The following is a 56,718-nucleotide window of genomic DNA, read 5'->3' as shown; positions in this document are numbered from 1 at the left end:
CGCCGTGGCCTGAGCCGGGTGCATCACCGCATCCTGTTCTTCATCGCACGCAATCCCGGGCTGAGCGTCAGCCAGCTGCTGGCCGCCCTGGGCGTGACCAAGCAGGCGCTGAATGTGCCGTTGCGCCAATTGCTCGAGCGCGACCTGATCCGCAGCGAAGCCTGCGACAACGACAAGCGCCGGCGCCTGCTGGCGCTGACGGCCGAAGGCAGCAAGCTGGAGAAGGCCCTGCGCCGTGAGCAGGAACAGCTGCTGCAGCGCGCCTTTGGCGAGGCCGGGGAAGAAGCGGTGAACGGCTGGCTGGCGGTGAACCAGGCCATCGCCAGGTTGCAGCACCACGACTAGCGGGCGACACCTTCCAGCTCGCGCGCGGCACGCAGGAACATCAGCGCCAGCGGCAGCAGGCTGGCCATCGCCAGCGCGGTGCCGGGCAGGAACAGCAGGACGCTGAGCAGGCACACGCCGGAGGAAACCTCCAACCAGCCCATGACCTTCACCGACGGGTAGGGCAGCTCGATCTTCAGCAGGCGGATGCCGTACCACAGGGTGACGATGCCGGTTGGTACGAACAGGCCCATGAAGCCCATCAGCGCGCCATTGAATTCGCCACTGAGCTGCTCGTCGAAGACCAGGCTGTAGACCTGCATCAGTAGCGCGACGGCAATCGACAGCCCGACCGGCCAGGCCAGGCCGCGGGCATTGAAGCGATCCTCGAGAAAGCGCCGGGTGCGCCACAGCAGGAAGCAGCCAAGCAGCGTGCTGAGCACGCCAACCCAGAGCTCGTAGCCTTGCCAGGTGGCCGATTCATGCAGCGCGGTGGCGAAGGACAGGACGAACAGCACCACATTGCACAGCAGCAGCGCCAGGCTCAGGCCACCGAGCAAGCGCAGATGGCCGGGGTTCCAGCGTCCGCCGAGGAATGCGCGCGGAGCGCTCTGATCCACCAGCTCGACCTTGGGGGCGGCGTAGGGATTCTGTTCCATGCTGGCGATTTTCCATCCGTTGCGCGGCTTTCCCGAACCATACCGAGGCACTCCCGCACACGCCACTGCCGCTCGCACTGTACGGGCCACTCGGCCACTGGCTGTTATGGGACAGCTTTGCGGTGGCGGGATTAGTCTGGCTCCAGAACAAGACCGGTACCCCGCCATGCCCCTCGAACTCCTCGGCGCCTTCGTGCTGTTTGCCTTCGTCACCTCCATCACCCCCGGCCCCAACAACATGATGCTGCTGGCCTCGGGCGTGAATTTCGGCATCCGCCGCACCATTCCGCACATGCTCGGTATCAGCATCGGCTTCCTGCTGCTGGTGGTCGCCGTGGGCCTGGGCCTGCACCAGCTGTTCGAGCGCATCCCGGCAACCTACACGGCGCTGCGCTACGCCGGCGGCGCCTACCTGCTGTATCTGGCCTGGAAGATTGCCCGCTCCGGCGCCCCCGAGGCGAAGGGCGAGAATGCCGCCAAACCCATGACCTTCCTCCAGGCCGCCGCCTTCCAGTGGGTCAACCCCAAGGCCTGGGTGATGGCCGTGGGCGCCATCGCCACCTACCTGCCAGCCAACAGCTGGATCGGCAATGTGGTGTTGATCGCTACCCTGTTCGCCGCGGTCAACCTGCCCAGCGTGGGCGTCTGGACCATACTGGGCAGTCTACTGCGACGCTGGCTGGAAGACCCGCTGCGGCTGCGCCTGTTCAATCTCGGCATGGCTGCCCTGCTGGTAGCCTCGCTCTACCCTCTGCTCACCCGCACCTGATGGAAGTTCGTGCATGACTGACAGCACTCCCGCCGCCGCGCCCTTGCGCCCGCTGGCCGACTCCTCCCCCGCCGCCATCGTCGCCGGGTTCGTCGCCATGCTCACCGGCTACACCAGCTCGCTGGTGCTGATGTTCCAGGCCGGCCAGGCCGCGGGGCTGAGCACCGCGCAGATTTCCTCGTGGATCTGGGCGCTGTCCATCGGCATGGCCCTGACCACCATCGGTCTGACCCTGCGCTACCGCACGCCCATCGTCATCGCCTGGTCCACCCCCGGTGCCGCGTTGCTGATCAGCAGCCTGCCGGGTGTGCCGTATGGCGAGGCCATCGGTGCATTCATCGTCTGCGCCGCGTTGATCACGATCTGCGGCGTCACTGGCAGCTTCGACCGCCTGATGCGCCAGGTGCCGGGGTCGCTGGCCTCTGCCCTGCTGGCCGGCGTGCTGTTCCGCATCTGTATCGAGATCTGCAACGCCGCGCAGCAACAGACGGCGCTGGTGGTGGCGATGTTCGTCAGCTACCTCGTCGCCAAGCGCCTGTCGCCGCGCTATGCGGTGTTCGCCGCGTTGCTGGTGGGTGTCGCCCTGGCCGGCTTCCTCGGCCTGCTCAACTTCAGCCACTTCCAGCTGGAGATCGCCCGCCCGGTGTGGACCACGCCGAGCTTCTCCCTGGCCGCCACCATCAGCATCGGCATCCCGCTGTTCATCGTGGCGATGGCCTCGCAGAACATGCCGGGCCTCGCCGTACTGCGCGCCGACGGCTACCAGGTGCCCGCTTCGCCGCTGATCTCCACCACCGGCATCGCCTCGCTGTTGCTGGCGCCCTTCGGCTCCCACGGCATCAACCTCGCAGCCATCAGCGCGGCCATCTGCACCGGCCCGGAAGCCCACGAGAACCCGCACAAGCGCTACACCGCCGCACTCTGGTGCGGACTGTTCTACGGCATCGCCGGCATCTTCGGCGCCACCCTGGCGGCCCTGTTCGCCGCGCTGCCCAAGGCGCTGGTGCTATCCATCGCCGCGCTGGCGCTGCTCGGCTCGATCACCAACGGCCTGACCAACGCCATGGCCGACGCGCGCCAGCGCGAAGCGGCGATGGTCACCTTCCTGGTCACCGCTTCAGGCTTCACCCTGTTCTCCGTCGGCTCCGCCTTCTGGGGCCTGGTGGCGGGCCTGCTGACACAGTTGGTACTGAACTGGCGCCGCGCCGGCTGAGTGAGCTCTGCTAGCATTCGGGCGTTTCCAGTCCACGGATCGCCCGCATGCTGCACACCCTGGCCGTCGCCAATTACCGCTCGATCAACTCGCTGGTGCTGCCCCTGGGCCGGCTGAACCTGATTACCGGCGCCAACGGCAGCGGCAAATCCAACCTCTATCGCGCCCTGCGCCTGCTCGCCGAGACGGCGCAGGGCGGCGTGGTCAATGCGCTGGCCCGCGAAGGCGGGTTGGAATCTACCTTCTGGGCCGGGCCGGAAAGCCATTCGCGGCGCATGCGCACGGGCGAGGTGGAAGTCCAGGGCGGCCCGCGCAACGAGGTGAAGCGCCTGCGCCTGGGCTTTGCCGGCGAAGACTTCGGTTACGCCATCGCCCTTGGTCTGCCGCCGCCACCGGTGCTCAGCGCTTTTGGCCTGGACCCGGAAATCAAGCACGAGAGCATCTGGGCCGGCCCCTGGTACCGCCCCGCCGCGCAACTGGTAGAGCGCAACGGCCCGATGCTGCGTGCCCGCGAAGGCCGCAGCTGGCAGGTGCTGGAACAACACATCCCGACCTTCGACAGCCTGTTCACCCAGATCGGCACTGGCTCGGATTGCGCCGAAGCCCTGCTGCTGCGCGAGCAGATTCGCGGTTGGCGCTTCTACGATCATTTCCGCACCGACGCCGACGCCCCCGCGCGCCAGCCGCAACTGGGCACGCGCACACCGGTGCTGCACCACGATGGCCGCGACCTCGCCGCCGCCCTGCAGACCATTCGTGAAATCGGTGATGCCAGTGCACTGGAGGCCGCCATCAGCGATGCTTTCCCGGGTGCCGAGTTGCTGATCGACTGCCAACCGGGCGGGCGCTTCGCCGTGGCGCTGAAGCAATACGGCCTGCTGCGGCCATTGAGTGCGGCCGAACTCTCCGACGGCACCCTGCGCTACCTGCTGCTGGTCGCCGCCCTGCTGACCCCGCGCCCGCCGTCGCTGATGGTGCTCAACGAACCGGAAACCAGCCTGCACCCGGACCTGTTGCCAGCGCTGGGGCGGTTGATCATCGAGGCCTCCAGGCACACCCAGGTCTGGATCGTGTCCCACGCCAGCCGGCTGATCGCCACGCTGGAGGAGCACTCCGAGTGCAACTGCCTGCACCTGGACAAGGAACTGGGTCAGACGCGCATCCGCGACCAGGGCATGTTCGATGCACCGGCCTGGCACTGGGCGGACTAGGGCTGCTCATTGGTATCCGGGGAGCCGAGTCGCGGGATGACGTGGCGCTTGCGATACCCATCCTGCTGCGTGAAATCGATGGGTATCGCTGCGCTCCACACCATCCTACGTCGGGTTCACCCGGCAGACCGTGCAGTCGTAGGATGGGTGGAGCTTGCGATACCCATGCTGCTGCATGGAATCGATGGGTATCGCTGCGCTCCACGCCATCCTACGTCGACACCGTGCAGGCGCTGCGCTGTGAGGGGATTCGCAAGCAGGCTCGCTCCCGTGAACACCTCTGGGATGCGAGGGAGGAGGAAGGCACCCCGTCAGTTCCCACGGGAGCGAGCTTGCTTGCGAACCCGGTTCCTCAGGCCCTCAGCGTACTTGGCGAGGCGGCCCCCATCAGGCGCTGCTGCACGCGCCAGAGGAACGCCGTTTCGAAGGCCACACGTTCTGTGTAGGTCTCCTGTTCATTGCGACCGATGAAGAAAGCCACCCACAAGTCGGCCTGCGGTTCCTCATCGTCGATCCAGCGCTCGACGCGCCGAACCGCTTCGTTCATGGCGGCCTGGCAATCGACTGGCCATCCCAGCGCCAGCCCGGGCTGGCCATCGGCCGGCGCTACCTGGCTCCAGAACTCGCCAGGGTGATTCGGTAATCGGCTTCCCATGTCTCGACTCCTTGCAAGCCGTGCCGGTATGTATCGAAGAACAGCCAAAGGGCCGTCAGGCCGGCAATGCACCCAACGGCCAGCCGCAAGCCTCAAATACTCGGCCGAGTGAGCATCGAGATTCGGCAAGCAATGACATTCGATAGAAGGAATCTCACGGGACAAAGCCGGTGGTGCTCGGGCGTAAAAGCGGGGTAATGCATCTTTCAGTACTCCTGCAAAGGGTTAACCCACCTCATCTCTTTCCACGGAGTAAGGAGGCGGGCCGCGCAAGGGTGGAAATACCGGCTTTGCAGGAGCCCCGGCCGGGCCGAAGCCCGCCTCGCACGACCCGCCATAACAGCAACTGACGGGCGCGTAAATAGCGCCAGCTAAACTGCCTTGGCGCTACTGCACCTGCAAAGAAAGCCCGGGTTTCCACGCCCAGGTCACGACAACCGTCGCGACCCGGAAACCTTACCGGCGGCCTTGCAAGCGCAGCAATGCGGGATGCTACAGGCTCTTCCGATGGGTGTGCAGGACGCTTCCTGAGTACCTTGTCGCATTTGCCTAGGATCATCCTGCGTCACCCAATACCTGGCGAGCGACGACGCCCCTGGCCCCGTCCAGACCAGGGAAGCCTGGCGGCTGTGTCGTCCGCCCAGACCCGGCGACAGGTGCCAGCAAAGTAGCTAGCGAACCTGGGCGCTGACGCGACAAGGGCGCTCGGGCGAAGACAGGATCGAAGAAGGTTGCCACCTGAACGGATGCGCTTCCTGCAAGCCCGTGAACCACGGGCGGGCTGCCCGGGGGTAAAGCCGGGCAGCGCAGGTTCCGACGACTGCGGCGCTGATCAACCCGCCCTCCCGCTTTCCACCGGAAGAGCGGTAGCAACCTGGCAAGCACAACTCACCGTGACGCCGGCCGGCCCAGCCGCTCGACGCCAGGGCGTCTACTGATAGGACAGGGTGAACGTGGCGACGGCGTTCGCGTCACCGCCGCGCACCACGGCATCGGTCTTGATGAAATTGGCCGTGAGCGGGATGTCCAGCGCACCGTTCGGCGCAGCGCCCAGGGCAATCTGCCCGGCATTCCCGGCCACCGAGGAATCCGGCCCGAACTTCACCGGCGTACCCAGCCTGCGCACTTGCAGGGCCACGCCGCTGGCCTGTTGCGACGAGGCGGAAAGGCCCAGGCGGTCGCTGGTATTGCCGGGGTTGCTGGCATCGGTGAAGGTCATGAAGACGTCCATCCCCGAGGAGCAGTCCAGGCGGATATTGAACGATGCGTTGCCCGCCGTGGTGCCTACCGGCCCGGCCAAGTCCAGCACATTGATCTTCCCGACCGGGACAGTGAAGCTCTTCGAACCCGCATCCACCGAGCAGGTTTGCGCGGTGACGGTCGAGGAAGTGATCTTGATCGGCGAAGGCAAGGTCGCATTTCCGCTTGTCTTGTCCTTTACGGTGAACTCGCCAATCTGCTGGCTGCTGAGCACGCCGGAGGCAATTGGTTCTCCAGTAGCAACCAGGCGAACCGCGGCGGATGCAGTCCATGTGGCGCCCCAGCCACGATAGAGATCGACCGGCGTAGCCTCGACAGGCCACCAGGTGGAGGAGCTGTACGATTTGGTCCTCATGATCAGCCCCACGCCACGCAACCCACTCTCAAACACCGAGTAGGTCTTGCCGTCGTTCACCACACTTTTGCCGGTTGGCGTCAGCAACATGGCAGCCTGCAGCCACACATTGCTGGTGTCGCTGGCCGTGCAGCCATTGAATACCTGGGCGTCACCGGTAGTCCACGCCGTCAACGGGGTTCCTTCCGAGCGATCGCGTGGCGCCGAGAAAGTGGCCGGCAACGAAATCGACACCCCGGCGGTGGCTTTGCAGGTTGGGTCAGCCTGCACGGTTCCGGCAAACAGACTCAATAGGATGCTGGTGAGCAAGCTGAACGATGCGAGAAGGCGATGATTGGCTTTCATGATTGCTCTCCCTTGAACCGCGCCGGCAGCCCGGCAATCACTTGCAGGTTTCATTGAGGGTCTCCATCGGCGCGCTGGCGCCATCCGCGACGCGCGGGGCAACGCGGTAATTGATCGAGCACTGCCCGGCGGAGTCGAGCGGCACATGCAATACGCCCTGGTCGGCATTGACCCGCGCAAAGATCTTGCCGCCCTGCCCGACCATGCCGACTTCCTGGTTCTGCTCGTCGTACACCGAAGCGCCGAACGGCAGCGCACTGCCATCGGCCCGGCGGCTCTGGATTAGCAGCGCATGGCCCTTGACCGTGTCGTACTTGACCAGCATCACCGCGCCGCTGCGCGGAACGACGTCATGCAGGGTGCTCTTGAGTTCAACGTCGTCGTCGAGCCCCTTGGGATCGAGTTCGACACTGTTGACACGGTACGGCGACAGGTACGGCACCACGGCCTGGCCCTGGCCGTCGAGCTTGACGTTGGCGGCACTGCTGACGCTGGCCCCGGCGGCACCGGGGGCATCGATGATGGCGATGCTGTCGCCGAGATTCTGGCCGAAGGTGATGCCACTCGGGTGCGCGACCACCGAGCCACTCATGCCGGCCGAAAGCTGGCGGTAGTCGGAACTCTCACTGACCGAGCCGTTCAGGGTGCCGAAGGAGGTGCGGTACTGGCTGTTGGCGCCAACGCTGGAGCTGCTGTCACCGGAGTCGGGGCTGTCATGGGATGCGGTCAGGCCGTAGCTGACCTGGCCCTCTTTGCCGGCGGTGCCGCTCAGCGTGCTCTGCAGGTTGCTCGAACCCTTGCTGCTCTGGCTGTAGCTGCTGCTCAGGTAAGGACGGTTGGTGCCTGCCTTGCCGATTGGCAGCGACACGCTGAACAGGGTGCGGTTGTCTGCCGTGCCGTAGGCATCCTGGGTCCGGGCGGCACTGACCGAGGTGCTGCCCCAACTCCAGTTATGGGTGTAGCCGGCCTGGTACTGGGTATCGAAACCGGTGTCGTTCCAGTAGTTCTGGCGCGAGCCGTTGACGTACAGGTAGCCGCGGCTACCGACGTTCTGGCTGACGTTGACCTCGCTGCGGCTGCGGGTTCGGCGGATGGCGTCGACGCCACCCTTGCTATCCCCGTACTCGTCCAGTTGGTCGCGCGCATTGAGGGCGTCGGTGAAGCTGAAATAGCCGTCGGTGGAGTAGCGGTACGCGGCCACCGTGAAGTGGGTGCCGGTGCTCTGCAGAATCTTGTTGTAGCTCAGGCGCAGCGACTGGCCGGTGAAGGATTGATCGTCAAGCTTGGTGCTGGCATGGGTGATGTCTGCGCCGAAGGCACCGTACTCGGTGGTCAGCACGCCACCGAGCAAGCCAGCGGCGTAGCCTTCGGAGGCCGTTGCGCCGGTATAGCCGGTGACGCTGTTGGTGAGGCCACGCTGGTAGGTGGCCTGGCCAACCTTCGGCGCCGAGCCGTAGCTGAGGTCGCGGGCCTGGCCAACGCTGAGGGTGTAACGGGACACGCCCGGCCGCAGGGAGCGCGCGACAGACGAGAACGGAACGGTGAAATGGCTTTCCTGGCCATCGGCCTCGGTGACGGTCACGTCCAGGTCGCCGTTATCGCTGGTGGGGTTGAGATCACTGATCTCGAACGCCCCCGGGGCGACGGTGACTTCCTGGATGACATAGCCGTTCTGGCGAATGGTGACGCGCGCGTTGGTAGCAGCGACGCCACGTACCACCGGCGCGTAGCCGCGCTGGGAGTCAGGCAGCATGCGGTCATCGGTAGCCATGCGCAGACCTCGGATCGATACCGCGTCGAACAGGTCACCGTCAGTGAAGGCGTCGCCCAGGGTCAGCTGGGAGCGCAGGCTGTCGATATCACGCTGGGCATAGGTGCTGAGGTTCTGGAAGTCGCTGCCCGAGTCGCTGTCCCAGTTCAGTGAGGAGCGTTGGCGCAGCCGCCAGTCACCCAGGTTCACGCCGCCGTTGAGGCTGGCGTAGGCGTTACGGTTGGTCTCGCCCTGCGTGACGCTCTGGTAGGCGTTGGTGCTGTAGTCGAGGAACGCCGCATTGACGCCACGGTCCCAGCGCTCGGGGCTGACGTAGCCGCGCGGATTGCTGCGCAGGAAGGCCTGCGGAATGCTCAACAACAGGCGTTGCTCGCCGGCATCGAGGCTGGACGTAGCGCCCTGGATCAGGGTCGGCAGGTCGACACACTCTTCGCCGGCCGCTTCGGCGGCTGGAGTGAGTTTCTCCAGGTCCACGCCGGCGGTTTCAAGCTGCAGCCGGGTCAGGCAGGCGACGCCGCGCCCCGCTTGGCCTTCGGCAATGAAGCGGATGTCCTGGCGCCCCATCATCTGTTCATTGACCCAGACATCGAGCGTATGCACGCCGGGCTCCAGGGTGTTGCCTTCGCGGAAGCGGGTCAGGTTCAACGACTGCGCACCGCGCCCCCAGAGCATGTCGTTGTCGAACTTTACCGAGCTGCCATCTGCCGCATCGGCCATGCCACTCAGCAGCGCCAGGGCCAACGCAATGGCCAGCGGCTTGAGCGCAAAGGCAAAGCGGTGCACGGGATGGCGTCTGGACGTGTTCATGGCTCACCTCGGTTGCCCTCGAGCCCCTCCGTGGACAGGCTTTTCGGGCATGAGCAGCCCCCTCCCGACAAGTTGCGGGTGAGGGAGGCGGCGGGGGAATTTAGGGTTTCAGGGCTTGCGAATAGGCGGTACTGCTGCCGTAGTCGTTGATCACGGAGTAGCTGACCTTGCCGCCGCTGGCATTCAGCGCGGCACCCTTGATCGGCAGCTGCTTGTGCTCACCGGGGGCGATCAGGCTGGAGTTGATATCCAGTTCCGCATCGCGGCTCTGGCCACCGCTGGTGAGGCTGACCTTGCCCAGCGACACGTAGTAAGGGCTGGCGTTGTAGCCTTCGAGCACCGAACCATTCAGGTGCCATTGCAGCTGCTCGGCAGCGGCCACCGGATTTCCCGCCAGGGATGCCGGGCGGTAGAACATCTTGATGCGGCTGCGGAACGCCACCTTGAGCCGGTTTTGCCCGTCATCGGAGGACGGCGGCACTTCCAGCACGTTGAGCCAGAACAGCGACTCCTTGTCCTGCGGCAGGCTCTTCTGCCCGGTGTAGCGCACACGCAGCGCCTGGCCCTTGGCCGGGTCGATACGCGCAATCGGCGGAGTGAGCAGGAACGGTGCGTCAGAAGTATCCGGCGTGGCCTGGACGTTGCCTTCATCGATCCAGGACTGCACGAGCAGGGGGAACTGCCCGTCGTTGCTCAGTTTCACCGTGACCTCGCGCTGGTCGGACGGGTAGATCACCCGGGTACCAGTGATGACGATGGACGCCTGAGCCTGGCCAACCAGCATGCAGCCAGCCAGCAGCAACATGTGCAGAGCTCGGCGCCCCAGCAGAGAACCTTTCATCGATGTGACCTCGCCAGAAGTGGGCGCAAACCAGGGATACCGGGAGCCGTCGACAGGCGACTCCCGGCGGTTGCCCGTGTTACCAGTCGATTACGGATAAACGATCGAGTAGGTAACGCTGGATTCCACTTCACCGGAGCTCGGTTCGGCTGCGTTGGAGTAGTACTTCACGGTGAAGGGCATTTCGGCCTGCAGGCCGGAGATGTCGACGAACTTCTGAGTAGGCTGGGCGCCCAGTTGCAGGGCACTACCCTCGCCCTGCTTGTAGATGGCCAGGTCGACTTCTTCTGCGCCAGCGCCGGTGTTTTTCAGACGGCCAGCGTCGGTCACGTTGGTGCCGGGCTCGAAGAACACAGCAACACCGAGACCGTTGGCGCTGTCAGCAGGTGTGCAGTTGCTGAGTTTGATCGAGAAGTTGGTATCGCCACCGGTGGTGCCGATGCCCTTGAGGGAAGTTTTGGAAACGGTCGGCAGGGTGACTGCGCCATCGCCGGTACCGGCGCCATTCACCTGGATGGTGCAGGTGACGTCTTCCACCTTGCCGGTGAAGTTGATGGTGCCGTCGGCGGCCTGGGCCTGCATCGCGGTAGCGGACAGGGCAGCCAGGGAGGCGAGAGCAATCAGGGAGATTTTCATCTGAGAGGTTCCTACATGAGTGAGTTGGCTCCCTGCACCGACATTGGTGAAGGAGAGGGCCAGATTCTGACCTCACCCGGAAACTCCTCCAGCCGTAATATCCTCATCACCGCGTAGGAAAAATCTATATCCCCTCATTAATTCCCATATTGGACCGTAACCCGCGTTCCAGAGCCTCCTACGCCCTCGCTGGAGCATCAGCTGACGCACTCGGCATCCGCGCAATGCTCCATCAGGTTGGCGAGTTTTCCGGCTCAGGCAGGCGCTCGTTCCGACGCCGTGGTCGCCACGCCACGACTGACCCACCAGCCGAATATTCCAGCGGTGAAGAACATCAGCACGCCATAGATGGCCGCCGGGATGGCCATGGTCTTGTTGTTCAGCAGCATCGGGCTGAGCGCCAGGGCGATGGCGAGGGTGCCGTTGTGAATGCCGATCTCCATGCCGATGGCGATGGATTGCGGCTTGGAGAGCTTCAACAGGCGCGGAATCCAGTAGCCCACGGCGAGGCTCAGCAGGTTGAAGCACAGTGCTGCCGCGCCAACGATGGGCGCATAGGCGAGGAAGGTCTGCCAGTCCTTGGTCACGGCCATACCGATGATCACCGCCAGCAGCAGCGCGGAGAGAATCTTCACCGGCTTCTGCAGCGCCGCCGCCACCGCCGGCAGCAGACGCCGCACGAGCATGCCGATGGCCACGGGGCCGAGGACGATGGCGAACACTTGCAGCACCTTGCCGAACTGCAGCGGGATGGTCTGGCCGTCATTCATGAAGTACAGCAGAGACATGTTCACGATCAGCGGCATGGTGAGGATGGCGATCACCGAGTTCACCGCGGTCAGCGTGATGTTCAGCGCCACGTCACCATGGGCCAGGTGACTGTAGAGATTCGCCGTGGTGCCGCCGGGGGATGCGGCGAGCAGCATCATGCCCACGGCCAGCGCGGCTTCGAGGGCAAAGCCGACGGTAATGAGGAAACACGCCAGGGGCAGCAGGATGATCTGGCAAACCAGGCCGATGAGCACTGGCTTGGGATAGCGCACCACGCGGGCGAAGTCGGCGACGGTGAGGGACAGGCCGAGGCCCAGCATGATGATGCCCAGGGCGATGGGCATGAAAAGCGTCAGCAAGGGATCGTTGGTCATTGTCATTATTCTCCAACTGGGGTGGGCCGATTGTTTCGGCCTCTTGGGCGCTTGTAACTGGCCTTGCAGGCCAAAACCACTTCATCGTGTAACAGAATGCGAAGTCTTGTAGCGAACGCGATGGGATCCTGCGGATGGGACGGTGCAGGAGCGGCCATACGCGCGGTCACAGGCATGGTCCGCTCCTGGACGTTGATGCCGAGATCAACAGCCGCGTAGGAGCGCGATTCCCAGCCGCTCCGAGCTGGCCGGCACCCCATCGCGGACAGAGTCCGCTCCTGCGAGATACCTCTGTGCTTGGGCCGGCCCTCACCCTCTCCCGGAGGGAGAGGAGACCAGTCGGTGCAGGGTGAAACCATCGCGTCAGTCGGCACGATCTGCCCCCTCTCCCCTTGGGAGAGGGCTGGGGTGAGGGGAACTCAGTGGCACAGAGTGACCGAAGAAGACAGTTGCTCCTACGAGATGATCTGCGCTCGGGGGTGCACCACGAGGATCAGATCGCCGTGGCCCCGCCATCCACCGGCAGCGCGATGCCGGTGGTGAAGCCGGCGTTGTCGCTGCACAGGTAGAGCACCGCACCGGCGATTTCCTCGACGCGACCGACGCGGCCCACCGGGTGCATGGCGGCGGCGAACTCGGCCTTCTTCGTGTCGGCCTCGTAGGCGCGGCGGAACATGTCGGTGTCGATCACCGCCGGGCACACGGCGTTGATGCGGATTTTCTTCTTCGCGTACTCGATGGCGGCGGACTTGGTCAGGCCGATCACCGCGTGCTTGGAGGCGGCGTAGATGCTCATTTTCGGCGCGGCGCCCAGGCCAGCCACCGAGGCGGTGTTGACGATGGCGCCGCCGCCCTGCTCCAGCATCACTGGAATCTGGTGCTTCATGCACAGCCAGACGCCCTTCACGTTGACGCCCATGATGGCGTCGAACTCGCTTTCCGCGCCGTCGGCCAGCTTGCCCTTCTCGATCTCGATGCCGGCGTTGTTGAAGGCGTAGTCCAGGCGGCCATAGGCGGCCACGGTGCCCGCCACCAGCGCCTTGACCTCGGCGTCGCGGGTCACGTCGCAGCGGATGAAGGTGGCCTCGCCGCCCGCAGCGCGGATCAGCTCGACGGTGGCTTCACCGCCCTTGGCGTCGACGTCGGAAACCACGACTTTCACGCCCTGCTGGGCGAAGGCCTGGGCGGTGGCGCGACCGATACCGTTACCGGCGCCAGTGACCAGGGCAACCTGGCCGGAAAGCAGCTGACTCATGAGCGAACCTCGAAGCGGGTTGAGAAATAACCGCTGCAGTCTAGCCAGCGCTCCAGCGGCGCGAAGCACTATCAGGCGGGGCGACGTCGCTGCATCCACGGCGATGATGATTCGCGCAAAGCCGGATCACTGGGACCGATGGACGGACATTCCTCCGGCGGACGGAACTTGCCCCGGCGCGACTGGCGGACTATCACCTAGGCTTTCCCCCTGACTGAGTCCACTGCCATGTCTGCCCAGATCAACCGCCAGTTCCAGCTCGCCCAGCGCCCGGTCGGCGCCGCCACCCGCGACACCTTCGCCTATGTGGAAACTCCGGTCGGCGAGCCTGGCCCGGGGCAGATCCTGGTGAAGAACCAGTACCTGTCGCTGGACCCGGCCATGCGCGGCTGGATGAACGACGCCAAGTCCTATATCGCCCCGGTGGCCATCGGCGACGTGATGCGCGCCCTGGGCGTGGGCAAGGTGATCGCCTCGCAGCACCCGGACTTCAAGGTCGGCGACGAAGTGAACGGCGCCCTCGGCGTGCAGGATTATTTCCTCGGCGAGCCGAAGGGCTTCTACAAGGTCGACAGCCAGCGCGCGCCGCTGCCGCTGTATCTCTCGGCGCTGGGCATGACCGGCATGACCGCCTACTTCGGCTTCCTCGACGTCGGCCTGCCCCAGGCCGGTGACACCGTGGTCGTCTCCGGCGCCGCCGGCGCGGTGGGCAGCGTGGTCGGACAGATCGCGAAAATCAAAGGCTGCCGTGTGGTCGGCATCGCCGGCGGCGCCGACAAATGCCGCTACCTGATCGATGAACTGGGCTTCGACAGCGCCATCGACTACAAGGCCGAGGACGTCAATGCCGGCCTCAAGCGCGAGTGCCCAAAGGGCGTGAACGTGTTCTTCGACAACGTCGGCGGCGACATCCTCGACGCCGTGCTGGCCCGCCTGGCGCCCAAGGCACGCGTGGTGATCTGCGGCGCGATCAGCCAGTACAACAACAAGGAAGCGGTGCGCGGCCCGGCCAACTATCTGTCGCTGCTGGTCAACCGCGCACGCATGGAAGGCATGGTGGTGATGGATTACGCCCACCGCTTCCAGGAGGGCTTCAAGGACATGGCGACCTGGATCGGCGAAGGCAAGCTGAAATCGAAGGAGGACATCGTCGAGGGGCTGGAAACCTTCCCCGAGACCCTGGCCAAGCTGTTCAGCGGCGAGAACTTCGGCAAGCTGGTGCTGAAGGTCTGAGGCGCCGTAGGAGCGGACTCTGTCCGCGATGGTCTCCGGCGCAATGCGGGCCTATCGCGGACGGAGTCCGCTCCTACCCGAAGCCGATCATCGGCGGGCAGCGGCAACCTTGTAGGAGCGAGCTTGCTCGCGAACCCGCCCGGCACCGATGTCGTCGGCAAGAGCGTTCGCGAGCAAGCTCGCTCCTACAGTTTCCCCGCATTTCCGTTCGGGGTGGCGTTACGGCCCGGCCTGTCGGCCGAATCGCCGATGAATCCGCTCAAAAGCCCCTCCTCCTGGCCCTGGCTGCGCTCCCCGTTCTTGAGGGAGAGGGGACCGGTTGTGCCGGCTTGGAACATGCCTTCATCCTGCACCGAACTACCCTCTCCCTGAAGGAATCGGAACCGATTGTGCCGACTGATGCCGTGGTTTCATCCTGCACCGTACTGCCCCCTCTCCCTCTGGGAGACGACTGCATGGATGCAGGAGGTAGAGCGACGCAGGATGCCAAAGCCGAGGGCTGGGGTGGGGGGCAAGCCCGGCACCGGAGCCACAAACCAATGACCTTCCTTCTTTCAGACCTCTATCTCGATGATTTCCGACAAGCTCTGAGGCGCCTTTCCAGCTAGGATTTCCCTTGGCCGATTCCAAGGAAGATCCCCGATGTCCCTCGCCCGCTGGCTGCCCGGTCTGGACAGCCTGCTGCACTACCGCTACGACTGGCTGCCGCGCGATATCCAGGCCGGCCTGTCGGTGGCTGCCGTGCAGATTCCCACCGCCATCGCCTACTCGCAGATCATCGGCTTCCCGCCTCAGGTCGGGCTCTACGCCTGCATTCTGCCGATGCTGATCTACGCGATTGTCGGCAGCTCGCGGCAACTGATGGTCGGCCCGGATGCCGCCACCGCCGCGATGGTCGCGGCGGCCATCACGCCGCTGGCGGCAGGCAACCCGGAGCGGCTGCTGCAGTTGTCAATGATCGTCGCGGTGCTGGTGGGCATCCTGTCCATCGCCGCCGGCTTCGCCCGCGCCGGTTTCGTCGCCAGCTTCCTCTCGCGGCCAACCCTGGTGGGTTACCTCAACGGCATCGGCCTGAGCCTGATCGCCGGACAGCTGGGCAAGATCCTTGGCTACCACAGCGAAACCAGCGGCTTTGTTCGTGGCCTGATCGCGCTGGCGCGCAACCTCGCCGATACGCACCTGCCGACGCTGGCACTGGGCGTCGGCACCCTGGTGCTGATGATCCTGCTGCCGCGACGCTACCCGAAGATTCCCGGAGCCCTGGTGGGCGTGTTATTCGCCTCGGTCATCGCGGCCCTGTTCGGCCTGGACCAATACGGCATCAAGTTGCTCGGCGAAGTGCCGCAAGGCCTGCCGCACCTGAGCTGGCCGAAGACCAGCGTCGAGGAGGCCGGCAGCCTGTTCCGCGACGCCATGGGCATCACCATCGTCAGCTTCTGCAGCGCCATGCTCACCGCGCGCAGCTTCGCCGCCCGCCACGGCTACGCCATCGACGCCAACCACGAGTTCATGGCGCTGGGCATGGCCAACATCGGCGCGGGGATATCCCAGGGCTTCGTCATCAGCGGCGCCGACTCGCGTACCGCGGTGAACGACATGGTCGGCGGCAAGAGCCAGATGGTCGGCATAGTCGCCGCGCTGGTGATCGGCCTGGTTCTGCTGCTGTTCAGCAAGCCGCTAGGCTGGGTGCCAATGCCAGCGCTGGGCGCGGTGCTGCTGATGGCCGGCTGGGGCCTGATCGACTTCCGCGCGCTGCGCGGTTTCTGGGCGCTGAGCCGGTTCGAGTTCGGCCTGTGCGTACTGACCACGGTCGGCGTGCTCAGCGTTGGCGTGCTGCCGGGCATCTTCGTCGCCATCATGCTGGCCCTGCTGCGGCTGCTCTATCTCACCTATCGCCCGCACGACGCGGTGATGGGCTGGGTGCACGGCATCGACGGCCAGGTGGAGATCGAGCAGTACCCCAACGCACGCACCTTGCCGGGGCTGGTGATCTACCGCTTCGACGCGCCGATCCTGTTCTTCAATGCCGACTACTTCAAGCAGCGCATCCTCGAGGTGGTAGCCCGGACGCCGCATGCCCGCGCCGTGCTGCTCAATGCCGAAGGTATCCTCAACCTGGATATCAGCGGCCTGACGACGCTGCGCGAGGTGCAGCAGACCCTCGACGCCCAGGGCGTGCACCTGTCATTGGCGCGGGTCACCGGCGAGACGCTGGGCCTGCTCAAGCGTTCGCAACTGCTCGGCGAGATAAAACCGCCGCTGGTGTTCAGCTCGGTGCGCGCGGGCGTCAACGCCTACCGGCGCTGGCACCAGCAGCGCAAGCGCGAGCAGGAAGCCGCCGGGCGCACCGCAGTGGCATCACAGCCGGAACTGCCCGACCAGCCCTTGTAGTTCGCGGCTGAGCTGCGCCAGCTCGACGCTGGAAGACGCCGTGGACTGCATGGCCTGCGCCGATTCGTCGGCAATGCCGCGGATGCTGGTGACGCTGCGGCTGATCTCCTCGGCCACCGCGCTCTGCTGCTCGGAGGCGGCGGCGATCTGCTGGTTCATCTGGTGGATCACCGCCACCGCCGAGGCGATGTTGCCCAGCGCGGCCTCAGTCTGCACCGCGTCGCCCACGGTCATCTCCACCAGCGCGTGACTGCGCTGCATGCGCTGCACCGACGTATTCGCACCACTCTGCAGGGCAGCGATCAGCGTCTCGATCTCGGCGGTGGACTGCTGGGTGCGCCGCGCCAGCGCCCGCACTTCGTCGGCCACCACGGCAAAGCCCCGGCCCTGCTCCCCCGCCCGCGCCGCCTCGATGGCCGCGTTGAGCGCCAGCAGGTTGGTCTGCTCGGCGACGTTCTTGATCACGTCCAGCACGCTGCCAATGCTCTGGCTCTCGCGGCCCAGTTGCTCGATGCTCTGCGTGGCGGCACGCACGGCTTCGGCCAGCTGCTCGATGCGGCCGAGGGTCTGGCGTACCACGTCCTGCCCGCTGGCGACCTTGCCGTCGGCCTGTTCGGCGGAACTGGCGGCTTCCTCGGCGTTGCGCGCGACGTCGTGAACGGTGGCGGCCATCTGGTTCATCGCCGTGGCGACCTGGTCGGTCTCGGCCTTCTGCGAGTTCACCCCATGCTGGGTACGCTCGGTGACACTGGACAGCGCCTGCGCCGAGGCGGTGATCTGCCCGACGCCCGCGCTGAGCCGGCTGACGATGCCGCGCAGGCTGTCGGCCATGCTGCCCACCGCCCCCATCAGTTGACCAACCTCGTCCTTGCGGCGCACGTCGATACTGACGCTCAGGTCCCCCTCGGCGATGCGGCTGGCCATGCCGATGACCTGGCGCAGCGGGCGCACGATCATCCAGGTGATCAGCAACGAAGCCAGCGCGCCCACCAGCAGCGCCAGCGCCGCCGAAGCGACGATCAGCAGCGTGTTGGTGCGCAACTGCTTCTGCATGGCCGCACGCTGAGCGGAGTAGGCGTCGTCGACCTGCTGCATGACCTGGGCCGCGCGCTCGTTCATCTGCGCGTGGACCTGTTTTTCCTGCTCGAGGCTGGCGGTGTATTCGTCGAGCTTCTCGACGAAGGCGTTGATGTTGGTGATGACGTCCTTGAGCACCGAAACATAGGTCGGGTCGGTGATAACCTCCTGCAGCTTCGCGGACAGCTCCAGCGCCTCGGCGGCGGACTTGATGCGCCCCACCTCGGCCTTCTCGGCGCTGCCCTCCTTCGCGTCGCTGCCGGCCTCCAGGCGCGAGCGTGCCTCGTTCAGGCCCTGCAGCACCAGACGATAGAGCTGGCTGACCTGGGCGGCCTGCTGCAGCAGTTCCTCGCCCTTCTGGCCCTGGGATTCCTTGAGTTCGTAGGCGCCGTCGTCGGCCAGGCTCGACTGCAGGATGTCCAGGCTGTTGGAGGCGCCGTTCACCGACCAGGTGGCGGCGTCCAGCGACAGGCGTCGGCTCTTGCTGGATTTCTCGAAACTGGCGAAAGCCGCCAGGTAGTCGGCGACACCCTGCTCCACGCCGGCCATGGCCGTTGCCTGCTGCGGCTGCGCCTTGAGCCGCGCCACCGCTTCGCCGAGGTTGCCGGCGTGCTCGCGCAGACGCTTGGCGGAAGCATCGCTGGCGTCGATCACAAAGTCCTTCTCGCTCTGGCGCATCTCCAGCAACTCGCGGTTGATGGTCGACATGTCGCCGAGCAGGTCAAAGCGCTGGGCAATGCCCCGCAGCGAAGTAACGCCGATCACCGCCACCAGGGTGGTGAGCAATAGCACCAGGCCGAAGCCGATGGCCAGTTTCTTCGCCGTACCCATGTCGGCCAGACGACGCTGCACGAAGGCAACCATGGCATCTCCCCCCATCCGCAATGGCGTTTCAGGAAATCCTCGAAGGTCTCCTGATCGTTATCGCTGCTTTTGGGCGGAACATTAGGAGCGCCGCCCGCTGGCTGGATAGAGGGCGAGACGGTGATGGCACGGTGATGCTGCGGAGAGATACGTGAAGGTCGCATCCAGAACACTGAACAGGACTTTCCTGACACGGTTACGGAACTCGCCGACAGCGACCTAGCGCTCCGACCGTGCAGATTCCGGCACCTGACTTTCCACTCCTGGTTGCGGATGAACGCCTACTACCAACTGGTCCTGCAGCGCCCTCTGGCAGGATACGCCGACACACTGTGCCTGCCGGAGCTGTACCGCGAGCAACGGCGCCTCGATCCGTTGCTGCTGGCTCGCGGCAACCTGCCGATCCGTGAGTTCGTCTACCCGCAGGCCTACGACGAGGCCAGGGACGAATGGCTGGACTGCTGGTTCGATGCCCAGACCGGCTGGCAGATGGTGCATGACATCGTCCGCCTGGTTCACGGCAGCGCGCAGCAATACCCCCATCGCGACGCTTTGCTCTCGGAACTCTTCAGCCTTGGCGAGCGGCTGGACGTGGCGCGCATGGGCGGCATCGATTGGCAGCTTGGCCTGGAGCTGGAGTTCACCTGACAGCACTGCGCCAGGCGCCAGCACCTACCTGGGGCGAATCATGCTGAAGGTGTCACGGGTATAGCTGTACTGGGTGCCGCCCAGACGACCCACCAGGTCCAGCTTCACCGGGTCGACATGACGCTCGTCGTGCATCACCGATTCATCGATATGCGCCAGCAGCACACGGGCGAAGATCAGCATGCTGGAGGGGTTTTCCGCCGGGTACGGCAGGATTTCCGCCAACTGGCACTCGAAGGCCACCGGCGCGCCAGCCACCCGCGGCGGCGCCACGCGCTCGCTGGGCACGGAGGCGATGCCGGCGTGCTCGATCTCACTGACACCGTGGGGCAGCCAGGCGGCCGTGGCGTTCATCTGCTCGGCCTGGGCGGCGCTGACCAGGTGAATGACCAGCTCACCGGTCTCGCGCACGTTGCGCAGGGTGTCCTTGACGCTACCGTCGTCGCGCACGCTGGTGTTGACCAGCAGGGTCGGCGGCGAATCGCTGATGACCTGGAAGAAGCTGAACGGCGCGAGGTTGCTCTGGCCGTCCGCGGACAACGTGGAGACCCAGGCGATCGGCCGCGGCGTGACAGTGGAGGCCAGCCAGCGATAGGCCTCGGCCTTGGACAGTTGGGTGAAGTCGAGTTGCATGGGCAAGTCCGGACAGGGCGATGGGCGATGCAATGGGAAGTCGCGGGGCCGCTCCCGGCGGCCCGGCTGCGCGCGGCTCAACGGCCGGCGCGGGATTCCTTGATGTAGAAGCGCGCGCGGCTGGCCTTGTCCGAGCATCCGTCGTAGGCCTCGACCTGCTGCTGAGTCTTGGCGGCGGTGAGCAGGCCCAGGGCCTTGGAGTAGCTGACGGTGCCGGCGAAACCTTCGGCCTTGGCCAGGTCCAGTTCGTGCCAGGCGGCGTTCAGCTCGTTGGCGCAGCTGTCGCGGTTGACGGTCTTGCCCGAGCAGCCAGCGACGGCCAGCAACAGGGCGATGATCAGGGGAATGCGCGGCATGACGAAACTCCTGCGGGTGTTCGGAATGGTTCCAGCTTAGAACGCGGCGCAGAGGCCTGCCGGACGGCGCCGCAGTATGCCATCGGACGGATGGCATTCAAGCGACTACTACACTGATTGCCCACGGGATATCCCGAGAAGGAGACGGATCATGGTGCACCAGGGCAGCTGCCATTGCGGGCAGATCGCGTTCGAAGTGGAAGGGGATGTCGGTGAAGTCGTGTCATGCAACTGCTCGATCTGCCGACGCAAGGGTTCGCTGCTGTGGTTCGTGCCGCGCGGCAAGCTGAAGCTGACGACTCCCGAGAGTGCGATGAGCACCTACACGTTCAACACCCACCGCATCGAACATCGCTTCTGCCCCACCTGCGGCTGCGCTCCCCTGGCCTACGCCAGCGCGCCGGACGGCACGCCGATGGCGGCGATCAATGTGCGCTGCCTGCCGGGCGTGGAGCTGGCGGGGCTGACGGTGACGGAGTACGACGGCAAGAGCCGGTGAGAAATGCCTGCTCCCCTGCGGGCCTGACGACATCGCGGACGGAGTCCGCTCCTACACAAGGTCCCGCATGTGCGTAGGAGCGGACTCCGTCCGCGATTGGCCCAGCGTCGTACCGATTCCAACGGGTTCGCGAGCAAGCTCGCTCCTACAAAGAGCCCTACGAAGCTCCGCCACCCTTTCCGGCGAACGCTTGCGTAGGATGGTGTGGAGCGCAGCGATACCCATCGTTCTGATGCGCAGACAGCAGCATGGGTATCGCACCTACGGTAATGCTCCATTGTGGCGCCGGTGCAAGTATGTAGGGCGCATAACCCGGAACGGATTATGCGCCGATGCCATAACGGCGCAGCCAGGTTGAAGACATCGGGGCGGGGTCCGCCACCACTGGCCTGCGCCGTTCTTTTCGTAGGAGCGAGCTTGCTCGCGAACAACCCCCACGGCGAGGCGGCTCGCGAGCAAGCTCGCTCCTACAAAGAGCCGATTACCGCTCCGCGCGGAAGCGCAGGTACTCCATTACTTCGTCCTGTGTTCCGCGGAACTCCACGCGTTCGCCCTTGCTCTCGCGCTGGAAGGCATACATCGGATCGTAGTATTCGCCCAGCAGGCCCTCGATCCAGCCACGGTGCAGGTCTACCGCGCCGCTGCGCTTCTGCTCGTCCAGAGCCGCGTCCATGATCGCCGCGAGGCGCTGGTAGCGCTCGCCGCCCAGGCGTTTGACGATACCCGCCAGGCTCTTGCGCAGGTAAGCCGCGAAGGAGTCGAAACCGCCCTCCTCGCCCACCACTTGCACATGGTCGGCGCACAGGTTCACCACGTAGTCCTGGAGGATGCGTTCCACGCGCTGCTCGAAGCTGTCCTCCAGCCACACCAGCGGGTAGTGCTGCATGCCCTGGTACAGCTCCAGCGGCACCGAGCAGCTGCCGACGATGCGCCCCTCATCCTCCAGCACGAACTGCTCCATGCCGGCGTGGCGCTTCTTCAGGATGTCGATGGCCAGGCGGTTCTCGAAATCGATCTGCGCCGGCTGCGGCGTGGCGCGGCGGCCGAAGGCGGAGCCGCGATGGTTGGCGTGGCCTTCCAGGTCCAGGCTGTTGGCCAGTTGCGCGATGACCTCGGTCTTGCCGGTGCCGGTCAGGCCGCCCACCAGCACGAACTGGCATTCCTCGGTGGCGGCGCGAGTGGTGTCGAAGAGGAAACCGCGCATCGCCTTGTAGCCGCCGACCACGCGCGGGTAGTCGATGCCGGCCTCGGTCTTCAGCCACTGCTGGGTGATCTGCGAGCGCAGGCCACCGCGGAAGCAGTACAGGTAGCCCTCGGGGTTGGCCCTGGCGAAGCTCGCCCAGGCTTCGATCCGCTCGGCCTTGATCTGGCCGCAGACCAGTTCGTGGCCCAGGGCGATGGCCGCCTGCTGGCCATGCTGCTTGTAGCTGGTGCCGACCTTCTGCCGCTCGATGTCGTTCATAAGCGGCAGGTTGATCACGTTGGGGAAGGCGCCCTTGCCGAATTCGACCGGGGCGCGCACGTCCATCATCTTCACGTCGCCGAGGAACAGCTCGCGGTAGTGGCGGGTGTTGTCGCGCATCACTCCACCTCGACCGCGTGGCTCTGTCGGCCAACCAGCTCGCCGATGGGCGCCAGGTCCATACCCAGTTCCCTGGCGGTGGTGAGGAACTGCGCCTCGCCCGCGGGCTCGACCGCCACCAGCAGGCCGCCGCTGGTCTGCGGGTCGCACAACAACAGCTTGTGCAGTTCCGGCAACGGCGCGATGCGCTCGCCGTAGCTGTCGAAGTTGCGCAGGGTGCCACCGGGCACGCAGCCGGCCTCCAGGTAGTACTCGACGCTGGCCAGGCGCGGCACGGCGTCGTAGCGCACGCGGGCGGTCAGGCCACTGCCGTCGGCCATTTCCACCAGGTGGCCGAGCAGGCCGAAGCCGGTGACGTCGGTCATCGCCTTCACGCCGTCGAGCTTGCCGAAGCGCGCGCCGGGCTTGTTCAGGGTACACATCCAGTCGCGCGCGACGCCGACGTCCTCGGTGCGCAATTTGGCCTTCTTCTCCGCGGTGGTGAGGATGCCAATGCCCAGCGGCTTGGTCAGGTACAGCTTGCAGCCGGCGGTGGCGGTGTCGTTGCGCTTCATGAAGCGCTTCTCCACCAGCCCGGTGACGGCGAGGCCGAAAATCGGCTCGGGCGCGTCGATGGAGTGCCCGCCCGCCAGCGGAATGCCAGCCTCGTCGCAGACCTTGCGGCCGCCGGCGATCACTTCGCGGGCGATTTCCGGTGCCAGCACGTTCACCGGCCAGCCGAGAATGGCAATCGCCATCAGCGGGTCGCCGCCCATGGCGTAGATATCACTGATGGCGTTGGTGGCGGCGATGCGGCCGAAATCGAAGGGATCGTCGACGATCGGCATGAAGAAGTCGGTGGTGGACACCACCCCGCGCTCGGCGTCGATAGCATAGACGGCGGCGTCATCGCGCGAGGCGTTGCCGACCCACAGCTTCGGGTCGAGGTTCTGCGCGCCGCTGCCGGCGAGGATCACCTCCAGCACCTTGGGGGAAATCTTGCAGCCGCAACCGGCACCATGGCTGTACTGGGTCAGGCGGATCGGTTCGCTCATCGGGAGGCTCCGGCAGGGAAAACAAACGCCGATTCTAGCAAAGCCCGGCTTGGCTCGACCGCCGACCCCGGCGTATCGTCGGGCAGTTCGTAACGCGGAGTTGCCCTATGTCAAAACAGATTGCGCTGGTGCTTGGCTCCGGCGGAGCCCGAGGTTATGCGCATATTGGCGTAATCGAGGAGATCGAACGGCGCGGCTATGAAGTGGTGTGCATCGCCGGCTGCTCCATGGGCGCGGTGATCGGCGGCATCTACGCAGCCGGCAAGTTGGGCGAGTACCGCGACTGGGTGGAAAGCCTGGACTACCTCGACGTGCTGCGCCTGCTCGACGTCAGCTTCCGCCTGGGCGCCATTCGCGGCGAGCGGGTGTTCGGCAAGATTCACGAGCTGCTCGGCGAGATCAACATCGAGGACTTGCCGATTCCCTACACGGCAGTCGCCACCGACCTGACCAACCAGCAGGAAATCTGGTTCCAGGAAGGCTGCCTGCACCAGGCCATGCGCGCCTCGGCGGCGATTCCCAGCCTGTTCACCCCGGTCATGCAGGGCTCGCGCATGCTGGTGGACGGCGGCCTGCTCAACCCACTGCCGATCGTCCCGGTGGTCTCGACCCACGCCGACCTGATCGTCGCGGTCAACCTCAACGCCACCAACCAGCGCCAGTACTCGCTGCCGGTGATCGAGCGCCCCGCCGCCCTGAAAGGCCGCTTCGACGCAGTGCTCTCCGGGCTGTCCAACAAGCTGAGCTTCTTCCGCAAGGGGGAATCCGAGCCGCCACCCGAGCTGATCGCCGACGCCCTGCTGCACCCGGTCCCGGCCGCCTCCGAGGAGCCAGCCGAGCCGGAGATGCAGCAACCCGCCGCCGCCCCCCAGGCCAAGGGCTCGCCACGCTCGGCCACCGGCAGCCACGTGATCGACAGCAGCAGCCCGGCCTCCTTGCTGGAACTGGTGAACCAGAGCTTCGAGGTGATGCAGACGTCGCTGGCGCAGTACAAGATCGCCGGTTACCCGCCGGATATCCTGATCAACGTGCCCAAGCGTGTTTGCCGCTTCTTCGAGTTCTACAAGGCACCGGAACTCATCGCCCTTGGCCGGCAGATCGCCAGCGATACGCTGGATCGGTATGAGGCGGAGAATCCGTATTGACCGGTTGATCCGGTGCCGTGCGGGTTCGCGAGCAAGCTCGCTCCTACAGAAACCCGACTCGCGCCGCTTTGGCTCTGGCTCTGGTTTTTGAAGACTTCCAGAGAAACACCCGCGCACGCCGAACGCCCCGTTCAGGAGGCCTCGTTGAATTGGAGTTTCAGGGGTTGAGCGACATGGATGTCGCGAGAGCCACGATGGGCCAGGGATGGCCCGTCGTGGCGTGCCCCTGAAACTTCGATTCAACGAGGGTATTTTTCGCCTAAGCGAGAAACCGGATGTCCGGGGCAAGACCTTTGCCCACTTTGGGTCGTTTGCCAAAGTGGGTCGCCCGAGGGGGCGAAACAAGAAGTCCGCGCGCACGCCGAAGCGACGCGGGAAACCCCAGTGCGAGGCACACACATCGCGGACGGAGTCCGCTCCTACGCGGGAACGTACGTCGCGCAGTCAGCCCTCGCGCAACCGATACCCCACACCCGCCTCGGTCACAATGAAGCGCGGGCTCGTCGGATCATCGGCGAGCTTCTGCCGCAGATGGCCAACCACTACACGCAGGTAGTGCGTGTCCTCGGTATGCGTCGGCCCCCAGATATCCTTGAGCAACTGCTGCTGGGTCACCACCCGCCCGACGTGCCGGGCGAGGGTCGAAAGCACTGCGTACTCCTTGCGGGTCAGCGAGACTTCCGCGCCGTCGAGCAGCACCCGGCGGTAGGAGAAATCCACGCTCAGCGGCCCGACCGCCACCACCGCTTCCTGCGTCTCGCCAGTGCCGCCCTGACGCAGCAGCACACGGATGCGCGCGAGGAACTCCTGGATGCCGAAGGGCTTGGTCACGTAGTCGTTGGCGCCGCTGTCCAGCGCCAGCACCTTCTCGCTTTCGCTGGCGCGCACCGACAGCACCAACACCGGCACCTGCGACCATTCGCGCAGTTCCCGCAGGACGTCCTGGCCGTCCTTGTCCGGCAGGCCGAGGTCGAGCACCACCAGGTCCGGGCGGCCCAGCGCGGCCTGGGCCAGGCCCTCTTCGCCGGTGCCGGCTTCGAGCACCTTGTAGCCACCAGCGCTGAGGCTGATGCGGAGGAACTTGCGGATCTGCGGTTCGTCGTCGACGACCAGGATGGTGGCGGCGCTGGCGTTCATCGGCAGTCCGGACTGGCTGGGGGCGTCCAGCTTGAGCCTTTCAGAGAGCAGCATCAAGCTGCTCCGGGTCCGGCTGCTGCTGCAGTGGCAGGTGCAGCACGAGGGTGGTGCCGCGCCCATCGATACCATCCTCGACGGTAATGCGCCCGCCGTGGGCGCCGACCATGCCCTGGCAGATCGCCAGGCCCAGCCCGGTACCCTGCCCGCCGCGGTCACCACGCGCAGCGGTGTAGAACATGTCGAAGATCTTCTCGCGCTCGGCTGGCGGAATGCCCGGCCCCTCGTCGCTGACCAAGAAGCGCAACTCCTCGTCGCCCTGCTCCACCACCACCCGCAGGCGGCCTTGCGGCGGGGAGAAGCGCGCGGCGTTTTCCAGCACGTTGACCAGCGCCTGCTCGATCAGCGCTGCATGCACGTAGAGCAGCGGCAGCTCCGGCGGCACGCGGGTTTCCACGCGATACGGCGCGACCACCGCGCGCAGGCGGTTGAGCGCGCTGCCAACGATGTCGCCGGGCGATACCCAGTCCCGCGACAGCTTCAGGCCGCCATGGCCGAGGCGGGTCATGTCCAGCAGGTTCTGGATGTAGCGGTCCAGGCGCTCGGCCTCGTCGCGGGTGCTTTCCAGCAGTTCGCGGCGGTCCGGTGGCGGGATCGCGTCACCGAGGGCCAGCAGGCTGTCGATGGCGCCGCGCATGGAGGTCAACGGCGTGCGCAGGTCATGGCTGACCGAGGCCAGCAACGCACTGCGCAGTTGTTCGGTTTCGCCATGCAGGCGCGCGGCTTCGAGGTCTTCCGCCAGGCGCGCACGGGCCAGTGCCTGCCCCAGTGGCTGGCCGAGCGCGGCGAGCAGGCGGCGGCGCGAACCGGGCAGCGGCTGGCCATCGCGCGGGCTGACGCCCAGCAGAGCCAACGGGCCGTCCTCGCCGGACAGCGGCCACCACCACCAGCGCCCGCCCGGCAGCGTGCCGGTACCCAGGCCGGCGGGCTGGTCGTGTTGCCAGGCCCAGTCGGCGGCGGCGCGCTCCTGATCCTCCAGCGCTTGATTCAGGCCGCCTTCGATTTTCCACTCGCGGTTGACCTGCCCGAGCAGGCAGATATCCAGCCCCTCCCAGCCGCCCAGTTGCTGTGCGGCGGCGGTCATCACCGCCTGGCGGTCGGTGGCGGCGGTGAGCTTGCGCGACAGGTCGAGCATCTGGCTGGTCTCTTCCTGCGTCTCGCGCAGCGCCTGCAACTGCCGGCGCTGACGGGCGGCGAGGTTACCGGTGAGGCCAGCCATGAGCAGGAAGAACAGCAGGGTCAGCACGTCCTCTTCGCGCTGGATGGAGAAGGAGAAATGCGGCGGGATGAACAGGAAGTCATAGGCCAGGAACGACAGCACGGCGCAGGCCAGTGCCGGGCCGAGGCTGCTGCGCACCGCCACCAGCAACACCGCGGCGAGGAACACCAGGGAGATGTTCGGCAGTTCCAGCACGCTGGCCACGCCCCAGGCCAGCGCACTGGCGCAGGCAGCGGCCAGGGCGGCGAGCAGGTAGTTGCCCCAGGGCCAGGGCGTTTGCGGGCGAACCCTGGGCGGCGTGAGGTCGGCCTCGCTGTCGAGCACGCTGATTTCCAGGCCGTCGCCCAAACGCAGCAGGCGCGCCGCGAGCCCGCCGCCGAACAACCGGCGATACCAGCGCTGCCGCGACCGGCCGACCAGCAACAGGGTGGCGCGGCGCTCCTTGGCATGCTCGACCAGGGTGCGTGCGACTTCGCCGCCACGCAGTTCCACCACGTCGCCGCCGAGACGCTCGGCCAGTTGCTGGGCGCCCTGCAATTGCATGCGCGATTCTTCGCTACGTGCTTCGCCGGTGTCGACGTGCACCAGCGACCAGGGCAGGTGCCGGCGCTCGGCCACGCGGCTGGCGTGGCGCACCAGGCGCTCGGCGTGGTGTTCACCGTCCACGCCAACCAGCAGGCGCCCGCGCACCGCCGGCGCTTCCCCGCCCTGCTGCCGGTAGCGGTGGGCAAGGTCGGCGTCGACCCGCGCGGCGGCGGTCTGCATGGCCAGTTCGCGCAGCGCAGTGAGGTTGGTCTGGCTGAAGAAGGCGTCGATGGCGGCGCGCGCCTGCTCGGGCACGTAGACCTTGCCTTCGCGCAGGCGCTCCAGCAGTTCGCGCGGCGGCAGGTCCACCAGCAACAGTTCGTAGGCTTCCTGCAGCACCCAGTCAGGCACGGTTTCGCGCACCTGCACGCCGGTGATGTCACGCACGTGGTCGTTGAGGCTTTCCAGGTGCTGGACGTTGACCGTGGTGTAGACGTCGATACCGGCCGAGAGCAGTTCCTGGATGTCCTGCCAGCGCTTGGCATGGCGGCTGCCAGGAGCGTTGCTGTGGGCCAACTCATCCACCAGCGCCAGCGCGGGCGGGTCGGCGAGCAAGCCGTCGAGGTCCATTTCCTCCAGGGTGATGCCACGGTAGTCGGAGCGCTTGAGCGCCTGCTGCGGCAGGCCGGCGAGCAGTGCCTCGGTCTCCGCGCGACCGTGGGTTTCGACGATACCGACGCGCAGTTTCACGCCCTGGCGCAGTTGACTCTGGGCGGCCAGGAGCATGGCGTAGGTCTTGCCGACGCCCGGCGCGGCGCCGAGGAATACCTTGAGACGGCCACGGCCCATGGCAGGCAGGTCGGCCAGCAGGGCATCGGCGCGGTTGGGGTCGGTCATGTCGCTATCCTCGAAGTGCTTGATGGCGCGCGTTCATGTGTTGCTGGAGAACGGGCGAAACCTCTTTCCCACGGGAAAATACCGTCAGCCAGCACCGCCTCCCTGCATGGCATCGACGGCGCTTCTGCCAGAACAACGCAAGCGCGTGCTGTGTAGGCTGCATAACGCGCCAGCGTTATCCACCACGATCAGAGCCGGCGGATAACCTGCTCCAGGTTATTCGCCCTGCGTTCCAACCCTGGCCGCACCCTGCCATGCAGGCGCTGGAGTCTAGCGAGACAGGCTGGCCAGGGCCATGTTCAGCGCCAGCACGTTGACCACCGCGGGGCCGATCAGCGGGCGCTCGGTGTTGGCCTCCACCAGCTTCTCCAGGCTCGCCGCCGGGACGCCGCGTTCCAGGGCGATGCGCGGCACCTGATACAGCGCGGCGGCCGGCGGCAGTTGCGGGTCGAGGCCGCTGCCGGAAGTGGTGACCAGCGCCAGCGGCACCGGTTGGCTGCCGATCCGCTGGGCGGCGGCGTCCTTGGCGATGCGCTCGGCCAGTGCCGGGTTGCCGGGCGCAAGGTTGCTGGCGCTGCTGGAGACGGTGGCGAAGTCGCCGGCCGAAGGGCGCGAATGGAACCACTGGGCGCCGTCGAATTTCTGTGCGATCAGGGCCGAGCCGCGCACGTTGCCGTTTTCGTCGCGCACCAGGCTGCCGTTGGCCTGCTCGTGGAAGGCGACCTGGGCGATGCCGGTGACGGCCAGCGGGTAGGCCACGCCGGTGATCGCGCTGAGCAGGACCAACGAGGCGATGGCGGGGCGGAGTTGGTTGAGCATGTTGGTGTTCCTCGTGAACGTTCAGTGCGTGCTACATGAGTGGCGTTCGTAGGATGGGTGGAGCGGAGCGATACCCATCGCGGTCCCGCGATCTGTTGGGTATCGCTTCGCTCCACGCCAACCTACAGAGAGCATCAGGCGAGGCCGATGGCGACGAGCAGCATGTCGATCAGCTTGATCCCCACGAACGGCGCGACCAGCCCGCCGACGCCGTAGATCAGCAGGTTGCGCCGCAGCAGCTGCGAGGCGTCGCTGGCCTGCACGCGCACGCCGCGCAGGGCCAGGGGGATCAGGGCGACGATGATCAGCGCGTTGAACACGATGGCCGAGAGGATCGCGCTCTGCGGGCTGGCCAGTTTCATCACGTTGAGTACGCCCAGCTGCGGGTAGATGCCGGCGAACAGCGCGGGGAGGATGGCGAAGTACTTGGCCACGTCGTTGGCTACCGAGAAGGTAGTCAGCGCGCCACGGGTCACCAGCAGTTCCTTGCCCACCTGCACCACGTCCAGCAGCTTGGTCGGGTCGCTGTCCAGGTCTACCAGGTTGGCGGCCTCGCGGGCGGCCTGGGTGCCGTCGTTCATGGCCATGCCGACATCGGCCTGGGCCAGCGCGGGGGCGTCGTTGGCGCCGTCGCCGCACATGGCGACCATGCGGCCTTCGCCCTGCTCCTGGCGGATGCGCGCCAGCTTCTTCTCCGGGGTGGCTTCGGCGATCACGTCGTCCACGCCCGCCTCGGCAGCGATGGCGGCGGCGGTCAGCGGGTTGTCGCCGGTCACCATCACGGTGCGGATACCCATGCGCCGCAGCTCGGCGAAACGCTCGCGGATGCCTGGCTTGACCACGTCCTTCAGGTGGATGGCGCCCAGCAGCTTGCTGTCGGCCACCACCAGCAGCGGCGTGCCACCGCTCTGGGCGATCCGTTCGATTTCCTTGGCCAGGCTTTCCGGCATCTGCGCGCGCTCCAGGCCAACGAAGGCCAGCGCGGCGTCGACGGCGCCCTTGCGGTAGACGTGGCCGTCCATGTCGATGCCCGACAGGCGCGTTTCGGCGCTGAAGGCGATAGGTGTCACGCGGCTACGATCCGGCTCCGGCAGGACAATCTGCGCACGGAGGAACTCGACGATGGACTTGCCCTCGGGCGTGTCATCGGCCAGCGAGGCGAGGAACGCGCCTTCGGCCAGTTCCAGCGGCTGCACGCCGGGTGCGGTGTGCAGCGCGCTGCAGCGGCGGTTGCCGAAGGTGATGGTGCCGGTCTTGTCGAGCATCAACACATGCACGTCCCCGGCTGCCTCCACGGCACGGCCGGACTTGGCGATGACGTTCAGGCGCACCAGGCGGTCCATGCCGGCGATGCCGATGGCCGAGAGCAGGCCGCCGATGGTGGTGGGGATCAGCGTCACCAGCAGCGCCACCAGGAACACCAGCGGCAGGTTGCCGCCGGCGAACAGGGCGAAAGGCTTCAGGGTCACGACCACCAGCAGGAAGATCAGCGTCAGACCGATCAGCAGGATGTCCAGCGCGACTTCGTTGGGGGTCTTCTGCCGCTTGGCGCCTTCCACCAGGGCGATCATGCGGTCGAGGGTGGACTCGCCGGGGTTGGCGGTGATCTTCACCAGCAGCCAGTCGGACACCAGCCGGGTGTTGCCGGTGACGGCCGAGCGGTCGCCGCCGGATTCGCGAATCACCGGCGCGGATTCACCGGTGATGGCGGCCTCGTTGACCGCCGCCACGCCCTCGATCACCTCGCCATCGCCGGGGATCAACTCGCCGGCTTCGACCCGCACCACGTCGCCCTTGCGCAGGCTGCTGGAGGCGACTTTCTCGAACTTTCCGGTCACCGCCATGCGCATCGCCTGCAGGCCCTGGGTGCCGGCCTTGAGGCTGTCCGCACGGGCCTTGCCGCGGCCTTCTGCGAGGGCTTCGGCGAAGTTGGCGAAGAGCACGGTGAACCACAGCCACACAGCGATCTGCACGGCGACGAAAGTGGGCACCGACTCACCGCCGACCACGCAGAGCACGGTGGTCAGCACCGCGGTCAGGGCCACCACCAGCATGACCGGCGAGCGTTGCAGCTGGCGTGGGTCAAGCTTGATGAAGGCCTGCAGCAGCGCTGGCTTCCACAGGGCGGACAGCGCGGTGGTCGGACGTTTCTCGACGGCCTTGTTCAGGGCCAGTTCCTGGGTTTTAGCGTTCATTGCAGGTTCCTCAGAAACCGAGCGTCAGGTGATCGGCCACCGGGCCCAGCACCAGCGTCGGCAGGAAGTTCAGGCCACCCACCAGCAGGATGGTCGCGGTCAGCAGGCTGACGAACAGCAGGCCGTGGGTCGGGAAGCTGTTGGGGCCGACCGGGGTGGCCTTCTTCGCCGCCAGGCTGCCGGCGATCGCCAGCACCGGGAGGATGTAGCCGAAGCGGCCGATCAGCATGGCCAGGGCGATCATCAGGTTGTGGAACGGCGTGTTGGCGCCGAAGCCGGCGAAGGCCGAGCCGTTGTTCGCGGTGCCCGAGGTGTAGGCGTAGAGCAGCTGGCTGAAGCCGTGGGCACCGGGGTTGCTCACCGCCGAGGCCGGGCCGGGCAGGCTGGCGGCGATGGCGCCGAGTACCAGCACGCCCACCGGCATCACCAGCAGGGTCGCCACCAGCAGGCGGACTTCGCGAGCTTCGAGCTTCTTGCCGAGGTATTCCGGGGTGCGACCGACCATCAGCCCGGCGAGGAACACCGCCACCAGGACGAACAGCAGCATGCCGTAGAGCCCCGCGCCGACACCGCCGAAGATCACTTCGCCGACCATCATGTTGAGCATCGCGACCATGCCCGACAGCGGGTTGAGGCTGTCATGCATGGCGTTTACCGAGCCGTTGGAGGCGGCGGTGGTGGTCACCGACCAGAGCACGCTGGCCGTGGTGCCGAAGCGGCTCTCCTTGCCTTCCAGCGGCGCGACCTGCTCCACCGGCAGCGCGCTGAGCGCCGGGTTGGGCTGGTACTCGGCCCACAGTGAGGCGCCCAGGCCGAGGGCGAACAGCAGCAGCATGCAACCGAGGATGGCGCGGCTCTGGCGCAGGTCCTTCACGTAGTGGCCGAAGGTGAACACCAGCGCAGCCGGGATCAGGATGATCGAGACGACCTCGAACAGGTTGCTCCAGATGGTCGGGTTCTCGAACGGGTGCGCCGAGTTCACGCCGAAGAAGCCGCCACCGTTGGTGCCCAGTTGCTTGATGGCGATCTGGCTGGCCGCCGGGCCCAGCGGAATGGACTGGTCGTCACCCTGCACGGTCAGTGCATGGGCATAGTCGAGGAAGGTCTGCGGCACGCCCTGCCAGACCAGCAGCAGCGCCAGCAGCAGGCACAGCGGGATCAGCCCGTAGAGGGTGGCGCGGGTCAGGTCGACCCAGAAGTTGCCGAGGTTGTTCGTCGATTTGCGCGAGATGCCGCGGGCCAGCGCCACCAGCACGGCCAGGCCGACGGCGGCGCTGACGAAGTTCTGCACGGTCAGGCCGAGCATCTGGCTCAGGTAGCTCAGCGAGGCTTCGCCGCTGTAGGCCTGCCAGTTGGTATTGGTGACGAAGCTCACCGCCGTGTTGAACGCCAGCGTCCACTCCAGGCCCGGCAGATGCTGCGGGTTGAGCGGCAGGCCGCCCTGCAGCAGGAGGATGGCGAACAGCAGCACCAGCCCGGCCAGGTTGAAGGCCAGCAGCGCCAGGGTGTAGCTCTTCCAGTCCTGCTCGTCCTCGGGGTGGATGCCGCAGGCGCGGTAGATGGCCCGCTCCACCGGCAGGAACAGCGGACTGAGGAAGGTCCGCTGGCCCTCCATCACCTTGTAGTAGAAGCGCCCGAGGAACGGCGCCGGCACCAGCACCAGCGCCAGGAAGGCAACGATCAGCAACACGTCATGACTGTTCATGGCATCCCCTAGGAGCGGTCGGCGCGCAGCAGCGCCACCAGCAGGTAGATGAACAGTCCCGTGGCCAGGACCAGGGATACACCGTCGAGCACGCTCATGATTGCTTTCTCCTCACGCGGGCGATTCCATCGCTTGATGCGGCTGTTGCCGCTTGACGGAAATTTTCCGCAAGGAGCGCGTAAAGGAGCGATTCCCAGGCTCGCCGGGCAGCGTAAAGAAGGCGTAAAAAACCGCCTGGAATCGTCGCCCGGCGGGCATGTATCGAAACCGATACAGAGCGGACACGCTGACGACACCCGTCGGCCGCAGCCTCGCCGACCATGGCCCGCGCACGTGATGACGGGTTAGCATGCATCCGTCGCATGCCCTGGCGGCCCCTGGCCACCCTGCCCCACGATTCCCGCGACAGGTTTCCTCATGTACCCGAGCACTTCCGACGACCCACGCCGCTGGACCACCCGCGCCCTGCTGGTGGATGACGACGAGCCGATCCGCGAGCTGCTCTGCGGTTATCTCGCGCGTTTCAACATCGAGGCCCACGGCGTCGCCGACGGCGTCGAGATGCGCCGTGCGCTGGAGAACGACAGCTACGACGTGGTGGTCCTCGACCTGATGCTGCCCGGCGAAGACGGCCTGTCGCTGTGCCGCTACCTGCGCGCCGAGTCGGATATCCCGATCCTCATGCTCACCGCGCGCTGCGAGCCGGCGGACCGCATCATCGGCCTGGAACTGGGCGCCGACGACTACATGGCCAAGCCCTTCGAGCCGCGCGAGCTGGTGGCGCGTATCCAGACCATCCTGCGCCGTGCGCGCGGCACCAGCGCCCCCAGCGAAGAAGGCGCACGCGGCGAACCGCGCGCCCAGGTGCGCTTCGACCAGTGGCGCCTGGACAGCGTGCTGCGCCAGCTGCATGCGCCGGATGGCCTGGTGGTGCCGCTGTCCAACGCCGAATTCCGCCTGCTCTGGGTATTCCTCGAACGCCCGCGGCGGGTGCTCAATCGCGAACTGCTGCTGGACGCCGCCCGCGGCCGCACCATCGAGGCCTTCGACCGCAGCATCGACCTGCTCGTCTCGCGCCTGCGGCAGAAGCTCGGCGACGATCCGCGCTCGCCCCGGCTGATCAAGACGGTGCGCGGCGAAGGCTATCTGTTCGATGTCCGCGACATCGCCTGAGTCCGCGCCCGAGCGCGCGAAGGAAAAACCGCTGGAGCGCGCCGACAGCCTGTTCGCCCGGCTGTTCGGCGTATTCCTGCTGGCCATCGTGGTCGCGCACCTGCTGGCATTCACCTGGTTCCATCACTACGGGCCGCGCCACGAGCCGCCACCACCGCCGCCAGCGGAACAGGGATTGCAACGCGGCCCGCCACCGGACGGTTTCCCGGCAGGCCCCGAGGGCTTCCGCCCGCCGCCACCGCCGCCGCCGCGCCTGCCGTTCTGGAGTGTGCCGTTCGCCTTCCAGTTGCTCACGCTGATCCTCGCCGCCTACGTCGGTGCGCGCCTGCTGGCCCGTCCGGTGCAACACATGGGCGACGCCGCACTGCGCCTCTCCGAAGACCTCGACAGTCCGCCCCTGCCGGAAACCGGCCCGCGGGAAGCACGCCAGGCCGCCCATGCCTTCAACCGCATGCGCGAACGCATCCGCGAGCAGGTCCAGCAGCGCAGCCGCATGCTGGTGGCGGTCTCCCATGACCTGCGCACACCGCTGTCGCGCCTGCGCCTGCGCGTCGAGGAAATCGACAACCCGCAACTGCGTACCCGCATCGGCCAGGACCTGGCCGAAATGATCGGTATGCTCGACTCCACCCTGCACTACCTGCAGCAGGAGCGCGCCACCGAGCCGCAACAGTGGTTCGACGTCAAGGCACTGGCCGACTCCCTGGCCGAAGACGCCTGCGAACGCGGTGCCGACGTCGGCGTGGAAGGCTATTGCGCGCCGCTCAAGGTGCAACCCATGGCGTTGCGCTCCTGCCTGAACAACCTGCTGGACAACGCCTTGCGCTATGCCGGCGATGTCAGCATCGAGCTGCGCGACGGCAGCCGCGACGTGGAAATCCGCGTGCGCGACCACGGTCCGGGCATTCCCGCGGAACTGCGCGAGCAGGTGTTCGAGCCGTTCTTCCGCCTGGAAGGTTCGCGCAACCGCAACTCCGGTGGTGTCGGCCTCGGCCTGGCCATTGCCCGCGATGCCGCGCGGCGCCAGGGCGGCGACCTGGCCTTCGAGGAAACCCCGGGCGGCGGCGCCACCGCCGTGCTCCGGCTCCCGCGCAACTGATACCTGCCGCGCGGCTGATGTAGAAGCCTGCATACAAAGCACACATACCCGCGACACAGACGCCACCGAGGCTGCGAAAACCGGAGAACCCTCCGGGCAACCATGGAGACAGTCCTATGATCAGCGGCGTCAGCAGCTATTCGAGCTATTACACCGGCTCGACGCTCGCCAAGACCCAGACCGCCGCCAGCAGCACGACCGGCACCCGGACCGGCAGCTGCGGTGGCGCCCAGGGCGCGGCGAAATTCCAGGAAGACCTGTTCAAGTCCATCGACAGCGATGGTGACGGCAGCATCAGCAAGGACGAGCTGACCAGCGCGCTGTCGTCCTCCGATGACAGCGACAGCAGCATCAATGTCGACGACCTGCTCGCCCAGCTGGACAGCGACGGGAGCGGCGGCATCTCCCAGGACGAACTGTCGGCCGCCATGCCGCCGCCCCCGCACGGCGGCATGGGTGGCCCCGGTGGCCTGGGCGGCGCCGGTGGTTCCAGCGAGGACCTGATCAGTTCGCTGGACAGCAACGGTGACGGCGTCATCAGCGCCGACGAACTGGCGGCCGCCGGCAAGGGCGACGACAGCGACCAGCTCAGCCAGCTGTTCAGCCAGCTCGACACCGATGGCAGCGGAGGCATCAGCAGCGACGAGCTGAACAGTGCCTTCCAGGCCCGCGGCGACGGCCCGCCGCCGGCCCCACCCTCCGGTAGCCAATCAGGCGGCCAGTCCAGCACAGACGCCAACACCAGCGCTGCCTACCAGAAGCTGGTGGCCAACCTGCTCAAGCAGTACCAGAGCAGCGATGCCACCACGCTCCAGGCCACCAGCGGCAGCCTGCTGAACATAGCCGCCTGAGCCGCGCGCGTTGCCTTGCCGCCGGAGCGCCCCCCGCTCCGGCGGTTTCACTCATTGACCAGATTGCCAACACCGCGTACCTGCCCTAGTCTTGGCTTCCGAAAATTCATCCGATGATTGGATGTTTCAATGCCAAGCCCTCTCCAGAAACGTTCGCTGGTGGATATCGCCCTCGAACAGATCCGCCTGCGTATTGACGATGGCACCTGGCCGCTCGGCCAGCGCCTGCCGCCAGAACCCGAACTCGCCGAGATCCTCGGCATGAGCCGCAACACGGTGCGCGAAGCCGTACGCGTGCTGACCTTCTCCGGCGTGCTGGAGGTGCGCCAGGGCGACGGCACCTACGTGCGCGCCTGTGCCGACCCGCTGGACACCATGCTGGTACTGGCCCGCAGTTCGGTGGAGCAGGCGCTGGAAGCGCGCGGCATCATCGAAGTGGAAGCCAGCCGGCTGGCTGCCGAGCGTCGCACCGAGGCGGACCTCGTCGCCCTGCGCGAGGCGCTGGAAGCCTCTGCCGTGCATCACGGCGGCTCGCTGGACGACTACATTGCCCATGACCTGGCCTTCCACCAGCGCGTGGTGGACAGTGCCCACAACCCGGTGCTCAGCGAGTTGTACCGCTACTTCTCGCAGGTCATCCGCGCCGGCCTGGAGCGCACCATCGGTGACCCGAGCCGGCCGCAGCCGAGCTTCGAGCTGCACCGCGAGCTGGTCGACGCCATCGCCCGGGGCGACGCCGAAGCCGCCGCGACAGCGAATCGCGCGCTGCTGATCTGACGCTTGTTTCTTCCTGCCAATTCTGACTGCCTTGCTGCCCTGGAATGCCCACCATGTCCCAGCCCAATGACTCGAAAGACGCCGAACACAAGGTGTCCTGCCCGCCCGAAGAACTGCTGATCGACGCCGAAGACGACAGCGCGCCAAATATTGCACCGCCCCCGCAACGCACCTGGCTGTTGCTGCTGGGCCTGGTGCTGGTGGCGATCAACCTGCGCCCGGCGCTTTCCAGCCTGTCGCCGCTGCTCAACACCGTGCGCGACGACACCGGCCTTTCCGCCGCTGCCGCGGGCCTGCTGACCACCCTGCCAGTGCTCTGCCTGGGCCTGTTCGCCCCGCTGGCGCCGATGCTCGCGCGACGCCTGGGCGCCGAGCGCACGGTGCTGCTGATCCTCTTCACCCTGGCCGGCGGCATCGTCCTGCGCAGCCTGTTCCCGGTCGCCGGGCTGTTCCTCGGCAGCCTGGTGGCTGGCGCCAGCATCGGCATCATCGGCGTGCTGCTGCCGGGCATCGTCAAGCGCGACTTCCCGCACATCGCCGGGACCATGACCGGCGTCTACACCATGGCCCTGTGCCTGGGCGCCGCTACCGCGGCCGGTTCCACCGTGCCGCTGGCGGGGCTGATGGACAACAGCTGGCAACTGGCGCTGGCGTTCTGGGCGTTACCCGCCGTGGTCGCGGCGGCGATCTGGCTGCCGCAAACCCGCCAGAACCACCACGCCCACCGCGCGGTGTACAAGGTGAAGGGGCTGTGGCGCGATCCGCTGGCCTGGCAGGTGACGCTGTACATGGGCCTGCAGTCGTCGCTGGCCTATATCGTTTTCGGCTGGGTGCCGTCGATCCTCATCGACCGAGGCCTGAGCGCGGTGGAAGCCGGGCTGGTGCTCTCCGGTTCGGTGATGGTGCAGCTGTTCAGCGCACTGGCGGCACCGTGGCTGGCGACCCGCGGCAAGGACCAGCGCCTCGCCGTGGTGATCGTCATGAGCCTGACCCTGGCCGGCCTGCTCGGCCTGCTGCTCGCCCCGCTCTCGGGTATCTGGGGCTGGGCCGTGGTGCTCGGCCTCGGCCAGGGCGGCACCTTCAGCATCGCCCTGGCGCTGATCGTGCTGCGTTCGCCGGACTCGCATGTCGCCTCCAACCTCTCCGGCATGGCCCAGGGCGTCGGCTACACCCTGGCAGCCTGCGGGCCGTTCCTAGTCGGCGTGGTGCACGACGCCACCGGCGGCTGGGCAGCGACCGGGGTTATCTTCGTGGTGGTGACAGTCGCCGCCATCGTGTTCGGCCTGGGCGCCGGGCGGGATCGGTTGGTGCAGGTGAAGAGCGAGCACGTCTGACTCAGCCCCTCCCGTAGGGCGCATAACGCCTCAGGCGTTATCCGCCATTGCGGCTGACACTCTGCTCCGGGCTACTCGCCCTACATTGCTGACCTGCAAGACCGTGAGGCGCAAACCTCGCTCGGGATTGCGCCTCACCTGTAGGAGCGAGCTTGCTCGCGAACCCACCCAGCACCTGAGCCGCCGGGCAACCCGTTCGCGAGCAAGCTCGCTCCTGCAATGTGCAACGGCTAACGTGCCGCGGTCATCCTCACCACAGGGCCGCAGGGCGCATTCTGCATGCTTCAAACCACCGGCGGCGGCGGTGGTCGGTGCGAGCTATCGACCCAGGCGCTGATCAGGTTGTAGACCACCGCCAGCAGCACCGGCCCGAGGAACAGGCCGATGAAACCGAAGCTGAGCAGCCCGCCGAGCACACCCAGCAGCACCACCACCAGCGGCAGGTTGCCGCCACGGCTGATCAGGTAGGGCTTGAGGATGTTGTCCACACCGCTGATCACGAAGAAGCCCCAGATCGCCATGAACACCGCGTAGCCGTAGCTCTCCTGGTAGAACAGCCAGAGCACCGCCGGCCCCCAGATCAGCGGCGGCACCATCAGCAGGCTGCAGACAAAGGTCAGCAGCCCCAGCACCAGCGGGCCCGGCACACCGGCGATGAGGAAGCCGACGGTCGCCAGCACGCCTTGCGCGGCGGCGGTGCCGATCACCCCGTTGACCACCCGCTGCACGGTGCCGGCGATGATGTCCATGTATTGCTGCGCGGTGTCGCCGATCAGACGCTGCAACATGCCGTGGGCGAAGGCCTGCAGGCGCAGGCCGTCGCGGTAGAAGAAGAAGATCAGTACCAGGCTGAGCACCAGTTCGAAGATGCCGGCGCCCAGCTTGGCGCTGCGCGCCAGCATCCAGTTGCCCACTTCGCCCATGTACGGCTTGAGTGCGGAGAACATCGCCACGCCCTGCTGGTCGGCCTGGTACCACCAGCCGATCAGGCGATCGCCGATCAGCGGCACCCGCGCCATCCACTCCGGCGGCGGCGGCAGGCCGGACACCTGCAGGTTCTTCACCAGCTCGACGCCTTCGCGCACCCGGTCCACCAGCCCGAAGCCGAGCCACACCAGCGGCAATGCCACCAGCACGATCCAGCACACGGTGAGCAAGCCGGCCGCGGCTGCCTGGCGACCGCCGAGCAACTGGGTGAGCAGGCGCATCAGCGGCCAGCTGGCGAAGGCCAGCACGGCCGCCCAGACCAGGGCCGACCAGAAGGGCAGCAACACCCAGATGCTGGCCGCGAGCAGGCCAAGCAACAGCAGGCGCAGCAGCAGGCGATCATTGTCGAACATCGGAACTCCGCAACAGGCTCGTGAAGCGCCCAGTGTAGAGCGCTTCGGCCTTATCAGCGTAGGTGAATCAGCGCAGCCAGGTCAGGTGCAGGCCGTCGCTGTCATCCTTGCCCTGCTCCAGGCGCGCATCGCGCACTCCCTGGGCGGTCAGTGCCGAGCGCCAATCTCCGGCATGCTTGCCGGCCAGCTCCACACGCACGCCGGTGTCCAGGCGCAAGGTGCGTACCAGCAGGTCGAGCCAGGCGCCACCCGGCTCCTGCGGGACGTGGCTGAGGGTCAGCTCGCCGTTGGCCTTGAGCAGGCGCATCAGCGTCGCCGGGCTGGGCAACAGCTCGCCCAGCGGCGTGCCGCTGTCCAGTTGCTCGGCATGCAGGTAGGCGCGGCGGTTGCCACGGGTGATGGTGTAGACCGCCAGCAGGCTGTCCTCGTGGGGCGCGGCCAGGCGCACCAGCAGATAGGCCTGCTGGTCGTCCGGGCCGAACAGCTTGGAATTGCCGAACACCGAATTGGCCAGCAGGTTGCTGGAGCCGCAATCGCGGCTCTCGCACCAGAACAGCGGCGTGGCGTCGGCCTTGAGCAGGTCCTTGCGCGCGGCGGCGAAGGCGCTCTGGCTGGAGTCCTCGTCGGGCAGGCGGTAGGTCACGGCGGTCAGGTCGCCGATGGCGCGCACCTCGCCTTCCATGCGCAGGCGCCCGCTGATACGGCTGATCGAGCCTTGCGGGTAGATGCGTTCCTGGCTGCCGGCCTGGTTGAAGTCGACGATCTCCGCACGCGGGAAGCGCGGGAGGATGTCCAGGTCGTTGCTATCGGGCAGATCGGCGGCGCCCGCAGCGGCGCTTGCACCGAGCAGGCCGGTGAACATCAGGGAGTGAAGGAGCCGTGAAATCCGGGCCTTCTGCGCGTCCGCCGAAAGGTTTTTGCCGTCTTGGCGCGCGTTGGTCTGGACGTCGAGCATGCACAATCTCCCTGAAACGATCCGTGCAGACTCGCGGCAGGCCCCGCTTTAGTCAAGCTGCCCGCCGCTACAGGGTGTTGCTCAGTCCGCCAGCAGGAAGGGCCGGAAGATCGCCGCGACGGCTTCGGCACCGGCCTCGTCATCCAGGTGCAGGTGATGCTGGCCCGGCAGTTCATGGACCTCGAAGGGCCTGTCCTTGAGCAGTTCGCGGGTGGCTGGCTCGACCATCATCAGCCCCTGCTGCGCCAGTACCAGGCTGGTCGGGCACTGCACCGACCGGACGAATTGTCGCGCGTGGGCGCGGGTCAGGCGCAGCGGCGACGGCAGGGTCAGGCGCGTATCGGTGCGCCAGGTGTAGCCGCCAGGCACCGGCACCAGCCCTCGGGACGCCAGCAGCTCGGCCGCTTCGCGGCTCACCGCGCCGACACCTTTCATGCGCGCTTCCACCGCACGGTCGATGACCTCGTAGACCGGCTTGCGCTTGTTCGGCAAGGCCAGTTGCGCACGCAGGGCTTCGCCGAGCTTCTGCGGCGAGGTGTCCGGCTCGCCGGTGTAGGGCACCAGGCCGTCGATCAGCGCCAGGCGCTCGATGCGCTCGGGCATGGCGCCGGCCAGCAGCACCGAGACGATGGCGCCCATGGAGTGTCCGAGCAGGGAGAAGCGCTCCCAGCCCATCTGGTCGGCCACCATCAGCACGTCCAGCGCGTAGTCCCACAGCAGGTAGCTGGCCCCCGGCGCGCGGTGGCCGGAGTGGCCGTGGCCGGCGAAATCCAGGGCGAGGATGCGCACCCCCTCGAGCTTGGGCGCCAGACGGGCGAAGCTCATGGCATTGTCCAGCCAGCCGTGCAGGGCGATTACCGGGCGCCCGTCTTCCGGGCCGAACAGGTGTGCGGCCAGTTCGATGTGCGGCAGGTTCAGGCGGATTTCCTGGACTTTGGCGGTCATGGCGATTCCTTAGGCGTTGGCGCGCTGTTGCCAGCGGGCGAAGACGGTCTTGAGCAGCGCAGCGGTATCCTGCGGGCGTTCCAGCGGGAACATGTGCCCGCCGGGCAGCGACAGGCTTTCGCCCATGGGGATGCGGCCGATCATCCGCGCGTGGTGCGGCAGCACTACGCGGCTGTGGCGGCCGCGCACCATGGTCAACGGCACGGCGAGTTGCTTCGCGCGGCCCGGGCTGGTGTGCGGCACGTTGCGGTAGATGGAGATTTCCGTGGCCGGATCGAACTTCAGCCGCAGCCCCTGCGCCGACGATGGCGCCAACCCATGACGCACGTAGGCTTCCAGGCAGTCGCGGTCGAAGCGCTTGAACAACGGCTTGCCGGCGAAGTACTCCAGCGCCTCGGCAAAGTCGTCGAAGTCCTCGCGGCGGCCCAGGGTGCGGCCGGCGGGTGTCAGTCGGTCGATAAAGCCGAAGCGCTTGGCAACGCGGATCACCAACTGGTCGGCCAGCGTCAGCAGTGGCGAATCGAGCATCACCACACCGCGATACAGTTCGGGTTTGCGCAGCGCCGCGTGGTAATGCAGCACGCCGCCGAGGGAGTGGCCGACGCCCCACACCGGCTCGTCCAGCGACTCAAGGTGATGCAGCAACTCTTCCACCAGGTTTTCCCAGTTGGCGTTCACCGGGAAGCGCGGGTCATGGCCATGCATGTCCAGCCGGTGGACCCGGTAATCCGGTTCCAGGGCATCGAACAACTTGCCGTAGGTACCCGAAGGGAAACCATTGGCGTGGGCGAAGAAAACCGCTTGCGACATGCTGGGTGAACTCAGGGAGATGACAGCCTGGATTTTCCGACAGCACCGGGGGCGCGGCAATGACCCGCACTCCCGCGAATGACGGCACTACGGCCAAAGTCCATGGCGCTCCGGCGGATCTGCCCTGATCCGCTCTCGTACCAGGCCTGGTTGGCGGATAACCGCGAACGGTTATGCGCCCTACGGGAGGTTCATCGTAGGGCGCATAACGCGGAACGCGTTATCCGCCGCCAACCATCAGACCCAATGCACCGCGTGGTTCACCACGCTGAACAGGATGCCACCCGCCACCAGCAGGAACACCAGCCCGCAGGCGCCATCGATGATCGGTACCGCGCGCAGCAGGCGCTTCTGCCAGACCGTTCGGGTCAGCAGCACGCTGAGCAGGCTGAACCAGAGGAAGCCGGTGCCGAACAGCATCACCGCCACCGACACCTTGCCTGGCGCCGACATGTCGGCCGGAATCAGGCTGGTCAGCAGTGCCAGGAAGAACACCAGCGCCTTGGGGTTGAACAGGTTGGTTGCCAGCCCGCGCAACCACGGCCCGAGCTTCGACTCGGCCAGTTCGCCGTCGATCCGCCCTGCCCCGCCGGGCTTGCGCAGCGCGCGAAGAGCGCCAAAGCCGAGCCAGCCGAGATAGACCGCCCCGACCAGTTGCAGCGCGTTGAACAGCAGTGGCGAGCGGCTGAGCAACAGTGACACGCCGGTCAGCACCAGTGTGCCGTGGACCAGGATGCCGCAGGCCAGGCCCAGGGCGCTGAGCACGCCGGCGCGACGCCCCTGGTGCAGAGCGGTGCGGACAACCAGTGCGACGTCGGGGCCAGGGCTGACCAGTGCGACGGCGAACACGGCAGTGAGCATGAGCAAGACGTGAACCTCCTGCATGGCGGGATTCTCCAGTGGGAAAGGGAAATGGAAAGTGGCTGGATCAGCGCTGGCGTAGTCGCGCGGGCGGCAAGCCGTAAGTGCGGCGGAACAGGCGGCTGAAGTGCGCCTGGTCATAGAAGCCCAGGCTCAGGGCAATCTCCGACAGCGGCTGGCCCTTGAGCACCCGTGGCAAGGCACGCTCCAGGCGCAGCTGGGTCAGCCATTGGTGCGGCGGCAATCCACACTGGTGGCGGAAGCGGCGCAGCACCTGCCAGGGGCTGAGGTCGCAGAATTCGGCAATCTCTTCCAGGGTTGGTGGGGTTTCCAGGCGCGACTCCAGCCACTCGCGCAGGCGCCCCCAGGTCGGCGCATCGAAGCCCTGCCCAGGCTCACGCACACGCAGGCTGGAAGCACGCTCCAGCAATGCGGCCAGCGCCTGCCAGAGCTGGCCCTCCTGGGCCAGCCGTTCGCCGCCCAGCATCAACTGGTGGGCACGCTGCAGTTCGACCTGCAGCCGCGGATCGCGCAGTTGCGCGGCAGTCAGCCGCGGCGCGCCCTGGCGGCCATCACTGAAGGCGCGGCAGGCGTCGTCCAGCCATTGCGGGTCGATGGACAGCACGCGGATGCGATAGCCGTCCTCACCATCGCTGGAGCCATCGTGGATGCTCTCGGGGCTCATCAGCAGGATGTCGCCATTCCCGGCCAGTGAGCGCTCACCGCGATGGGTGTAGCGCTGGCAGCCGCCAAGCATCAACCCGACGTGATAGTCGAGATGAAAATGCCGGGGAAAGGCGAAACGGCGGTACTCGGCGTCGATGAAACGGACGCCGGGCAAGCCGCTGCTGTGGTGTTCGATGCGTTCCATTGGCCTACTTTACCGGCGCGGGAACGGCAGGTCTTGGACAAAATTGCGAGTGGTCGTCACCCATCACATGGCAGCCGCAGCGGAGCGCTTCTGTAGGATGGGTGGAGCCTAGGCGATACCCATGCTGACGGTGCAGGGATTGATGGGTATCGCTTCGCTCCACGCCATCCTACATCCGAGCCAGATCACGGCCTGGTCAACGCTCCAGCGGCACCACCGCCATGGTCAGCCGCGAAATGCAGCTCGGCTTGCCATCATCCCCGTGCAGGCGGATTTCCCAGACATGGGTCGAGCGGCCGATGTGCACCGCCTTGGCCACCGCCGTCACACGCCCACTGCGCAGGCCGCGCAGGTGGTTGGCGTTTACCTCCAGCCCGACGCAGTAGTACTTGGACGTATCCAGGCACAGGTAGCTGGCCGTGGAGCCGACGGTCTCCGCCAGCACCACCGAGGCGCCACCGTGCAGCAGGCCGTAAGGCTGGTGGGTGCGCGAATCGACCACCATGCTGGCGGTCAGCGAATCGTCGTCGAACGCCTCGAAGCGAATATCGAGCACTTCACCAATGGTGTTCTTCAGGTTCGCGTTGAGCTTTTCCAGGTCGGGCGTGGTGCGCCAGGTCATTCGAAATTCCTTCTGTCATTCATGCCATTGCACCGCCTCGCGGCGCTCCGCCCATTCATTGAAGCGCTGACCGTAGGTGCCTTCAACCACGTTGCGCTTGATCTTCAGGGTCGGCGTGAGGAAGCCGTTGTCCACCGTCCAGACGTCCTTGACCAGCACCAGCCCGGCCAGGCGCTCGTGCTTGTCCAGCGCCTCGTTCACCTCCGCCAGCAGCGCCTGCAGACTTTGTTCAAGCTCGATGCGCGAGCCGTTGGCGGCTTCCTGGCGGCCGACTTCGGAGAGCACGCAAAGGCCCAGCGGAGCGATCAGGCCGTCGCCGACCACGCAGATCTGCTCGATCCGCGAATGCACGGCGAGGCGGTTTTCGATGGGTGCCGGGGCGACGTACTTGCCCTTGGCGGTCTTGAAGATTTCCTTGATCCGTCCGGTCAGGCGCAGATGGCCTTCGACATCCTGCTCGCCCTTGTCACCGGTGCGCAGGAAGCCGTCCTCGGTGATGGTCTCGGCGGTGCGCTCCGGGTCCTTGAAGTAGCCGATCATGGTCGCGCCGCTGCGCACCTGCACCTCGCCCTCGTCGCTGATACGCACTTCCACGCCGGGACTGTTGCGACCGATCCAGCCGGTCTTCTGCTCGCCGGGACGGCAGACGTGGGAGTAGCCGCAGTTCTCGGTCATGCCGTAGACCTCGAGCACGTTCAGGCCCAGGCGCTGGTACCAGTCCAGCAGCGCCTCGGGCACCGGCGCGGCGCCGCACAGGGCATAGCGCACGGCATCCAGGCCGAGGCCGGCGAGTACCTTGCGACCGACCAGGCGGCCGACGATGGGCAGGCGCAGCAGACGGTCGAGCTTTTTCGCCGGCATCTGCGCGTAGACGCCCATCTGGAACTTGGTCCAGATGCGCGGCACGCCGAAGAATACCGTGGGCCGCGCGCGACGCATGTCGGCGACGAAGGTATCCAGGCTCTCGGCGAAGAAGATTGTCTGGCCCGCGTAGATCGACGCCATCTGCACGAACATCCGCTCGGCCACGTGGCACAGCGGCAGGTAGGAGAGCAGGCGGTCCTCTTCGCCGACGCCGAACAGGTCGATGGCATGGCTGGCGGCAAAGGCGAAGTTGCCGAAAGTGTGCATCACGCCCTTGGGCGTACCGGTGGTACCGGAGGTGTAGATCAGGGTCGCCAAGGTAGCGGAGTCCGGACGCGGATCATCGCTGATCGGCGCCTGCCGCTGGAGATCACCCCACTGGTGGTCGAATCGCCCTTCCGGATGCAACGGCAAGGCCACGGTGGGCACACCCTCGGGGATGCCGTCGGCCATCGCCGGCCAGTCGTCCAGCTTGCCGATGAACGCCACCCGCGCTTCGGAGTGGCTCATCACCTGGCGCACGGAGTCGGCGGTGAGGTTGGGGTACAGCGGCACCGAGACATGGCCGGCCATCCAGATGGCGATGTCGGCGACTATCCAGTGCGCACAGTTCTTCGAAATGATCGCCACCCGGCTGCCTTCGGGCAGGTCCAGGCTGCGCAGCCAGGCGGCGGCGCGGCGGGCCTGTTCGCCCACTTCGCCCCAGGTCAGGCTCTGCACTTCGCCGCCAGTGAGCGGCTGCACCAGATAGCGTTTGTTCGGGTGGCTCTTCTCGCGCTGATAGAACAGGTCGAGTGGTAATCGGACTGCTTTAACCACGTGCCCCTCCTTTGTTCTTTTTGTCAGAGGTGTAGCTCAGGGAAATAGCGATGGATCAACCAAGCACTTGCTTGGTTGAATATTCCACGCGGCGCAGCGGCAGACAAGACTGGTCGTGTGAACTTTTGTAGGATTTAGCCGAAGGATTGGCCGCCAACCGCTCTGCAACGGGGCTCGCGAAGAAACATCCCGGCACGATTTGCCGGCAGTAGAAATGCAAAAGGCCCCTTTCGGGGCCTTTTGCGGAAACGGACGACTCAGGAATGCCGCGGATGGTAGAGCGACACCAGCTCCATCAACCCCGCCACCGGCACCTCGCCTTCCAGCTCCGCCAGCGTGGCGGTGCTGAACGGCACGGCATCGCTGCGGCTGCCATGCACCAGCAGGCCCGCCAGCGCGCCCACCAGCGGCTGGTGGGTGACCAGCAGCAGATGCTGCTCGTTACGGCCGTCGAGGAAGCGCAGCACGTCCTTCGGATCGTCGTCCGGCGTCAGCCAGGGCGCGGTGCCGACCGAACCCTCGAACCCCAGCGCCTCGCGAACCAGTTCGGCGGTTTCCTGGGCACGCACGTAGGGGCTGGCGAGGATCCCGTCCAGCGGCTGGCCGGCCAGTTGGGCGGCGCTTTTCAGCGCCTCCTTGATGCCGTGCGCAGTCAGCCGGCGCTCGGCATCACGGCGTGCCTGGGGCTCGGCCTCGCCATGGCGCAGCAGCCAGAGCTTCAAAGCTTCGGCTCCTCGTCACGCACCGGGTGCGCCGCCGGCGGCACGTCGTGCGGGGCCTCGCCTTGCGGAGCATGGGCGGTCGGCCAGTCGGCGAACGGCCAGGGCTTCTCTTCGGTCTGGAAGGTGCCGAAGCGGCCGATCTGCGCGAAGTACTGGCTCAGGCTGTCGCCGAAGCCCATCAGGCTGCCACTGGGCGCGCCGTAGATGATTCGGTAGATCAGCTGGATGATCACCACGGCGCCGAGGATCATCTCGGCGACGAACCAGACCAACGCGAAGACCAGCATCCAGACGACGCGCAGGACCAGGGACTCCTTCTCTAGACGTTCAGCGGACATGGTGAGACCTCCTCAGAAACCGGTGGTGGGAATGAAGTCGACGTCGGTCTTCGGCTCGCCGCTCATCAGCGCTCCGATGACCTGCTCCAGGGTGCGACCGCCGAACAGGATGGCGTTGAGGCCGGCCACCAGCGGCATGTAGACCTGCAGCTCGTCAGCCTTGGCCTTGAGCACCTTGAGGGTGTTCACGCCCTCGGCGGTCTCGCCCATGCGCGCCACGGCGTCTTCCAGGGTCAGGCCCTCGCCCAGGGCGAAGCCCACCTGATAGTTACGGCTCTTGGGTGACGAACAGGTGACGATCAGGTCGCCCACGCCAGCCAGGCCAAGGAAGGTCATGGGGTTGGCGCCGAGCTTGACGGCGAAGCGGGTCATCTCCGCCAGGGCGCGGGTGATCAGCATGCCCTTGGTGTTCTCGCCCATGCCCAATGCGGCGGCCATGCCGGCAATGATCGCGTAGACGTTCTTCAGCGCGCCGCCCAGCTCGACGCCGAAGCGGTCGCCACTGGCGTAGACGCGGAAAGTGCGGCCGTGCAGGGCCTGCTGCACCTGGGCACAGAGGTCTTCGTCCTCGCTGGCAACCACGGTGGCGGTCAGCTCGTGCTCGGCGATCTCGCGCGCCAGGTTCGGGCCGGAGATCACCGCGATGCGGGATTTTGGCGCGATCTCTTCGAGCACCTGGCTCATCAGCTTGAAGCTCTGCGCCTCGATGCCCTTGGTCAGGCTGACCAGCATCTTGCCCGCCAGCTCCTCGCTGCGGCCATCGAGCACTTTGCGCAGGGCGCTGGAAGGCACCGCGACGAAGATCATCGCGCACTCGGCCAGGGTCGCGGTCAGGTCCGTAGTCGGCTCCACGCCGTCGTGGATGCGCACGCCCTTGAGGTAGTTGGGATTCTCGCGGCGGGTGCGGATCGCCTCGGCCTGCTCCTCGTCGCGCATCCACTGGCGAACGCGCTGTCCGTTTTCTGCCAGCAGGTTGGCGAAGGCGGTGCCGAAACTGCCACCACCGAGGACGGCGATCGGTTGCTGCTGTGTCATGTCTGTTCCATTGGTGGCCGCCCAAGGGCAGCGATTGGGGCATTATAAGGCCGCATTGGCGACCGGCCAGTCCGGATCACGGGACTGGCATTCAGCGCAGCCTCGTTTAACATCCGTCCTGTGGAGAATGTCTAGCCGTAGGCATTGACCGCCCCCATAAGAACCGAGAACAAGGCCGTTCCGTGTATCGTCCAGTCCGCGCTCCCCTGCCGCTCTCCCTGCTTGCCGCGCTGCTGGCTGGCGAGGCCGTCGGCGGCGATCTGTTCGTGGACAGCCTCGACGTTCCGCAAGTTCTGACCGCAACGCGATTGAAACAGTCCGCCGCCGAAGTCCCCGGCAGCATGACGGTGCTCGACCGCGACCTGATCAAGGCCTCCGGTGCCCGCGACATTCCCGAGCTGATGCGGCTGGTGCCGGGCATGATGGTCGGCTACCTGTCGGGCAACCAGGCGACAGTGAACTACCACGGCACCAACGTCACCGAGGCCCGGCGCCTGCAGGTGCTGGTGGACGGCCGCTCGGTGTACCGCCCGGGCCTCGCCACGGTGGACTGGAGCGACATCCCGGTGGCTATCGAGGACATCGACCGCATCGAGGTCTTCCGCGGCCCCAACGCCGTCAGCTACGGCGCCAACGCGCTGATGGGCGTGATCAACATCCTCACCCGCCACCCTGCCGACAGCCAGGGCACAAGGCTGAAATACACCGCCGGGCAGAACGGCATCCGCGACTGGTACGCCAGCCAGGGCATCCATGACCATTCCGGCGACTACCGGCTATCCCTCTCCGGCCAGGAAGACGATGGCTTCGACCACGACCAGTTCGGCCGTGACTACCGCGATGGCCGCCGCCTGAGCCGCTTCAACCTGGTGGCCAACCACAGCCTCGACCTGCGCAACAGCCTCGACTGGCAAATTGCCGCGAAGGAAGGCAGTAACCAGCGGCCCTACGACTACGAACCAATCTTCGGCAAGATTCCCGACGGCGACGACAATTCCGACCTGACTGCCCGCGATTACGCCGGCTCGCTGCGCTGGACCCTCGATATCAATCCCGAGCACAGCCTCTATGTGCAGGGCTACGCCGAGCACTGGGAGCGCCTGCAGGACTTCGGCGCGTGCGAAGCGCAAGTCGCCTTCAGCCCGCAGCTCGCACAGCTGTGGGAGCTGGACCCGAAGTACGTACAGAGCTTCGCCGACTCGCTGCCGCGCATTCCGCGCGGCACGCCACAGGAGCAGGCGCTGGCGCGGCAGGTCGTCCAGCAACTGGCAGCCGGCGCCTACCTGCCAGTGTGCGGGCAGGTCAACCAGAACATCCGCGAAACCCGCTATGACCTGGAAATCCAGGACACCCTGAACCTCGCCGAGGGCCTGCGGCTGGTCAGCGGCATGAGCTACCGCCACGACCAGGCGACCTCGGAAACCTATTTCGACGGCACGGTGAACAACGACATCTGGCGCCTGTTTGGCCAGGTGGAGTGGCACCTGACACCGCACTGGCTGCTGCAGGGTGGCGCGATGGTGGAGGACGACCAGTTGTCCGGCAGCTCGGTCAGCCCGCGCATCGCCCTGAACTACCTGATCACCCCGCGCCATAGCCTGCGCGCGGTGTACTCGGAAGCGGTACGCTCGCCGGACATGTACGAGAACGATGTGAACTGGAGCTACCGGGTGCGCAACCTCTCGCCGCTCGCGTACGGCCAGTCCAACGCTTACTACTTCGCCCGCGCCCAAGGCCCGGGAGACCTCGACCAGGAGCGCATGCGCTCGCGGGAAATCGGCTATAACGGCCAGTTCGACGAACTCGGGCTCGCCCTCGACATCAAAGCCTACTACGACGAAATCCACGGGCTGATCAGCGATCCCTTGAAGGTCTCCGACTTCGAACCGACCAACGACAACGAAATCCGCTTCAGTGGCACCGAAACCCAGCTCGACTGGCGCCTGACGCGGCAGGATCGCCTGCGCCTGACCTACGCCTACGTCGACTACGACGCCAGCAGCCGCTACGACCAGCGTCTCACCGCGCGCAATAGCGGCTCGGCCGGCTGGATGCGCGACTGGGGGCGTGGCTGGTCGAGCTCGATCTTCTACTACGGTGACGATGCGCTGAACGAGCACCGCTTCGAGCGTGTCGACCTGCGCGTCGCCAAGCGCATCCCCCTTGGGCGGGCCGCGCTGGAGCTGGCCGGCGTGCTGCAGCAGCGCCTGGACGACGAGCCGCTGACCTGGCCGGAAAACCGCTACGACAGCCGACACCTGCTCTACTTCAGCGCCGAGGTGGACTTCTAGCATGTCTACCCGCCGCTCATGGACGAGCCCCGGAACCCTCCTCACGGCCCTGCTCCTCTGGCTGGCCTGCCTGTTCGCGCTGCCGGCCCAGGCCCGCGATATCCTGCTGGTCAGCACCGAGCGCAGCGCCGCCCTGCAGGACTTTGCCGAAGCACTGGCGCAACGTCGCCCGAATGATCAGGTGCGGCTGGAATCCCCGGAGAACCTGCCGCCCGCCGCCAGCCTGGATGGTGAAACCCGTCTGCTGCTGCTCGGCAGCGGTGCACTGAACTGGCGCCTGGCCAGCCACGCGGCTCCGCCAGCGCTGACCCTGCTGGTCAGCCGCGTCGAAGCCCGCCAGGTGCTGGGCGACCGTGAGCCGCCGCATCTCAGCCTGCTGTGGAGCGACCCGCCGCCAGTCCGCCAACTGCAACTGGCACTGCAGCTCAGCCCACGCCCACAACGCATTGGTGTGTTGCTCAGCCCGAGCAGCGAATTTCTGCTGGCGGAACTGGACCACGCAGCGCAGAAGCTTGGTGTCGAACTGGTCAGCGAGCTGCAAACCCGCAGCGAAGACAGCCGTCCGCTACGAGAACTGCTCGGTCGCAGTGACTTGCTGCTCGGGCTGGACGACAAACAGCTTTATAACGCGCAGACCATCAAGGGCATCCTCCTCAGTGCCTACGCCGAGAACCGGGCGCTGATCGGCCCGACTGCCGCCTTCGTCAAGGCCGGCAGCCTGGCCAGCACCTACAGCGACCAGAGCGACTGGCTGGAGACCCTCGACACCCTGCTCGACGAGCCGGCGGAGCAATGGCCCCGCAGCCTCTACCCCGAACGCTTCAAGGTGCAGAGCAACCGCCAGGTGGCGCGCTCGCTCGGTATCGACCTGCAAGGCGACGCGGAACTCGCACAGCGCCTGGCCGAAGGAGAGAAACCATGAGTTCCCGCAAGAGCTGGAACATCCAGACGCGCATGCTGGCCATCAGTCTCGGCCCGGCGCTGCTGCTGACCGTGCTGCTGACCGGCTACTTCACCTATTCACGCCTGCAGGACCTGCGCCTGGAGTCCAACCACACTGGCCAGCTGATCGCCAACCAGCTCGCCCCGGCGGCGGAATACGGGGTGATCTCCGGCAACCTGCCAGTGTTGCAGAGCCTGCTGCGGGCGACCCTGAGCACCGCCCATGTACGCTTCATCGAAGTCCGCGACCGCGGCGACAACATCCTCGTCTACGTCGAGCACGCCGCCGACCCCGCGCAGGCGAGCAGCAAGGTGGAGATCTTCCACGCCTCGATCCAGCGCGAGAACATCGCCCTGAATGGCAGCGACCTGGCCAGCTCCAACGACATGCTGCCGGCCGCCGCGCCGCCCAGCGGCGACTATCTGGGCCGCGTGGTGGTCGGCATGGCCAGCGACGCCTTCAGCGAACGACAGCAGGAAATCCTCCTCAAGGCCAGCCTGCTCGCCCTGTTCGCGCTGATCCTCACCTACCTGCTGGCCCGCCGCCTGGCCCGTCGCCTGGCCGCGCCGATCCGTACCATGGGCCGCGCCGTACAGGCGATCCAGACCGGCGACTACCACACCACCCTGCCGGTACCGGATGACGGTGAGGTCGGCGACCTCGCCCGGCACATCAACAACCTCGCCCGCGGCCTGCAGCAGGCCAGCCTGGAGCAGGAACGCAGCATTGCCCAACTGGTGGCGGCGCGGGAGGAAGCCGAAGAGGCCAACCGCGCCAAGTCCGACTTCCTGGCGATGATGAGCCACGAGCTGCGTACCCCGATGAACGGCGTGCTGGGCATGCTGCAACTGCTGGAAACCACCGAGCTGAATCACGAGCAGGCCGAGTACAGCGCACTGGCCACCGAGTCCACCGAGCACCTGCTAAAGGTGATCAACGACATCCTCGACTTCTCCCGCGTCGAGCGCGGCGCCCTGGAACTGGAGCGTATCCCGTTCAACCTGCTGGAGCTGATCCAGAGCTCCATCCAGGTCTTCCAGCACAGTGCCCAGCAACGCGGCCTGGAGCTGGAGATGAACGTACAGGACGGCCTGGACAACCTCGAGGTACAGGGTGACCCAACGCGCATCCGGCAGATCCTGGTCAACCTGCTGGGCAACGCCCTGAAGTTCACCGAAGAAGGCGGCGTTCGCCTGGAAGCCACCTGGCAGGCGCTGGACGACGAAGTGCTGTGGCTGAGCTGCTCGGTGCAGGACAGCGGCATCGGTATCTCCCAGGAGCGCCTGGAGCACATGTTCGAGGCGTTCCAACAGGCTGACTCGTCTACTTCACGGCGCTACGGCGGCACCGGGCTGGGCCTGTCCATCGCGCGCACCCTGGCCGAACGGATGGGCGGCACCCTCGGCGCGGTCAGCGAGGAGGGTTGTGGTTCGACCTTCACCCTGGAGATCCCCCTGCCCTTCCGGGAGCGCCAAAGTGCCGCAGAGGGCGGAACGAACGGCGGCGATGCACTTGCCACTGGTCAGTCCGTACTGCTGGTGGAAGACAACCCGGTGAATCAAACGGTCATAGAAGCTATGTTGCGCAGCCTGGGTTATCGCGTCACGCTGGTGGGTGACGGCGCCCAGGCGGTGCGCACTTCGGAGCGCGGCGAGTTCGCGGCGATCCTGATGGACTGCCGCCTGCCGGTACTCAACGGCTACGAAGCGACCCGGCAGATACGTGCAAAACCGGGCGGCGAGCAGGTACCCATCATCGCCCTGACCGCCAATGCGCTGCAGGGTGACCGCGAGGCGTGCCTCGAGGCGGGAATGAACGACTACCTGGCAAAGCCGTTCAAACGCGCGGAGCTGCAAAGGATTCTGCAGCGCTGGGTTGCTCCAGGTCGTTGATCGGCGGAGCACTTGCCCGCAAACTGCGGACCGGCCCGGGGCCTGCGTCCCGACAGGGAAACCTGGCGTCGGCGAAAAGTGAACAAGCGTTCGCCGATTGCTGTGACTTTCACTTAAAGGCAATAGTCTATGACTAGGCTGCCGCATGACACCGTGACAATAACAACGGAACGCGGCGCCGCAGGCACAAGCCAAACAACGCCTGCTATCCAGGATTTTTGAGGAGCTCGCATGACCAAACAAAACGCCTTCACCCGAGAAGACCTGCTGCGCTGCAGCCGCGGCGAGCTCTTCGGCCCGGGTAATGCGCAACTGCCCGCCCCGAACATGCTGATGATCGACCGCATCACCCACATCAGTGATGTCGGCGGCAAGTATGGCAAGGGCGAACTGGTCGCCGAGCTGGACATCAACCCGGACCTTTGGTTCTTCGCCTGCCACTTCGAAGGCGACCCCGTCATGCCGGGCTGCCTGGGCCTCGATGCCATGTGGCAACTGGTCGGCTTCCACCTCGGCTGGCAGGGCAATCCCGGCCGCGGCCGCGCCCTGGGTTCGGGCGAAGTGAAGTTCTTCGGCCAGGTCCTGCCGACCGCCAAGAAAGTCACCTACAACATTCACATCAAGCGTACGATCAATCGTTCGCTGATCCTGGCCATCGCCGACGGCACCGTCAGCGTCGATGGCCGCGAAATCTACAGCGCCGAAGGCCTCCGCGTCGGCCTGTTCACTTCCACTGACAGCTTCTAAGGGTATCCGCATGCGTCGCGTCGTGATCACCGGTCTGGGCATCGTTTCCTGCCTGGGCAATGACAAAGACACCGTCTCCGCCAACCTGCGTGCAGGCCGTGCTGGCATCCGCCACAACCCGAGCTATGCCGAGATGGGCCTGCGCAGCCACGTGTCCGGTTCGGTCAACCTGAACCTGGAAGAGCTGATCGACCGAAAGGTCTTCCGCTTCATGGGCGACGCCGCCGCTTACGCCTACCTGGCAATGGAACAGGCGATCAAGGACTCCGGCCTCACCCCCGAGCAGATCTCCAACCCGCGCACCGGCCTGATCGCCGGCTCCGGCGGTGCTTCCACCCTGAACCAGATGGAAGCCATCGACACTCTGCGCGAGAAGGGCGTCAAGCGCATCGGCCCATACCGCGTGACTCGCACCATGGGCAGCACCGTTTCCGCGTGCCTGGCCACTCCCTTCCAGATCAAGGGCGTGAACTACTCCATCTCCTCGGCCTGCGCCACCAGCGCGCATTGCATCGGCCAGGCCATGGAGCAGATCCAGCTGGGCAAGCAGGACGTCGTCTTCGCTGGCGGCGGTGAGGAAGAACATTGGAGCCAGAGCTGCCTGTTCGACGCCATGGGCGCCCTCTCCACCCAGTACAACGACACCCCGGAAAAGGCCTCCCGCGCCTACGACGCCAAGCGTGACGGTTTCGTCATCGCCGGCGGCGGCGGCATGGTCGTGGTCGAAGAGCTGGAACACGCCCTCAAGCGTGGCGCCAAGATCTACGCCGAAATCGTTGGCTACGGTGCGACCTCCGATGGCTACGACATGGTCGCCCCGAGCGGCGAAGGCGCCATCCGCTGCATGCAGCAGGCCCTTGCCACCGTCGACACCCCGATCGACTACCTGAACACCCACGGCACCTCCACCCCGGTTGGCGACGTCGCCGAAATCCGTGGCGTGCGTGAAGTATTCGGCAGCAACGCCCCAGCCATCAGCTCCACCAAGAGCCTGTCCGGTCACTCCCTGGGCGCTGCCGGCGTTCACGAGGCGATCTACTGCCTGCTGATGATGGAAGGCAACTTCATCGCCGGCTCGGCGAACATCGACGAACTGGACCCGGAAGTCGCCGACATGCCGATCCTGCGCGAGACCCGCGAGAACGCGAAGATCGACACCGTCATGAGCAACAGCTTCGGCTTCGGCGGCACCAACGCTACCCTGGTCCTGAAACGCCACCACGGCTGATCGGTGATCCAAACAAGAAAGGCGCCCTGGGGCGCCTTTTTTGTTGCCTGCGACTTCGCTCTACCCTTGAGCTGCCGATCCCGTCAGGATGAGCAGGCTGATAACAGGGAGAGCATTGAGTGGAACTGACCATCAGAGAAGCCCGCAGCGACGACGCCAAGGCCATCAGCCAAGTGATCGTAGCGACCGTCAGAGAGAGCAATGGACAGGACTACCCGGCGAGCATCATCGAATCGGTGGCGGCGAACTTCGCGCCTGAGCGGGTGATCGAGCTGCTGGAAAAGCGCCTGGTCTTCGTCGCATTGCTGAGCGACAAGATCGTCGGTACAGGTGCCCTGGATGGCAATGCCGTACGCAGCCTCTTCATAGCCCCGCTACAACAACGCAAAGGTATCGGCCAAGCCCTGATGAGCCGAATCGAGAAAACCGCCCTGCAACGCAGCGTAGAGGCCCTGCTGGTCCCTGCCTCACTCACCGCTGAAGGCTTCTACTCTCGTCTGGGCTATCGCGTCATACGCGAGCAACTCCAGGGCGAAGAGCGCACCCTCATCATGACCAAGCCCCTAGCCCCTTTGTAGGAGCGAGCTTGCTCGCGAACCTCATCGCTCTGAGCCTCACCAGCTAACGCCGAAGCAGCACGCCGCACCAGCCCCCCTCGGTAAGAGGACCAGGGACAGGGCGATACCCTAATTGGCACAGTGAGTTTTTTCACCGCAAAAAACAAAGCCCCGATCAGCTTTCGCTGATCGGGGCTTTGGAATTAGAAGCTTGACGATGACCTACTCTCACATGGAGAAACTCCACACTACCATCGGCGATGCGTCGTTTCACTACTGAGTTCGGGATGGGATCAGGTGGTTCCAATGCTCTATGGTCGTCAAGCAATTCGGTTGGATGCTCGCCTTGGCGCTCATCCGAATTCGGGTTGCTTACACTAAT

The 56,718-nt window shown here is 66.2% G+C and carries 50 protein-coding genes and 1 rRNA gene (1 of these 51 only partly in view); 20 read left to right on the top strand and 31 right to left on the bottom strand.

What is annotated here, in order from left to right; genetic code table 11:
* Positions 1-345 carry the 3' portion of a MarR family transcriptional regulator gene (locus N5C91_RS13035; protein WP_236199690.1) on the top strand. 99 nt of this gene lie to the left of the window's left edge, so only the last 345 of its 444 coding nucleotides appear in the window; its start codon lies off the left edge, out of view; it ends in the stop codon at positions 343-345.
* Here N5C91_RS13035 and N5C91_RS13030 read toward each other — a convergent pair.
* The gene (locus tag N5C91_RS13030; protein ID WP_279830068.1) at positions 342-983 is read right to left on the bottom strand and encodes a hypothetical protein; all 642 of its coding nucleotides are present in this window, start codon (positions 981-983) and stop codon (positions 342-344) included. The genes N5C91_RS13035 and N5C91_RS13030 overlap by 4 nt on opposite strands.
* Positions 984-1,149: 166 nt before the next feature.
* Between N5C91_RS13030 and N5C91_RS13025 the strand changes: the two genes are divergently transcribed.
* From N5C91_RS13025 to N5C91_RS13015, 3 genes are read left to right on the top strand one after another with little or no spacing between them, the layout of a single operon-like run.
* Positions 1,150-1,752: a LysE family translocator gene (locus tag N5C91_RS13025; protein WP_279830067.1), complete on the top strand. Its 603-nt coding sequence runs from the start codon at positions 1,150-1,152 to the stop codon at positions 1,750-1,752.
* A 13-nt stretch (positions 1,753-1,765) separates the two neighbouring features.
* Positions 1,766-2,965 (top strand): benzoate/H(+) symporter BenE family transporter, encoded by a 1,200-nt coding sequence (locus N5C91_RS13020; protein WP_279830066.1) that lies wholly within the window; start codon positions 1,766-1,768, stop codon positions 2,963-2,965.
* Between the two features lie 47 nt (positions 2,966-3,012).
* The gene (locus N5C91_RS13015; protein ID WP_279830065.1) at positions 3,013-4,176 is read left to right on the top strand and encodes an AAA family ATPase; all 1,164 of its coding nucleotides are present in this window, start codon (positions 3,013-3,015) and stop codon (positions 4,174-4,176) included.
* A gap of 352 nt (positions 4,177-4,528) precedes the next feature.
* Here the strand turns inward: N5C91_RS13015 and N5C91_RS13010 are convergent, their stop codons facing one another.
* From N5C91_RS13010 to N5C91_RS12980, 7 genes are all read right to left on the bottom strand, one after another.
* Positions 4,529-4,831, bottom strand: coding sequence for a LasR-specific antiactivator QslA (locus N5C91_RS13010; protein ID WP_236174545.1), 303 nt, complete (start codon positions 4,829-4,831; stop codon positions 4,529-4,531).
* Between the two features lie 931 nt (positions 4,832-5,762).
* On the bottom strand, positions 5,763-6,791 hold the full coding sequence (locus tag N5C91_RS13005; protein ID WP_279830064.1) for a fimbrial protein: 1,029 nt from the start codon (positions 6,789-6,791) through the stop codon (positions 5,763-5,765).
* Between the two features lie 37 nt (positions 6,792-6,828).
* Positions 6,829-9,369, bottom strand: a complete 2,541-nt coding sequence (locus N5C91_RS13000) for a fimbrial biogenesis outer membrane usher protein (protein WP_279830063.1) — start codon at positions 9,367-9,369, stop codon at positions 6,829-6,831.
* Positions 9,370-9,469: 100 nt separating this feature from the next.
* Positions 9,470-10,210: a fimbria/pilus periplasmic chaperone gene (locus N5C91_RS12995; protein WP_279830062.1), complete on the bottom strand. Its 741-nt coding sequence runs from the start codon at positions 10,208-10,210 to the stop codon at positions 9,470-9,472.
* Between the two features lie 90 nt (positions 10,211-10,300).
* A complete protein-coding gene (locus N5C91_RS12990; protein ID WP_279830061.1) occupies positions 10,301-10,846 on the bottom strand; it encodes a fimbrial protein in 546 nt (181 codons plus the stop codon).
* A 254-nt stretch (positions 10,847-11,100) separates the two neighbouring features.
* Positions 11,101-11,991 carry a bile acid:sodium symporter family protein gene (locus tag N5C91_RS12985; RefSeq protein WP_279830060.1) on the bottom strand — a complete coding sequence of 297 codons (891 nt, stop codon included), beginning with the start codon at positions 11,989-11,991 and terminating at the stop codon, positions 11,101-11,103.
* Between the two features lie 493 nt (positions 11,992-12,484).
* Positions 12,485-13,246 (bottom strand): SDR family oxidoreductase, encoded by a 762-nt coding sequence (locus N5C91_RS12980; protein WP_279830059.1) that lies wholly within the window; start codon positions 13,244-13,246, stop codon positions 12,485-12,487.
* Between the two features lie 228 nt (positions 13,247-13,474).
* Between N5C91_RS12980 and N5C91_RS12975 the strand changes: the two genes are divergently transcribed.
* Together N5C91_RS12975 and N5C91_RS12970 are read left to right on the top strand one after the other, a co-directional pair.
* Positions 13,475-14,479, top strand: coding sequence for an NADP-dependent oxidoreductase (locus tag N5C91_RS12975; RefSeq protein ID WP_279830058.1), 1,005 nt, complete (start codon positions 13,475-13,477; stop codon positions 14,477-14,479).
* 642 nt (positions 14,480-15,121) lie between these two features.
* The gene (locus N5C91_RS12970; protein ID WP_279830057.1) at positions 15,122-16,870 is read left to right on the top strand and encodes a SulP family inorganic anion transporter; all 1,749 of its coding nucleotides are present in this window, start codon (positions 15,122-15,124) and stop codon (positions 16,868-16,870) included.
* Here N5C91_RS12970 and N5C91_RS12965 read toward each other — a convergent pair.
* Positions 16,838-18,811 (bottom strand): methyl-accepting chemotaxis protein, encoded by a 1,974-nt coding sequence (locus N5C91_RS12965; protein ID WP_279830056.1) that lies wholly within the window; start codon positions 18,809-18,811, stop codon positions 16,838-16,840. The two genes, N5C91_RS12970 and N5C91_RS12965, sit on opposite strands and share 33 nt — an antisense overlap.
* Positions 18,812-19,084: 273 nt before the next feature.
* Between N5C91_RS12965 and N5C91_RS12960 the strand changes: the two genes are divergently transcribed.
* Positions 19,085-19,459 carry a hypothetical protein gene (locus tag N5C91_RS12960; RefSeq protein WP_279830055.1) on the top strand — a complete coding sequence of 125 codons (375 nt, stop codon included), beginning with the start codon at positions 19,085-19,087 and terminating at the stop codon, positions 19,457-19,459.
* A 24-nt stretch (positions 19,460-19,483) separates the two neighbouring features.
* Here the strand turns inward: N5C91_RS12960 and N5C91_RS12955 are convergent, their stop codons facing one another.
* Together N5C91_RS12955 and N5C91_RS12950 are read right to left on the bottom strand one after the other, a co-directional pair.
* Entirely contained in the window at positions 19,484-20,092 is a 609-nt protein-coding gene (locus tag N5C91_RS12955) for a flavin reductase family protein (RefSeq protein WP_279830054.1), read from the bottom strand.
* 77 nt (positions 20,093-20,169) lie between these two features.
* On the bottom strand, positions 20,170-20,448 hold the full coding sequence (locus N5C91_RS12950) for a hypothetical protein (protein ID WP_236174557.1): 279 nt from the start codon (positions 20,446-20,448) through the stop codon (positions 20,170-20,172).
* 151 nt (positions 20,449-20,599) lie between these two features.
* On the opposite strand from N5C91_RS12950, the gene N5C91_RS12945 reads away from it, so the two are divergent.
* Positions 20,600-20,947, top strand: coding sequence for a GFA family protein (locus N5C91_RS12945; RefSeq protein WP_279830053.1), 348 nt, complete (start codon positions 20,600-20,602; stop codon positions 20,945-20,947).
* Positions 20,948-21,428: 481 nt separating this feature from the next.
* Here N5C91_RS12945 and mnmH read toward each other — a convergent pair whose 3' ends face one another.
* Together mnmH and selD are read right to left on the bottom strand one after the other, a co-directional pair.
* Positions 21,429-22,529 carry a tRNA 2-selenouridine(34) synthase MnmH gene (gene mnmH / locus N5C91_RS12940; protein WP_279830052.1) on the bottom strand — a complete coding sequence of 367 codons (1,101 nt, stop codon included), beginning with the start codon at positions 22,527-22,529 and terminating at the stop codon, positions 21,429-21,431.
* Entirely contained in the window at positions 22,529-23,563 is a 1,035-nt protein-coding gene (selD, locus tag N5C91_RS12935; RefSeq protein ID WP_279830051.1) for a selenide, water dikinase SelD, read from the bottom strand. The genes mnmH and selD overlap by 1 nt, the downstream gene beginning before the upstream one ends.
* A gap of 107 nt (positions 23,564-23,670) precedes the next feature.
* Between selD and N5C91_RS12930 the strand changes: the two genes are divergently transcribed.
* Positions 23,671-24,708 (top strand): patatin-like phospholipase family protein, encoded by a 1,038-nt coding sequence (locus tag N5C91_RS12930; RefSeq protein ID WP_279830050.1) that lies wholly within the window; start codon positions 23,671-23,673, stop codon positions 24,706-24,708.
* Between the two features lie 444 nt (positions 24,709-25,152).
* On the opposite strand, the gene N5C91_RS12925 is transcribed toward N5C91_RS12930, so the two are convergent.
* From N5C91_RS12925 to kdpF, 6 genes are all read right to left on the bottom strand, one after another.
* On the bottom strand, positions 25,153-25,845 hold the full coding sequence (locus N5C91_RS12925) for a response regulator (protein ID WP_279830189.1): 693 nt from the start codon (positions 25,843-25,845) through the stop codon (positions 25,153-25,155).
* Between the two features lie 40 nt (positions 25,846-25,885).
* Positions 25,886-28,543: a sensor histidine kinase KdpD gene (locus tag N5C91_RS12920; protein ID WP_279830049.1), complete on the bottom strand. Its 2,658-nt coding sequence runs from the start codon at positions 28,541-28,543 to the stop codon at positions 25,886-25,888.
* 270 nt (positions 28,544-28,813) lie between these two features.
* Positions 28,814-29,362 (bottom strand): potassium-transporting ATPase subunit KdpC, encoded by a 549-nt coding sequence (kdpC, locus tag N5C91_RS12915; RefSeq protein WP_279830048.1) that lies wholly within the window; start codon positions 29,360-29,362, stop codon positions 28,814-28,816.
* 134 nt (positions 29,363-29,496) lie between these two features.
* Positions 29,497-31,557: a potassium-transporting ATPase subunit KdpB gene (gene kdpB / locus N5C91_RS12910; protein ID WP_279830047.1), complete on the bottom strand. Its 2,061-nt coding sequence runs from the start codon at positions 31,555-31,557 to the stop codon at positions 29,497-29,499.
* 10 nt (positions 31,558-31,567) lie between these two features.
* Positions 31,568-33,262, bottom strand: a complete 1,695-nt coding sequence (gene kdpA, locus N5C91_RS12905; protein WP_279830046.1) for a potassium-transporting ATPase subunit KdpA — start codon at positions 33,260-33,262, stop codon at positions 31,568-31,570.
* 8 nt (positions 33,263-33,270) lie between these two features.
* On the bottom strand, positions 33,271-33,360 hold the full coding sequence (gene kdpF, locus N5C91_RS12900; protein ID WP_009618573.1) for a K(+)-transporting ATPase subunit F: 90 nt from the start codon (positions 33,358-33,360) through the stop codon (positions 33,271-33,273).
* Between the two features lie 319 nt (positions 33,361-33,679).
* On the opposite strand from kdpF, the gene N5C91_RS12895 reads away from it, so the two are divergent.
* The 5 genes from N5C91_RS12895 (at position 33,680) to N5C91_RS12875 (ending at position 38,496) form a co-directional block, all read left to right on the top strand.
* A complete protein-coding gene (locus N5C91_RS12895; RefSeq protein WP_236174566.1) occupies positions 33,680-34,435 on the top strand; it encodes a response regulator in 756 nt (251 codons plus the stop codon).
* The gene (locus N5C91_RS12890; protein WP_279830045.1) at positions 34,416-35,534 is read left to right on the top strand and encodes a HAMP domain-containing sensor histidine kinase; all 1,119 of its coding nucleotides are present in this window, start codon (positions 34,416-34,418) and stop codon (positions 35,532-35,534) included. Before N5C91_RS12895 ends, N5C91_RS12890 begins: the two co-directional genes overlap by 20 nt.
* Before the next feature lie 116 nt (positions 35,535-35,650).
* A complete protein-coding gene (gene xopAW, locus N5C91_RS12885) occupies positions 35,651-36,385 on the top strand; it encodes a XopAW family type III secretion system calcium-binding effector (protein WP_279830044.1) in 735 nt (244 codons plus the stop codon).
* Between the two features lie 129 nt (positions 36,386-36,514).
* On the top strand, positions 36,515-37,162 hold the full coding sequence (locus tag N5C91_RS12880) for a FadR/GntR family transcriptional regulator (protein ID WP_279830043.1): 648 nt from the start codon (positions 36,515-36,517) through the stop codon (positions 37,160-37,162).
* 53 nt (positions 37,163-37,215) lie between these two features.
* On the top strand, positions 37,216-38,496 hold the full coding sequence (locus N5C91_RS12875; protein ID WP_279830042.1) for a CynX/NimT family MFS transporter: 1,281 nt from the start codon (positions 37,216-37,218) through the stop codon (positions 38,494-38,496).
* 284 nt (positions 38,497-38,780) lie between these two features.
* Here the strand turns inward: N5C91_RS12875 and N5C91_RS12870 are convergent, their stop codons facing one another.
* The 11 genes from N5C91_RS12870 to N5C91_RS12820 all read right to left on the bottom strand — a co-directional run bounded on the left by N5C91_RS12870 (position 38,781) and on the right by N5C91_RS12820 (position 48,678).
* On the bottom strand, positions 38,781-39,836 hold the full coding sequence (locus tag N5C91_RS12870; RefSeq protein WP_236174571.1) for an AI-2E family transporter: 1,056 nt from the start codon (positions 39,834-39,836) through the stop codon (positions 38,781-38,783).
* Between the two features lie 67 nt (positions 39,837-39,903).
* Positions 39,904-40,698: a DUF4892 domain-containing protein gene (locus N5C91_RS12865; RefSeq protein ID WP_279830188.1), complete on the bottom strand. Its 795-nt coding sequence runs from the start codon at positions 40,696-40,698 to the stop codon at positions 39,904-39,906.
* A 174-nt stretch (positions 40,699-40,872) separates the two neighbouring features.
* Positions 40,873-41,736, bottom strand: a complete 864-nt coding sequence (locus tag N5C91_RS12860; protein ID WP_279830041.1) for an alpha/beta hydrolase — start codon at positions 41,734-41,736, stop codon at positions 40,873-40,875.
* Positions 41,737-41,745: 9 nt separating this feature from the next.
* Positions 41,746-42,546 (bottom strand): alpha/beta hydrolase, encoded by an 801-nt coding sequence (locus N5C91_RS12855; protein WP_279830040.1) that lies wholly within the window; start codon positions 42,544-42,546, stop codon positions 41,746-41,748.
* Between the two features lie 237 nt (positions 42,547-42,783).
* Positions 42,784-43,431: a LysE family translocator gene (locus N5C91_RS12850; RefSeq protein WP_236174574.1), complete on the bottom strand. Its 648-nt coding sequence runs from the start codon at positions 43,429-43,431 to the stop codon at positions 42,784-42,786.
* A 43-nt stretch (positions 43,432-43,474) separates the two neighbouring features.
* On the bottom strand, positions 43,475-44,278 hold the full coding sequence (locus N5C91_RS12845) for an AraC family transcriptional regulator (protein ID WP_279830039.1): 804 nt from the start codon (positions 44,276-44,278) through the stop codon (positions 43,475-43,477).
* Positions 44,279-44,474: 196 nt separating this feature from the next.
* On the bottom strand, positions 44,475-44,900 hold the full coding sequence (locus N5C91_RS12840) for a hotdog fold thioesterase (RefSeq protein WP_017517381.1): 426 nt from the start codon (positions 44,898-44,900) through the stop codon (positions 44,475-44,477).
* Positions 44,901-44,915: 15 nt separating this feature from the next.
* A complete protein-coding gene (locus N5C91_RS12835; protein ID WP_279830038.1) occupies positions 44,916-46,583 on the bottom strand; it encodes an AMP-binding protein in 1,668 nt (555 codons plus the stop codon).
* A gap of 257 nt (positions 46,584-46,840) precedes the next feature.
* Entirely contained in the window at positions 46,841-47,305 is a 465-nt protein-coding gene (gene sixA, locus N5C91_RS12830; protein WP_236199658.1) for a phosphohistidine phosphatase SixA, read from the bottom strand.
* A complete protein-coding gene (locus N5C91_RS12825; protein WP_236199657.1) occupies positions 47,302-47,643 on the bottom strand; it encodes a DUF4389 domain-containing protein in 342 nt (113 codons plus the stop codon). Before N5C91_RS12825 ends, sixA begins: the two co-directional genes overlap by 4 nt.
* A 12-nt stretch (positions 47,644-47,655) precedes the next feature.
* Entirely contained in the window at positions 47,656-48,678 is a 1,023-nt protein-coding gene (locus N5C91_RS12820; RefSeq protein WP_279830037.1) for an NAD(P)H-dependent glycerol-3-phosphate dehydrogenase, read from the bottom strand.
* 182 nt (positions 48,679-48,860) lie between these two features.
* Here N5C91_RS12820 and N5C91_RS12815 point away from each other — a divergent pair, with 182 nt between their 5' ends.
* From N5C91_RS12815 to N5C91_RS12790, 6 genes are all read left to right on the top strand, one after another.
* Positions 48,861-50,969 (top strand): TonB-dependent receptor, encoded by a 2,109-nt coding sequence (locus N5C91_RS12815; RefSeq protein WP_236174580.1) that lies wholly within the window; start codon positions 48,861-48,863, stop codon positions 50,967-50,969.
* A gap of 1 nt (position 50,970) precedes the next feature.
* On the top strand, positions 50,971-51,891 hold the full coding sequence (locus N5C91_RS12810; protein ID WP_279830036.1) for an ABC transporter substrate-binding protein: 921 nt from the start codon (positions 50,971-50,973) through the stop codon (positions 51,889-51,891).
* Positions 51,888-53,804: an ATP-binding protein gene (locus tag N5C91_RS12805; protein ID WP_279830035.1), complete on the top strand. Its 1,917-nt coding sequence runs from the start codon at positions 51,888-51,890 to the stop codon at positions 53,802-53,804. The genes N5C91_RS12810 and N5C91_RS12805 overlap by 4 nt, the downstream gene beginning before the upstream one ends.
* Before the next feature lie 231 nt (positions 53,805-54,035).
* Complete coding sequence (gene fabA / locus N5C91_RS12800; protein ID WP_017517389.1) at positions 54,036-54,551, top strand: 3-hydroxyacyl-[acyl-carrier-protein] dehydratase FabA; 516 nt, start codon at positions 54,036-54,038, stop codon at positions 54,549-54,551.
* A 10-nt stretch (positions 54,552-54,561) separates the two neighbouring features.
* A complete protein-coding gene (gene fabB / locus N5C91_RS12795) occupies positions 54,562-55,779 on the top strand; it encodes a beta-ketoacyl-ACP synthase I (RefSeq protein ID WP_279830034.1) in 1,218 nt (405 codons plus the stop codon).
* A 119-nt stretch (positions 55,780-55,898) separates the two neighbouring features.
* Entirely contained in the window at positions 55,899-56,357 is a 459-nt protein-coding gene (locus tag N5C91_RS12790) for a GNAT family N-acetyltransferase (RefSeq protein ID WP_279830033.1), read from the top strand.
* 188 nt (positions 56,358-56,545) lie between these two features.
* Here N5C91_RS12790 and rrf read toward each other — a convergent pair.
* A 5S ribosomal RNA gene (gene rrf, locus N5C91_RS12785) occupies positions 56,546-56,661 on the bottom strand.
* Between the last annotated feature and the right edge of the window lie 57 nt (positions 56,662-56,718).

Source organism: Pseudomonas sp. GD03903, from assembly GCF_029840045.1.
GTDB lineage: Bacteria > Pseudomonadota > Gammaproteobacteria > Pseudomonadales > Pseudomonadaceae > Pseudomonas > Pseudomonas pseudonitroreducens.
The sequence above is the reverse complement of the archived record's forward strand: the minus strand, read 5'-3'. Positions and strand labels throughout refer to the sequence as shown.

Coding starts and splice junctions, on each gene's coding strand:
- N5C91_RS13030 (WP_279830068.1), bottom strand. CDS start 983: ATGGAACAGAATCCCTACGCCGCCCCCAAGGTCGAGCTGGTGGATCAG.
- N5C91_RS13025 (WP_279830067.1), top strand. CDS start 1,150: ATGCCCCTCGAACTCCTCGGCGCCTTCGTGCTGTTTGCCTTCGTCACC.
- N5C91_RS13020 (WP_279830066.1), top strand. CDS start 1,766: ATGACTGACAGCACTCCCGCCGCCGCGCCCTTGCGCCCGCTGGCCGAC.
- N5C91_RS13015 (WP_279830065.1), top strand. CDS start 3,013: ATGCTGCACACCCTGGCCGTCGCCAATTACCGCTCGATCAACTCGCTG.
- N5C91_RS13010 (WP_236174545.1), bottom strand. CDS start 4,831: ATGGGAAGCCGATTACCGAATCACCCTGGCGAGTTCTGGAGCCAGGTA.
- N5C91_RS13005 (WP_279830064.1), bottom strand. CDS start 6,791: ATGAAAGCCAATCATCGCCTTCTCGCATCGTTCAGCTTGCTCACCAGC.
- N5C91_RS13000 (WP_279830063.1), bottom strand. CDS start 9,369: ATGAACACGTCCAGACGCCATCCCGTGCACCGCTTTGCCTTTGCGCTC.
- N5C91_RS12995 (WP_279830062.1), bottom strand. CDS start 10,210: ATGAAAGGTTCTCTGCTGGGGCGCCGAGCTCTGCACATGTTGCTGCTG.
- N5C91_RS12990 (WP_279830061.1), bottom strand. CDS start 10,846: ATGAAAATCTCCCTGATTGCTCTCGCCTCCCTGGCTGCCCTGTCCGCT.
- N5C91_RS12985 (WP_279830060.1), bottom strand. CDS start 11,991: ATGACCAACGATCCCTTGCTGACGCTTTTCATGCCCATCGCCCTGGGC.
- N5C91_RS12980 (WP_279830059.1), bottom strand. CDS start 13,246: ATGAGTCAGCTGCTTTCCGGCCAGGTTGCCCTGGTCACTGGCGCCGGT.
- N5C91_RS12975 (WP_279830058.1), top strand. CDS start 13,475: ATGTCTGCCCAGATCAACCGCCAGTTCCAGCTCGCCCAGCGCCCGGTC.
- N5C91_RS12970 (WP_279830057.1), top strand. CDS start 15,122: ATGTCCCTCGCCCGCTGGCTGCCCGGTCTGGACAGCCTGCTGCACTAC.
- N5C91_RS12965 (WP_279830056.1), bottom strand. CDS start 18,811: ATGGTTGCCTTCGTGCAGCGTCGTCTGGCCGACATGGGTACGGCGAAG.
- N5C91_RS12960 (WP_279830055.1), top strand. CDS start 19,085: ATGAACGCCTACTACCAACTGGTCCTGCAGCGCCCTCTGGCAGGATAC.
- N5C91_RS12955 (WP_279830054.1), bottom strand. CDS start 20,092: ATGCAACTCGACTTCACCCAACTGTCCAAGGCCGAGGCCTATCGCTGG.
- N5C91_RS12950 (WP_236174557.1), bottom strand. CDS start 20,448: ATGCCGCGCATTCCCCTGATCATCGCCCTGTTGCTGGCCGTCGCTGGC.
- N5C91_RS12945 (WP_279830053.1), top strand. CDS start 20,600: ATGGTGCACCAGGGCAGCTGCCATTGCGGGCAGATCGCGTTCGAAGTG.
- mnmH (WP_279830052.1), bottom strand. CDS start 22,529: ATGCGCGACAACACCCGCCACTACCGCGAGCTGTTCCTCGGCGACGTG.
- selD (WP_279830051.1), bottom strand. CDS start 23,563: ATGAGCGAACCGATCCGCCTGACCCAGTACAGCCATGGTGCCGGTTGC.
- N5C91_RS12930 (WP_279830050.1), top strand. CDS start 23,671: ATGTCAAAACAGATTGCGCTGGTGCTTGGCTCCGGCGGAGCCCGAGGT.
- N5C91_RS12925 (WP_279830189.1), bottom strand. CDS start 25,845: ATGAACGCCAGCGCCGCCACCATCCTGGTCGTCGACGACGAACCGCAG.
- N5C91_RS12920 (WP_279830049.1), bottom strand. CDS start 28,543: ATGACCGACCCCAACCGCGCCGATGCCCTGCTGGCCGACCTGCCTGCC.
- kdpC (WP_279830048.1), bottom strand. CDS start 29,362: ATGCTCAACCAACTCCGCCCCGCCATCGCCTCGTTGGTCCTGCTCAGC.
- kdpB (WP_279830047.1), bottom strand. CDS start 31,557: ATGAACGCTAAAACCCAGGAACTGGCCCTGAACAAGGCCGTCGAGAAA.
- kdpA (WP_279830046.1), bottom strand. CDS start 33,262: ATGAACAGTCATGACGTGTTGCTGATCGTTGCCTTCCTGGCGCTGGTG.
- kdpF (WP_009618573.1), bottom strand. CDS start 33,360: ATGAGCGTGCTCGACGGTGTATCCCTGGTCCTGGCCACGGGACTGTTC.
- N5C91_RS12895 (WP_236174566.1), top strand. CDS start 33,680: ATGTACCCGAGCACTTCCGACGACCCACGCCGCTGGACCACCCGCGCC.
- N5C91_RS12890 (WP_279830045.1), top strand. CDS start 34,416: ATGTCCGCGACATCGCCTGAGTCCGCGCCCGAGCGCGCGAAGGAAAAA.
- xopAW (WP_279830044.1), top strand. CDS start 35,651: ATGATCAGCGGCGTCAGCAGCTATTCGAGCTATTACACCGGCTCGACG.
- N5C91_RS12880 (WP_279830043.1), top strand. CDS start 36,515: ATGCCAAGCCCTCTCCAGAAACGTTCGCTGGTGGATATCGCCCTCGAA.
- N5C91_RS12875 (WP_279830042.1), top strand. CDS start 37,216: ATGTCCCAGCCCAATGACTCGAAAGACGCCGAACACAAGGTGTCCTGC.
- N5C91_RS12870 (WP_236174571.1), bottom strand. CDS start 39,836: ATGTTCGACAATGATCGCCTGCTGCTGCGCCTGCTGTTGCTTGGCCTG.
- N5C91_RS12865 (WP_279830188.1), bottom strand. CDS start 40,698: ATGTTCACCGGCCTGCTCGGTGCAAGCGCCGCTGCGGGCGCCGCCGAT.
- N5C91_RS12860 (WP_279830041.1), bottom strand. CDS start 41,736: ATGACCGCCAAAGTCCAGGAAATCCGCCTGAACCTGCCGCACATCGAA.
- N5C91_RS12855 (WP_279830040.1), bottom strand. CDS start 42,546: ATGTCGCAAGCGGTTTTCTTCGCCCACGCCAATGGTTTCCCTTCGGGT.
- N5C91_RS12850 (WP_236174574.1), bottom strand. CDS start 43,431: ATGCAGGAGGTTCACGTCTTGCTCATGCTCACTGCCGTGTTCGCCGTC.
- N5C91_RS12845 (WP_279830039.1), bottom strand. CDS start 44,278: ATGGAACGCATCGAACACCACAGCAGCGGCTTGCCCGGCGTCCGTTTC.
- N5C91_RS12840 (WP_017517381.1), bottom strand. CDS start 44,900: ATGACCTGGCGCACCACGCCCGACCTGGAAAAGCTCAACGCGAACCTG.
- N5C91_RS12825 (WP_236199657.1), bottom strand. CDS start 47,643: ATGTCCGCTGAACGTCTAGAGAAGGAGTCCCTGGTCCTGCGCGTCGTC.
- N5C91_RS12820 (WP_279830037.1), bottom strand. CDS start 48,678: ATGACACAGCAGCAACCGATCGCCGTCCTCGGTGGTGGCAGTTTCGGC.
- N5C91_RS12810 (WP_279830036.1), top strand. CDS start 50,971: ATGTCTACCCGCCGCTCATGGACGAGCCCCGGAACCCTCCTCACGGCC.
- N5C91_RS12805 (WP_279830035.1), top strand. CDS start 51,888: ATGAGTTCCCGCAAGAGCTGGAACATCCAGACGCGCATGCTGGCCATC.
- fabA (WP_017517389.1), top strand. CDS start 54,036: ATGACCAAACAAAACGCCTTCACCCGAGAAGACCTGCTGCGCTGCAGC.
- fabB (WP_279830034.1), top strand. CDS start 54,562: ATGCGTCGCGTCGTGATCACCGGTCTGGGCATCGTTTCCTGCCTGGGC.